Source organism: uncultured Roseibium sp. (assembly GCF_947499295.1).
Lineage (GTDB): Bacteria > Pseudomonadota > Alphaproteobacteria > Rhizobiales > Stappiaceae > Roseibium.
The window spans coordinates 115,343-171,378 of sequence record NZ_CANMNP010000005.1 but is presented as its reverse complement, the minus strand read 5'-3'; the positions used below and the strand labels follow the sequence as shown (position 1 = coordinate 171,378).

Annotated in this window: 56 protein-coding genes, 1 tRNA gene and 1 pseudogene (2 of these 58 running past the window's edge); 28 read left to right on the top strand and 30 right to left on the bottom strand. The window is 55.6% G+C overall.

Features of this window, described 5'->3' with window-relative positions; genetic code table 11:
* The 6 genes from Q0835_RS10735 to Q0835_RS10710 form a co-directional block, all read left to right on the top strand.
* Nucleotides 1–202: the end of a thiamine phosphate synthase gene (locus Q0835_RS10735; protein ID WP_298960989.1), read on the top strand. 470 nt of this gene lie to the left of the window's left edge; 202 of the gene's 672 nt are visible here — the last part of the coding sequence; the start codon falls outside the window, past its left edge; its stop codon occupies nucleotides 200–202.
* A gap of 45 nt (nucleotides 203–247) precedes the next feature.
* Nucleotides 248–1,354 (top strand): tetratricopeptide repeat protein, encoded by a 1,107-nt coding sequence (locus tag Q0835_RS10730; RefSeq protein ID WP_298960985.1) that lies wholly within the window; start codon nucleotides 248–250, stop codon nucleotides 1,352–1,354.
* Between the two features lie 176 nt (nucleotides 1,355–1,530).
* Nucleotides 1,531–2,094, top strand: a complete 564-nt coding sequence (gene efp, locus Q0835_RS10725; RefSeq protein ID WP_152499901.1) for an elongation factor P — start codon at nucleotides 1,531–1,533, stop codon at nucleotides 2,092–2,094.
* A gap of 73 nt (nucleotides 2,095–2,167) precedes the next feature.
* The gene (locus tag Q0835_RS10720) at nucleotides 2,168–2,974 is read left to right on the top strand and encodes an inositol monophosphatase family protein (RefSeq protein ID WP_298819892.1); all 807 of its coding nucleotides are present in this window, start codon (nucleotides 2,168–2,170) and stop codon (nucleotides 2,972–2,974) included.
* A 167-nt stretch (nucleotides 2,975–3,141) separates the two neighbouring features.
* A complete protein-coding gene (locus Q0835_RS10715) occupies nucleotides 3,142–4,131 on the top strand; it encodes a flagellar motor protein MotA (RefSeq protein ID WP_298819891.1) in 990 nt (329 codons plus the stop codon).
* 25 nt (nucleotides 4,132–4,156) lie between these two features.
* On the top strand, nucleotides 4,157–5,188 hold the full coding sequence (locus Q0835_RS10710; protein ID WP_298961172.1) for a peptidoglycan -binding protein: 1,032 nt from the start codon (nucleotides 4,157–4,159) through the stop codon (nucleotides 5,186–5,188).
* Between the two features lie 18 nt (nucleotides 5,189–5,206).
* On the opposite strand, the gene Q0835_RS10705 is transcribed toward Q0835_RS10710, so the two are convergent.
* Both Q0835_RS10705 and Q0835_RS10700 read right to left on the bottom strand, forming a co-directional pair.
* Complete coding sequence (locus Q0835_RS10705; RefSeq protein WP_298960983.1) at nucleotides 5,207–6,334, bottom strand: DUF4240 domain-containing protein; 1,128 nt, start codon at nucleotides 6,332–6,334, stop codon at nucleotides 5,207–5,209.
* 134 nt (nucleotides 6,335–6,468) lie between these two features.
* Nucleotides 6,469–6,891 carry a LuxR C-terminal-related transcriptional regulator gene (locus Q0835_RS10700; RefSeq protein WP_298819887.1) on the bottom strand — a complete coding sequence of 141 codons (423 nt, stop codon included), beginning with the start codon at nucleotides 6,889–6,891 and terminating at the stop codon, nucleotides 6,469–6,471.
* A 13-nt stretch (nucleotides 6,892–6,904) separates the two neighbouring features.
* Between Q0835_RS10700 and Q0835_RS10695 the strand changes: the two genes are divergently transcribed.
* The 3 genes from Q0835_RS10695 to Q0835_RS10685 are packed head-to-tail and all read left to right on the top strand — an operon-like array spanning nucleotide 6,905 to nucleotide 8,380.
* Nucleotides 6,905–7,267: a nuclear transport factor 2 family protein gene (locus Q0835_RS10695; protein WP_298960980.1), complete on the top strand. Its 363-nt coding sequence runs from the start codon at nucleotides 6,905–6,907 to the stop codon at nucleotides 7,265–7,267.
* Between the two features lie 4 nt (nucleotides 7,268–7,271).
* Nucleotides 7,272–7,631, top strand: a complete 360-nt coding sequence (locus tag Q0835_RS10690) for a DUF1801 domain-containing protein (protein ID WP_298960977.1) — start codon at nucleotides 7,272–7,274, stop codon at nucleotides 7,629–7,631.
* Between the two features lie 53 nt (nucleotides 7,632–7,684).
* Complete coding sequence (locus Q0835_RS10685) at nucleotides 7,685–8,380, top strand: M50 family metallopeptidase (RefSeq protein ID WP_298960974.1); 696 nt, start codon at nucleotides 7,685–7,687, stop codon at nucleotides 8,378–8,380.
* 142 nt (nucleotides 8,381–8,522) lie between these two features.
* Here Q0835_RS10685 and Q0835_RS10680 read toward each other — a convergent pair whose 3' ends face one another.
* Both Q0835_RS10680 and Q0835_RS10675 read right to left on the bottom strand, forming a co-directional pair.
* Entirely contained in the window at nucleotides 8,523–9,341 is an 819-nt protein-coding gene (locus tag Q0835_RS10680) for a cell cycle transcriptional regulator TrcR (protein ID WP_298960972.1), read from the bottom strand.
* A gap of 153 nt (nucleotides 9,342–9,494) precedes the next feature.
* Complete coding sequence (locus Q0835_RS10675) at nucleotides 9,495–10,499, bottom strand: NAD(P)H-quinone oxidoreductase (protein WP_298819876.1); 1,005 nt, start codon at nucleotides 10,497–10,499, stop codon at nucleotides 9,495–9,497.
* Nucleotides 10,500–10,648: 149 nt separating this feature from the next.
* On the opposite strand from Q0835_RS10675, the gene Q0835_RS10670 reads away from it, so the two are divergent.
* Together Q0835_RS10670 and Q0835_RS10665 are read left to right on the top strand one after the other, a co-directional pair.
* The gene (locus Q0835_RS10670; protein ID WP_298819874.1) at nucleotides 10,649–10,846 is read left to right on the top strand and encodes a DUF1192 domain-containing protein; all 198 of its coding nucleotides are present in this window, start codon (nucleotides 10,649–10,651) and stop codon (nucleotides 10,844–10,846) included.
* 418 nt (nucleotides 10,847–11,264) lie between these two features.
* On the top strand, nucleotides 11,265–11,807 hold the full coding sequence (locus Q0835_RS10665) for a DUF1465 family protein (protein WP_298819872.1): 543 nt from the start codon (nucleotides 11,265–11,267) through the stop codon (nucleotides 11,805–11,807).
* Nucleotides 11,808–11,952: 145 nt separating this feature from the next.
* Here the strand turns inward: Q0835_RS10665 and Q0835_RS10660 are convergent, their stop codons facing one another.
* Nucleotides 11,953–12,543, bottom strand: coding sequence for a TetR/AcrR family transcriptional regulator (locus Q0835_RS10660; protein WP_298960969.1), 591 nt, complete (start codon nucleotides 12,541–12,543; stop codon nucleotides 11,953–11,955).
* Between the two features lie 139 nt (nucleotides 12,544–12,682).
* Here Q0835_RS10660 and Q0835_RS10655 point away from each other — a divergent pair, with 139 nt between their 5' ends.
* Nucleotides 12,683–13,573, top strand: a complete 891-nt coding sequence (locus tag Q0835_RS10655; RefSeq protein ID WP_298819868.1) for a sterol desaturase family protein — start codon at nucleotides 12,683–12,685, stop codon at nucleotides 13,571–13,573.
* Nucleotides 13,574–13,792: 219 nt separating this feature from the next.
* Here the strand turns inward: Q0835_RS10655 and rpmE are convergent, their stop codons facing one another.
* Complete coding sequence (rpmE, locus tag Q0835_RS10650) at nucleotides 13,793–14,017, bottom strand: 50S ribosomal protein L31 (protein ID WP_152499888.1); 225 nt, start codon at nucleotides 14,015–14,017, stop codon at nucleotides 13,793–13,795.
* Nucleotides 14,018–14,326: 309 nt separating this feature from the next.
* Here rpmE and Q0835_RS10645 point away from each other — a divergent pair, with 309 nt between their 5' ends.
* Nucleotides 14,327–16,135, top strand: coding sequence for an ABC transporter transmembrane domain-containing protein (locus Q0835_RS10645; protein WP_298960967.1), 1,809 nt, complete (start codon nucleotides 14,327–14,329; stop codon nucleotides 16,133–16,135).
* Between the two features lie 48 nt (nucleotides 16,136–16,183).
* On the opposite strand, the gene Q0835_RS10640 is transcribed toward Q0835_RS10645, so the two are convergent.
* Nucleotides 16,184–16,975 carry an SDR family NAD(P)-dependent oxidoreductase gene (locus Q0835_RS10640; protein ID WP_298819861.1) on the bottom strand — a complete coding sequence of 264 codons (792 nt, stop codon included), beginning with the start codon at nucleotides 16,973–16,975 and terminating at the stop codon, nucleotides 16,184–16,186.
* Between the two features lie 133 nt (nucleotides 16,976–17,108).
* Entirely contained in the window at nucleotides 17,109–19,016 is a 1,908-nt protein-coding gene (locus tag Q0835_RS10635; protein ID WP_298960964.1) for a propionyl-CoA synthetase, read from the bottom strand.
* 183 nt (nucleotides 19,017–19,199) lie between these two features.
* Here Q0835_RS10635 and Q0835_RS10630 point away from each other — a divergent pair, with 183 nt between their 5' ends.
* Both Q0835_RS10630 and Q0835_RS10625 read left to right on the top strand, forming a co-directional pair.
* Nucleotides 19,200–19,964: a sulfite exporter TauE/SafE family protein gene (locus Q0835_RS10630; RefSeq protein ID WP_298819857.1), complete on the top strand. Its 765-nt coding sequence runs from the start codon at nucleotides 19,200–19,202 to the stop codon at nucleotides 19,962–19,964.
* A gap of 85 nt (nucleotides 19,965–20,049) precedes the next feature.
* A complete protein-coding gene (locus Q0835_RS10625; protein ID WP_298960962.1) occupies nucleotides 20,050–21,684 on the top strand; it encodes an acyl-CoA synthetase in 1,635 nt (544 codons plus the stop codon).
* Nucleotides 21,685–21,801: 117 nt separating this feature from the next.
* Here the strand turns inward: Q0835_RS10625 and Q0835_RS10620 are convergent, their stop codons facing one another.
* Nucleotides 21,802–21,981, bottom strand: a complete 180-nt coding sequence (locus tag Q0835_RS10620) for a DUF465 domain-containing protein (protein WP_298819853.1) — start codon at nucleotides 21,979–21,981, stop codon at nucleotides 21,802–21,804.
* A gap of 356 nt (nucleotides 21,982–22,337) precedes the next feature.
* Here Q0835_RS10620 and Q0835_RS10615 point away from each other — a divergent pair, with 356 nt between their 5' ends.
* The 3 genes from Q0835_RS10615 to Q0835_RS10605 all read left to right on the top strand — a co-directional run bounded on the left by Q0835_RS10615 (nucleotide 22,338) and on the right by Q0835_RS10605 (nucleotide 24,320).
* Nucleotides 22,338–22,544 carry a DUF465 domain-containing protein gene (locus Q0835_RS10615; protein WP_298819851.1) on the top strand — a complete coding sequence of 69 codons (207 nt, stop codon included), beginning with the start codon at nucleotides 22,338–22,340 and terminating at the stop codon, nucleotides 22,542–22,544.
* 145 nt (nucleotides 22,545–22,689) lie between these two features.
* The gene (purE, locus tag Q0835_RS10610) at nucleotides 22,690–23,178 is read left to right on the top strand and encodes a 5-(carboxyamino)imidazole ribonucleotide mutase (RefSeq protein ID WP_298819849.1); all 489 of its coding nucleotides are present in this window, start codon (nucleotides 22,690–22,692) and stop codon (nucleotides 23,176–23,178) included.
* Between the two features lie 47 nt (nucleotides 23,179–23,225).
* Nucleotides 23,226–24,320 carry a 5-(carboxyamino)imidazole ribonucleotide synthase gene (locus Q0835_RS10605; protein ID WP_298819847.1) on the top strand — a complete coding sequence of 365 codons (1,095 nt, stop codon included), beginning with the start codon at nucleotides 23,226–23,228 and terminating at the stop codon, nucleotides 24,318–24,320.
* Nucleotides 24,321–24,325: 5 nt separating this feature from the next.
* Here Q0835_RS10605 and Q0835_RS10600 read toward each other — a convergent pair whose 3' ends face one another.
* The gene (locus Q0835_RS10600) at nucleotides 24,326–25,723 is read right to left on the bottom strand and encodes an MATE family efflux transporter (RefSeq protein WP_298819845.1); all 1,398 of its coding nucleotides are present in this window, start codon (nucleotides 25,721–25,723) and stop codon (nucleotides 24,326–24,328) included.
* 389 nt (nucleotides 25,724–26,112) lie between these two features.
* Here Q0835_RS10600 and rpsU point away from each other — a divergent pair, with 389 nt between their 5' ends.
* Nucleotides 26,113–26,340, top strand: a complete 228-nt coding sequence (gene rpsU / locus Q0835_RS10595; protein WP_298819843.1) for a 30S ribosomal protein S21 — start codon at nucleotides 26,113–26,115, stop codon at nucleotides 26,338–26,340.
* A gap of 168 nt (nucleotides 26,341–26,508) precedes the next feature.
* Nucleotides 26,509–27,360, top strand: coding sequence for a tetratricopeptide repeat protein (locus Q0835_RS10590; protein WP_298819841.1), 852 nt, complete (start codon nucleotides 26,509–26,511; stop codon nucleotides 27,358–27,360).
* A 16-nt stretch (nucleotides 27,361–27,376) separates the two neighbouring features.
* Here the strand turns inward: Q0835_RS10590 and Q0835_RS10585 are convergent, their stop codons facing one another.
* The 5 genes from Q0835_RS10585 to Q0835_RS10565 form a co-directional block, all read right to left on the bottom strand.
* Complete coding sequence (locus Q0835_RS10585) at nucleotides 27,377–28,048, bottom strand: RluA family pseudouridine synthase (protein WP_298960959.1); 672 nt, start codon at nucleotides 28,046–28,048, stop codon at nucleotides 27,377–27,379.
* Between the two features lie 89 nt (nucleotides 28,049–28,137).
* Entirely contained in the window at nucleotides 28,138–28,419 is a 282-nt protein-coding gene (locus tag Q0835_RS10580) for an aa3-type cytochrome c oxidase subunit IV (protein ID WP_298819837.1), read from the bottom strand.
* A 149-nt stretch (nucleotides 28,420–28,568) separates the two neighbouring features.
* Nucleotides 28,569–29,948, bottom strand: coding sequence for an AarF/ABC1/UbiB kinase family protein (locus Q0835_RS10575; protein WP_298819835.1), 1,380 nt, complete (start codon nucleotides 29,946–29,948; stop codon nucleotides 28,569–28,571).
* Nucleotides 29,949–30,029: 81 nt separating this feature from the next.
* On the bottom strand, nucleotides 30,030–30,947 hold the full coding sequence (locus tag Q0835_RS10570) for a DUF3445 domain-containing protein (protein WP_298960957.1): 918 nt from the start codon (nucleotides 30,945–30,947) through the stop codon (nucleotides 30,030–30,032).
* 11 nt (nucleotides 30,948–30,958) lie between these two features.
* On the bottom strand, nucleotides 30,959–32,785 hold the full coding sequence (locus Q0835_RS10565; RefSeq protein ID WP_298960956.1) for a M3 family oligoendopeptidase: 1,827 nt from the start codon (nucleotides 32,783–32,785) through the stop codon (nucleotides 30,959–30,961).
* Nucleotides 32,786–32,973: 188 nt separating this feature from the next.
* Here Q0835_RS10565 and Q0835_RS10560 point away from each other — a divergent pair, with 188 nt between their 5' ends.
* Together Q0835_RS10560 and Q0835_RS10555 are read left to right on the top strand one after the other, a co-directional pair.
* Nucleotides 32,974–34,521, top strand: a complete 1,548-nt coding sequence (locus tag Q0835_RS10560; RefSeq protein ID WP_298960954.1) for a sigma-54 dependent transcriptional regulator — start codon at nucleotides 32,974–32,976, stop codon at nucleotides 34,519–34,521.
* Between the two features lie 234 nt (nucleotides 34,522–34,755).
* Nucleotides 34,756–36,549, top strand: a complete 1,794-nt coding sequence (locus Q0835_RS10555; RefSeq protein WP_298960952.1) for a DUF882 domain-containing protein — start codon at nucleotides 34,756–34,758, stop codon at nucleotides 36,547–36,549.
* A gap of 92 nt (nucleotides 36,550–36,641) precedes the next feature.
* Here the strand turns inward: Q0835_RS10555 and Q0835_RS10550 are convergent, their stop codons facing one another.
* From Q0835_RS10550 to Q0835_RS10540, 3 genes are all read right to left on the bottom strand, one after another.
* Nucleotides 36,642–36,914, bottom strand: a complete 273-nt coding sequence (locus tag Q0835_RS10550; protein WP_298819829.1) for a DUF2312 domain-containing protein — start codon at nucleotides 36,912–36,914, stop codon at nucleotides 36,642–36,644.
* A 154-nt stretch (nucleotides 36,915–37,068) separates the two neighbouring features.
* Nucleotides 37,069–37,365: a DUF1244 domain-containing protein gene (locus Q0835_RS10545; protein WP_298819827.1), complete on the bottom strand. Its 297-nt coding sequence runs from the start codon at nucleotides 37,363–37,365 to the stop codon at nucleotides 37,069–37,071.
* A gap of 47 nt (nucleotides 37,366–37,412) precedes the next feature.
* Entirely contained in the window at nucleotides 37,413–38,222 is an 810-nt protein-coding gene (locus Q0835_RS10540) for an N-formylglutamate amidohydrolase (protein ID WP_298960950.1), read from the bottom strand.
* Between the two features lie 484 nt (nucleotides 38,223–38,706).
* On the opposite strand from Q0835_RS10540, the gene Q0835_RS10535 reads away from it, so the two are divergent.
* Together Q0835_RS10535 and pyk are read left to right on the top strand one after the other, a co-directional pair.
* A complete protein-coding gene (locus tag Q0835_RS10535; protein WP_298819823.1) occupies nucleotides 38,707–39,138 on the top strand; it encodes a DUF1036 domain-containing protein in 432 nt (143 codons plus the stop codon).
* On the top strand, nucleotides 39,135–40,571 hold the full coding sequence (pyk, locus tag Q0835_RS10530; RefSeq protein ID WP_298819821.1) for a pyruvate kinase: 1,437 nt from the start codon (nucleotides 39,135–39,137) through the stop codon (nucleotides 40,569–40,571). The genes Q0835_RS10535 and pyk overlap by 4 nt, the downstream gene beginning before the upstream one ends.
* A gap of 70 nt (nucleotides 40,572–40,641) precedes the next feature.
* Here the strand turns inward: pyk and Q0835_RS10525 are convergent, their stop codons facing one another.
* From Q0835_RS10525 to cpdR, 5 genes are all read right to left on the bottom strand, one after another.
* A complete protein-coding gene (locus Q0835_RS10525; RefSeq protein ID WP_298960948.1) occupies nucleotides 40,642–41,667 on the bottom strand; it encodes an alpha/beta hydrolase in 1,026 nt (341 codons plus the stop codon).
* A gap of 44 nt (nucleotides 41,668–41,711) precedes the next feature.
* Nucleotides 41,712–42,362 carry a tetratricopeptide repeat protein gene (locus Q0835_RS10520; RefSeq protein ID WP_298819817.1) on the bottom strand — a complete coding sequence of 217 codons (651 nt, stop codon included), beginning with the start codon at nucleotides 42,360–42,362 and terminating at the stop codon, nucleotides 41,712–41,714.
* Nucleotides 42,363–42,534: 172 nt separating this feature from the next.
* A complete protein-coding gene (gene ykgO, locus Q0835_RS10515) occupies nucleotides 42,535–42,660 on the bottom strand; it encodes a type B 50S ribosomal protein L36 (protein WP_008551489.1) in 126 nt (41 codons plus the stop codon).
* A gap of 154 nt (nucleotides 42,661–42,814) precedes the next feature.
* A tRNA-Val gene (locus Q0835_RS10510) sits at nucleotides 42,815–42,889 on the bottom strand.
* A 138-nt stretch (nucleotides 42,890–43,027) separates the two neighbouring features.
* Nucleotides 43,028–43,387, bottom strand: coding sequence for a cell cycle two-component system response regulator CpdR (gene cpdR / locus Q0835_RS10505; protein ID WP_055677766.1), 360 nt, complete (start codon nucleotides 43,385–43,387; stop codon nucleotides 43,028–43,030).
* 294 nt (nucleotides 43,388–43,681) lie between these two features.
* Here cpdR and Q0835_RS10500 point away from each other — a divergent pair, with 294 nt between their 5' ends.
* Complete coding sequence (locus tag Q0835_RS10500; protein WP_298961170.1) at nucleotides 43,682–44,506, top strand: N-formylglutamate amidohydrolase; 825 nt, start codon at nucleotides 43,682–43,684, stop codon at nucleotides 44,504–44,506.
* A 264-nt stretch (nucleotides 44,507–44,770) separates the two neighbouring features.
* A complete protein-coding gene (hisN, locus tag Q0835_RS10495; RefSeq protein ID WP_298960946.1) occupies nucleotides 44,771–45,574 on the top strand; it encodes a histidinol-phosphatase in 804 nt (267 codons plus the stop codon).
* On the opposite strand, the gene Q0835_RS10490 is transcribed toward hisN, so the two are convergent.
* Together Q0835_RS10490 and Q0835_RS10485 are read right to left on the bottom strand one after the other, a co-directional pair.
* Nucleotides 45,571–46,644, bottom strand: a complete 1,074-nt coding sequence (locus tag Q0835_RS10490) for an alpha/beta hydrolase (RefSeq protein WP_298960943.1) — start codon at nucleotides 46,642–46,644, stop codon at nucleotides 45,571–45,573. The genes hisN and Q0835_RS10490 overlap by 4 nt on opposite strands.
* 123 nt (nucleotides 46,645–46,767) lie before the next feature.
* Nucleotides 46,768–47,202: a hypothetical protein gene (locus Q0835_RS10485; protein ID WP_298819800.1), complete on the bottom strand. Its 435-nt coding sequence runs from the start codon at nucleotides 47,200–47,202 to the stop codon at nucleotides 46,768–46,770.
* Nucleotides 47,203–47,478: 276 nt separating this feature from the next.
* Between Q0835_RS10485 and Q0835_RS10480 the strand changes: the two genes are divergently transcribed.
* Nucleotides 47,479–47,925 (top strand): Hsp20 family protein, encoded by a 447-nt coding sequence (locus Q0835_RS10480; protein WP_298819798.1) that lies wholly within the window; start codon nucleotides 47,479–47,481, stop codon nucleotides 47,923–47,925.
* 116 nt (nucleotides 47,926–48,041) lie between these two features.
* Here the strand turns inward: Q0835_RS10480 and Q0835_RS10475 are convergent, their stop codons facing one another.
* The 5 genes from Q0835_RS10475 to Q0835_RS10455 form a co-directional block, all read right to left on the bottom strand.
* On the bottom strand, nucleotides 48,042–49,100 hold the full coding sequence (locus tag Q0835_RS10475) for a low specificity L-threonine aldolase (RefSeq protein WP_298819796.1): 1,059 nt from the start codon (nucleotides 49,098–49,100) through the stop codon (nucleotides 48,042–48,044).
* Between the two features lie 44 nt (nucleotides 49,101–49,144).
* Entirely contained in the window at nucleotides 49,145–49,732 is a 588-nt protein-coding gene (locus Q0835_RS10470) for a DoxX family protein (RefSeq protein WP_298960940.1), read from the bottom strand.
* 38 nt (nucleotides 49,733–49,770) lie between these two features.
* Nucleotides 49,771–50,544: a DNA-binding domain-containing protein gene (locus Q0835_RS10465; RefSeq protein WP_298960937.1), complete on the bottom strand. Its 774-nt coding sequence runs from the start codon at nucleotides 50,542–50,544 to the stop codon at nucleotides 49,771–49,773.
* Between the two features lie 10 nt (nucleotides 50,545–50,554).
* On the bottom strand, nucleotides 50,555–51,451 hold the full coding sequence (locus tag Q0835_RS10460) for a DUF692 domain-containing protein (protein ID WP_298960935.1): 897 nt from the start codon (nucleotides 51,449–51,451) through the stop codon (nucleotides 50,555–50,557).
* A 95-nt stretch (nucleotides 51,452–51,546) separates the two neighbouring features.
* Entirely contained in the window at nucleotides 51,547–51,849 is a 303-nt protein-coding gene (locus Q0835_RS10455) for a DUF2282 domain-containing protein (RefSeq protein WP_298819788.1), read from the bottom strand.
* A 713-nt stretch (nucleotides 51,850–52,562) separates the two neighbouring features.
* Here Q0835_RS10455 and gltB point away from each other — a divergent pair.
* Nucleotides 52,563–56,036, top strand: a pseudogene (gene gltB, locus Q0835_RS10450) (glutamate synthase large subunit) (its annotated part continues 1,152 nt past the right edge of the window); the annotation flags it as partial.

The following is a 56,036-nucleotide window of genomic DNA, read 5'->3' as shown; positions in this document are numbered from 1 at the left end:
GTGGTCTGAGCTCTTCGAGACACCCTGCGTCGCACTTGCGGGTAGTTCCATGGAGACCTTAGCCGAGGTTGCGGCAACAAGTGCCGACTTTGTTGCGGTCAAGGATGTCATTTGGCAGTCTGATCGAGATACTTCCGACCTGATTGCTGAAGCAAACAAGATTTTGGACGTTCATCCATTTCCCGATGCCGATCAGACATAAGAAACCGGAGCCGGATCTATGCCGTTAATGGGGACAAACCTTAGCTTGAGAAGCTGGACCGGGATCTTGGTTCTAAGCGGCGTCCTGGCGGGTTTCTCGCCATTCGCATCATGGTCTCCAGCCCTGGCGCAAGATGCCGCGGAAAAAGAAACTGAAGAAAATCAGTCGGCCGGAAACGACCCGGACAAACCGCTTCCGGTTTTGATTGACGTTACAACCGCGGACAAGACCCTTTTAAGCATCGTCGATGCCGGTCCGCCCAAACTGTCCGACGATGAAACCGCGGACGCAACCACAGCCTACGCAGCATTTCAAAGGGGTTGGTTTCTGACAGCGCTCGGCCTGGCAACACCACTTGCCGAAGGCGGCGACCAATCCGCCCAGGCGTTGCTGGGCGTGTTGCACGAGGCGGGTCTCGGGATCAAGCAGGACAAGACAAAGGCCGCGGACTGGTACCGTCTTGCTGCAGACAAGGGTGACAACGGCTCGGCAATGCAACTCGCCCAATTCTATCTGTTGGGCGATGGCGTTGACGTCGACAAGAAGATAGCGGCCGATCTCTTTGAACAGGCAGCCAATGCGGGCAACGCATCGGCGCTCTACAATCTCGCACTGCTTTATCAGGAAGGCGAAGGCCGCCCCTTCAATGAGCAGAGGGCAAGAGAACTTCTGGAAGAAGCGGCTAAACTCAACGATCCGGAAGCTCAATACGCACTCGCCCTTTCCTATCTGGAAGCGCAAAGCGGCCTCAATGATCCAGGCCAGGGCGCATTCTGGATGGGCCGGGCGGCGCGGCGTGGCCACACATCCGCGCAGGTCTACTACGGCATCCTGCGTTTTCAGGGAAAAGGTGTGGATCCCGACGAAGCAGAAGCTTCTGACTGGTTCGAACGCGCAGCCACGTCGGGCAACCCGGTCGCAATGAACCGGCTTGCACGCATCTACGCCTTCGGAAGAGGCCGGGAACAGGACTATTCTGCGGCGGCTGGCTGGCACCTCATTGCCCGAACGCTTGGCGTCTCTGATCTCAATCTCGATCAGATCGTGGACAGTCTGGACGAGACAACGATGGAAAACGCCCGCAAGCTGGCAGAGCAGTATTCGGCAACGCTGATGGCACCATCTGAAGATCCCGCAGCCGAAACGCCTTAAGGCATCTGAGGCCCGAAACTTTAAGGTTCAATGGACCCCGGCAAACCGAATTTGCCTTTTTTCCTTGAAACCTGCGCACTTTTGTGGTGGACAGGCGCCAGCAATTTTCGGTGCCCCAGCGTCCGCTGTTCCATGCACCGTTCCAGATCCAAACAAATAAACAAGTCGGTCGTTCCATGAAAATCAACGGAAACGAAATCAAGCCCGGTAACGTGCTGCAGCATCAAGATACGCTTTGGGCCGTTGTCAAGGTTCAGCATGTCAAACCAGGCAAAGGTGGCGCTTTCGCGCAGGTCGAAATGAAAAACCTGCTCGATGGCCGGAAGCTGAACGAGCGTTTCCGCTCAGAAGACAAGGTCGAGCGCGTCCGTCTGGAACAAAAGGATTTCCAGTACCTTTATACCCAGGACGACATGCTGATCTTCATGGATACCGAAACCTACGAGCAGCTTGAACTGCAATCGGAATTCGTCGGAGATCGCGCAGCTTTCCTTCAGGACGGGATGATGGTCACCGTTGAACTGCATGAAGACCGTCCGATCGGCATCACACTGCCGCAGCATGTGACCCTGGAAATCAGCGAAGCCGATGCCGTCGTCAAGGGACAGACCCAGTCGTCTTCCTATAAGCCTGCACTCATGGAAAACGGCGTCCGCGTCATGGTCCCGCCTTTCATCACGGCTGGCGAGAAAATCATCGTCGACACAGGCACGCTGGAATACGTCCGCCGCGCAGATTGAGCCACCTGATTTGGCAGTCTCCTTTGGCGCGCCCGGACTCGTCCGGGCAGCGCCCAACAACAAGTGATAATTCATGGCCCGCACAGCTCTCCTCAATGTCATGACCCAGGCCGCGATCAAGGCGGGGCGTTCCCTGATCCGTGATTTCGGTGAAGTGGAAAACCTTCAGGTATCCCGCAAAGGTCCGGGAGACTTTGTCTCTGCCGCAGATCGCCGTGCTGAGGAAATCGTTCGCGGAGAACTGACAAAAGCCCGTCCGACCTTCGGCTTGGTGATGGAAGAAAGCGGCGAAGTTGACGGAACGGACGGTCAGCATCGCTGGCACATCGACCCGCTCGACGGCACCACCAACTTTCTTCATGGCATTCCGATCTTCGCGACTTCTATTGCGCTTGAGCGCGCAGGGGAGATCGTCGCCGGGGTGATCTTCAACCCCGTCATGGACGAGCTTTACACTGCCGAACGCGGGCGGGGCGCTTTTCTGAACGACCGCCGGCTGCGCGTTGCCGGCCGCACAGAGCTGAATGACATGGTGTTCGGCACGGGGCTGCCGTTCATCGGCATGGGCGACCACGGTCGTTCCCTGCGCGAACTCAGATATGTGATGCCGGAAGTGGCCGGTATCAGGCGCTTCGGCGCAGCATCGCTCGATCTGGCCTGGACCGCGTCCGGTCGTCTCGACGGTTATTGGGAACGCAATCTCAATTCCTGGGACATCGCCGCAGGCATCCTCATGGTTCGCGAGGCTGGCGGTTTCGTCAGCGATTTGTCCGGCAAACCGAAGATGCTGGAAAGCGGTGATATTGTTGTCGGCAACGAAGATGCACACAAACAGCTGCTGCGTCTTTTGAAGAAAGCCGAAGCCCCGGCACAGGACTGATCTTCCAGAAAACCGACCATTTGCTTCACCGGCGCACTTCGGTCAGAGCGCCGGTTTTTGAGCTATCCAGACTTTATTAAGCTTTCAGTCACGATTCACGGTTCCCAAGCCCTTAAAAATCACGCTATCAATCAGTTACGTCCAATTCAGGTATTTGATTGCGCAATATGGCCCGTGAATTTGATCCCTACAGCCTGTCCAGCCCAAGGGCGTATCTGACCTTCATGATCATCTTTCTGGTGATCGTTGCCTTCATCGCTTTCATCCTGTTCCCCCAGATATCAACCGCCTTCATGAGCAACCCGGGACTGAACGGGCTTATTGTTCTGGTTGGCGTCTTCGGCATCCTGCTCCTGTTCGGACGTGTCATTCGTCTGTTTCCGGAAATCTCATGGGTCAACAGTTTTCGGATTGGCGATCCGGCGCTCGAGACCCGCTCGCCCGTGCTTCTTGCACCTATGGCAGCTCTCCTCGGCAATAAGGCCGGAGATATGGCGCTGACGCCGACAACGGCGCGCTCCATTCTGGACTCCATCGGCATGCGCTTGGAAGAATCGCGGGAAATGTCGCGCTATCTCACCGGCCTGCTGGTCTTTTTGGGTCTGCTGGGCACATTCTGGGGTTTGCTCCAGACCGTGAGCTCCGTTGGCGCGACCATCCAATCGCTGGATGTCGGCTCGGGTGATGCCAATGTTATCTTCGAAGACCTCAAGGCCGGATTGGAGGCACCGCTCTCCGGCATGGGCACCGCTTTTTCGTCATCGCTTTTCGGATTGACCGGATCACTCGTTCTCGGCTTTCTCGATCTTCAGGCCGGTCAGGCACAGAACCGGTTCTACAACGAACTGGAAGACTGGCTCTCCACCGTCACCGATATCGACCCTGAAGAAGGGCTGTTCAACGCAACGGATTCTCCAGGTGTCGAGCAGATCCAGTCATCGATCACAGCGCTCCAGAAAACCGTCGAAGATGGCGGCAGCAAGAATGCCGCGCAGGCGATGGCCAACCTGGCGGAAGGCATTCAAGGCCTTGTCAAACATGTGCGTTCCGAACAGCAGATGATGCGAGATTGGGCAGAACAGCAGGGTGAACAGCAAAAGCGTATAGAGAGCCTCCTCTCGTCAATTGCCGCGGCCTTCGACCGCGCGAAGGAATAACGGGAGCACTTCGGAAATGGCCGGACTGGCAGGACTGAGAGCGCGCCGCCGGGCACAGTCTACGGACTACTGGCCGGGCTTCGTTGATGCCATGGCGACGCTTCTGCTCGTGATCATCTTCCTGTTGTCGATCTTCATGATCGCGCAGTTTTTCCTGTCGCAACAATTGTCCGGTCGGGACACGGTGCTGAACAGGCTCAATGCCCAGATCAGCGAATTGACCGAATTGCTGGCGCTGGAGCGCGCCAGTTCAGGTGAACTTGAGGACACGATTCTCGGGCTGCAGGCCAGCCTGTCGGATGCTGAAGCTGAACAGTCCCGTCTGCTCGGCCTGCTGGAAAGCAGTTCCGGTGCTGCAGACGCCGCTGGTGGCCGCGCAACACGCCTTGAAAACCTCCTCGATGATGAACGCCAGGTCAGCCAGGAAGCCCTGGCTCAGGTCGAATTGTTAAACCAGCAGATCGCTGCCCTGCGCCGTCAGATCGCAGCTGCGAACGCGGCTCTCGAAGCCTCTGAAGCCAAGGGGGCCGATAGCCAGGCGAAGATCGCCAGCCTCGGCCGCCGTCTCAACGCAGCTCTTGTACAACGAGTTCAGGAACTGTCTCGCTATCGCTCAGATTTCTTCGGGCGCCTTCGAGAGATCCTGTCACAACGCTCCGATATATCGGTTGTCGGCGACCGCTTTGTATTCCAGTCCGAAGTTTTGTTCGACAGCGGACAAGAAGACATCAACCCTGACGGTGAACAGGAACTCGACAAGCTTGCTGAGGCAATCCTGGAGCTGAGTGCGCAAATCCCCGACGAAATCAATTGGGTTCTGCGTGTTGACGGCCACACCGATGCACGACCTCTTTCTGGAACCGGCCGGCTTCGCAACAACTGGGAGCTGTCGGCTGCGCGTGCAATCTCCGTCGTGCGCTATCTCATCGAAAAAGGTGTTGACCCCAAACGCCTTGTCGCAGCCGGTTTTGGTGAATTCCAGCCATTAGAGGAGGGCGAGACGCCAGACGCCCTTGCCAGGAACCGGCGGATAGAACTGAAGCTAACCGAACGGTAGCTGCCCCGTTGCGCCCGTTCATCGCGTTCGAGCGAGCTCCAGACTCACTCTTGGAAAGCGATTGGCAAGTTCAGTTTCATCGAATTCTGCGAGATCGATATCGGGCAACTTGACCGCTTTGCGGGAAAGCGCTTTGCCCTGGCGCATCTCAAAGGCCTGCATCGGTGCCAACCTCAGATCCATTGTACTGCCGGCTTTTCCGTCAAAGCGGGAGACAGGAAAGGCATCGGGATCAATCAAGACCGCCTCAAAAACTTCACGTCCCTGCAGGAGGAGCCAATACCTGAAACCTTCAAAGTCATCATCCGAGCAACCATCGTTCATTAGGTAGGCAAGTGCCCAAATATCTTCTCGGTAAGCCAGGGCACTCTTTTCCTGCAGCAAAGTGTCAAAGGACTTGATAGGTGCTGCCTTGAACCCGGCCAAGCGCTCGACGAGCTGTTCAACCTGCCCGCCCAGGCCATCGGCACCGGGAAGTCCTACGATTTCCCAAAAAACATCTTCATCGATTTTTCTTGGGTCGACTTTACCACTCGGACGACGGCGTTCTTCCACCGCTACTTCGTCACGCTCCGCGGCGAGACGCGCAATCTGGGCACTGCTCGCCCCTGCCCTTGCAAAACACTCCTCCGCCACGTCTATCATGGCCAGAAGGTCTGCCTTGTATTCGGGAACACGCCCGGTCCAGCGTTCCCATTCTGCGCGTTGCTCAGCTTCGCTTTCGTGCAGATGGTGAGCCTTTTCGAAACCGCGGCTTCGAGCAGCGATCAGCTCCCAATAATGATGCTTGATCAACGCCAGGTAATTTCGCCAGATCCGAATTGCCCGCTGGCCCTGCCCCGCTGAAACGAGCTTCTCTAGATCGGAACGCATATCGGGATGAGGCCAGCCGAATGCGATCTCAAATGTGAAACAATAGTGCGTTTCAATCTCTTCATAGAGCTCACGCGCAAAATATGCTTCGATCAAACGCCGCTCGGCGTCTCTGAGATAAAGGTCGAAGAGAGACTTGCCCTCTTGCCGCTCCAGCCGCCCCTGATGGGCAAGCTCGACGACATGCTCCATAAGACGCTCGCAATCCCTCGACACGTTGTCGAAACGGGGACGAAACGTCACGGCGCCTGCGATTGCAATCTCGTTCGTCATCTACGGGCCGCTCACGTTCAACAGGAAGACTGTTCATCTGTGCGGCAGATTGCCTCCAGCTTTCTTAATTTGCCGTTGCAGTCCGTATCTGAGCCGGAGCAGTAGAGCGAAGGCATCCATCTTCAGATGGATTGCTACCGTGGGTCTTCCCGGCTAGCTTTTTCCGGGGATCTCGCTGCAGCCATGACTGCTGCCCGTGACGGCAGGTTTAAGCGCTTCAGAATGGCATGCACATGGTCTTTTACGGTGGCCGGGCTGATGGAAAGGTTTCTCGCAATTTCCTTATTGGACTGACCACAAACCAATAGAGCGGCGACATCACACTGGCGGGGTGTCAATGGGGCGAACAGATCGGTCTTGGGTACGGAATAGCCGAGTGTGACCAGGGGCGCGCCGATCTGGTGGCTGGCTTCCAGATCGATCTTCAAGTTGGTTCCTTCCCTGGCCAAAGGTGCGAGCGCCGCAATGACGCCTGACGGAACGGGTCGTTGAGGATCCCTCTTCAAACTTTCAAGCGCCTCGGATAGGGCGGCAAGCACATTCGGATCAACAGACATTTGGGACACTTCCATGAATGACATGCCTCTAGAGATCACTAACTTTTTCTTGGCAATGCAAGCCGGTCCGTCCGGGCAGGCACAATTGGGGCAGCTTTTTGCCCCTGATGCCGAATATTCCGAACCTTTTTCCGGTCTAGATGAACCTCATCGCGGACGCGAAGCGATCCTTGCCGCTTTTACGGCAAGCAGGACAGACGACTTCGACGATGCCGTCATTCATTTGGGTGCGGTCGAAGTCTCTGGTTCGACCATTACAGTCAAATGGACCTGCTATTCCAAAGCCATTCCAGGAGGTAGCGGCAGCGGCACGAATGTCTTTGTTCTTCAGGACGGCAAGATCATCTCACTGAAGACAACGCTTGATCTGGGTTGAGGCCATGAAAAACCCCGAAGTCGACACATGGCTAAAGGCCTATGACAATCCAATGAAACCTGTCGTCGAGGCGACCCGCGAACTTATCCTGAATGCAGATTCGCGGATTGGTGAAACCATCAAGTGGCAAGCACCGACATTCGAGTACAAAGGTAATTTGGCAAGTTTCTCCCCGAAGGCGAAAAAGCACGCATCGCTTATGTTTCACAAAGGCGCCCTGATACCAGGTGTCTTTCCAAACCTGGAAGGTGACGGCAAAGAAGCTCGCTCCTTCAAGATCGCCAATCTGGACGATCTTGCACACAAAGAAACGGAACTTCGGTCGATCGTGAAAGCCTGGTGCGATTTGCGGGATGAAGCCTAGTCAGGCTCTCAACCCGCTTGACATTTCCGTGTCGCCAAGGCCTTTCAGATGAGATGCAGATCCTGAAAAACCACTGGCAGCTGATATCGATCATGGTGGTGCTGTTCCTGCTGTGGAACACACCCCTCGTCATTCCGCTCAAAATCCTGATTGTGTTCCTGCACGAGATGTCACATGCCATCGCGGCAATCCTGACCGGAGGCACGGTGCTCGATCTCTCTTTGTCGCCAAACCAGGGCGGGCACGTGATCTCGAGTGGCGGCAACAGGTTTTTGACTCTGTCCGCTGGTTATCTTGGCTCACTGATCTTGGGTGCCGGACTTCTGATTCTCGCGCTGCGCACCGATTTCGATCGTCAAATCCTGGCGCTGTTCGGCGTTGTCATGCTCCTGGTCACCTTGCTTTATATCCGGGACTGGTTCCCGCTGCTCTTTTGCAGCGTCACCGGCCTTGGAATGCTCGCAATCGCTCGATTCTTGAGCCTCGAGATCAATGACATGGTGCTCCGGATCATCGGTTTGTCGAGCATCTTCTACGTCCCTTACGACATTTTCGACGACACGATCCGAAGATCCGGACTGCGTTCAGATGCCTATATGCTATCAGAGGAGTTCGGCCTACCGACCGTGTTCTGGGGCGGTCTGTGGATGGTATTGAGTCTGATCGTCATCTTCTATTGCATGCGATTTGCGATCGGCGAGAACAGCAACATTCAAATCGGTCGCTTCAAGCGCGACAAAACCCCCTGAAACCGCGCTGTCGTCGTGGGCAAATGCGAACCGTACCGGCAAACAAGCTACTTGATGCCGGAAACAATGATTGATTGCCAGGTAAGAAAAAACCGCCGGCTGCAGACAACCGGCGGTTCTGAAAAATCGGGCAAGCCACCAATTACTTGGTGTCTTCTTCACCTTCGGTTTCTTGGGCTTCCTGGCCTTCAGCCTCAGGCGCAATATCTTCGCTTGCGGGTTCATCACCCTCTTCGCCTTCTTCGCTCTCTTCGCTCACTTCACTCTTCAGCGAGCCCAGATTCGCAAAGACAGCGTCCGCATCGATTTCTTCTTCTTCCTCACGTTTGACCGGTTGGCTCGGATCAAAGGAGAAAGCAGCCGCGATGGCGTTTTCATTTGTCGTTTCTTCAACCGGCATCAATCTCTCTACCGGCTCTCCGACCATCGGCTGCGGAGCATTCTTGGCTGCCTTTTCAACTTCCATGTCCAGCTCCAGCTGGCTACAGAGGCCGAGTGTCACAGGGTCTGACGGTGTCAGGTTGGCGGAATTCCAGTGCGTACGGTCGCGAATTGCTGCGATGGTCGGCTTGGTGGTGCCAACCAGGCGAATGATCTGCGCGTCTTTCAGTTCCGGATGATTGCGCACAAGCCAGAGGATTGCATTCGGACGGTCCTGGCGGCGCGAAACGGGCGTGTAACGCGGCCCCTTGCGCTTTGACTCCGGCACGATCACTTTCGACCCCTGAAGCTTCAGCTGATAGTTCGGGTCGTTCTGGGCTTTCTCAACTTCTTCGCGGCTGAGCTGCCCGGTCAGGATCGGATCCAGACCTTTGATGCCCTGTGCGGCTTCTCCGTCGGCAATCGCCTTCACTTCGAGCGGGTGCAGTCTGCAGAAGGACGCAATCTGCGTGAAGCTCAACGCGGTGTTGTCCACGAGCCAGACGGCGGTTGCCTTTGGCATAAGCGGCGTGTTCGCCATCGGGTAAATTCCTCTCATCGGCTCCCTCGCCCGGCGGGGCGAAAAAGCAGTGTTCCATTTATCATTAATGGGAAGTGGGCGGAATATAGTGAAAACGCAGGGGAAACGCAAATGGGAACGCAATCATTGCGCGTTACCGACCGTACCCGGAAATCAAACCTCCATCGTAAGAACGATTTTACCAATGTGTTCAGAGCTTTCCATGCGCCGGTGAGCATCTGCTGCCTGGCTTAACGGAAACGTGGAATCCATAACCGGCTTGATTTTTCCCGATTCGAGCATCGGCCAGACCCTTGCCTTGAGGTTCTCGGCAATCGCCGTTTTAAAAGCGTCGCTGCGAGGGCGCAAAGTCGATCCCGTATGTGTCAGCCGCTTGACCATCAAACGTGAGAAATTCACCTTCTCTGAAAGACCATTCAGTGTGGCAATCTGGCATATCCGTCCCTCGACTGCGGCGGCTTTCCAGTTCCGTTCAACATAGTCTCCCCCGACCATGTCGAGGATCACATTCACCCCCTCACCATTCGTGATCTCATGGATCGCCTTTTCAAAGGCTTGCTCACGATAGACAATCGCGTGGTCAGCACCCAAGGCGCGAACAGCTTCTGCCTTTTCTTCCGACCCCACCGTTGTGAAGACCTCGGCGCCAAACGCCTTCGCCAACTGAATGGCAGTTGTGCCGATACCGGACGTTCCGCCATGGACGAGAAACCTCTCACCACTGGACAGTCCGCATCGATCGAACACGTTCGACCAAACGGTGAAGAAGGTTTCGGGCAGGGCCGCGGCCTCGATCATCGTCAGTCCCTGAGGAGCTGAAAGCGCATGTCCCGCCGGCACTTTGCAGTAGGCGGCATATCCACCGCCTGGTGCCAGCGCAGTCACCATATCGCCAATCTTGTGGTCTCTAGCATCTTCGCCGCACGCAACAATTTCCCCCGACACTTCGAGGCCGGGCAGATCCGAGGCTCCTTTTGGTGGCGGATAGGCCCCCAAACGCTGGAGAACATCGGGCCGGTTCACACCGGCAGCATGGACACGGATCAGAACGTCTCCTGCACCTGGTTCCGGGACGGGACGCTCTTCAAGCTGCAGCACGTCCGGACCGCCCGCTTCCGAAATTGCAACAACAGACATGCTAACCGGCAATTTTTGCATGAAGATCGTTCCTTCTGGTTCATTTTGGGACTGGTCCACGGCTCGATGCCCGGACTATGATAAATTGACAAAGGGCCGATTTGAACGCATCCAGCTTTTTCCGACCGGTCCATTTCGTTCCTGCGTCTCACATTCCGGGGAAGGAAACAATGAGCCTATTTGACGAAGATGTCCCCAAGAAACCTGAGAGCGACCCCATCGCTGTGGGCGAGGATCTTTCACGTCATTCGGAAAACGACCTTAATGAGCGGATAGAGGCATTACGCGAAGAAATTAACCGTACGCAGAAAGAACTCGAGCAACGAGGTACTATTCGCGATGCGGCAAACTCGATCTTTCAGAAATAGCCTTGGCATTTATTACAGTCTTTGAACTAATTCTGAGAACTCGACGATGAACAAGGTAAACCAGCTAGGTAAAAATTTACTCGTTTACCTCTTATTAATCTTTCCAAAGTATAAATTTGTATATCCAGTCATCTGGATGTGAGTGGCTCCTGTCCACTCTGTTTGACGCCTCCCTGTTAAAGACTTCAGAGCCGCAACCGTGCGGCTCTTTTTTTTTGGGCCACGCTCATGGTATCCTTGGTATCGTTCTGGTTAAGCGCCACATTTGAGCGAGTTTGGCATGGAGATTGCTCAGTAGTTGGTACGAAGACCTGCATCGTTCTAAAATGGGACACCTGACCCGAAATGACATGTTTCGGGACATGCAATGATAAAAATGCAAGTCGAACCGGAAGTGTAACTGAGGCGTAGCAATCCTATGACGGAAGACATCAAAACAGCCGAAGAAGCGATAGGCACCGTGCACATCGCTCATCATCTTGCCAGTTCTGACAATTTCCAGACTTTGTTTCAGGAAGGCATGTCACTGGTTGAAGAGACAGCCATGTATTTGGATGGCTCCGGCCGCGAAGAAGCCAAAGACTTGCCCCGTCCGGCATCGCTAGCCTACGCAACAGAATCCATGCGCCTGACAACCCGTCTGATGCAGCTTGCATCCTGGCTTCTGCTGCAAAGAGCTGTGAACGAAGGCGAAATGTCCCGCGAACAGGCTGGCAGCGAGAAGAATAAGGTGCGCCTGGACAAGCTCAGCAGCGCGACCGGCGGTCCGTCCTGGGACGAGCTTCCCGATACCCTGCGAGACCTGGTCGGCCGCTCGACACGCCTGCAAGAGCGCGTTGTGCATTTGGACAAGATGCTTTACCGCGGCGGTGACGAACCGCAGACCGAGGAAGCAAACAATGACAATCCGGTCGCCTCACAAATCAACCAGCTGCACGCGGCGTTCGGAAATCTCGGCTAAACGAGCCGGGGTCCAGGAACACGAAGGAGCCGCCAACTGGCGGCTTTTTTTGTTGGTCGCAGGCCTCGGAGGGCGCGCGGCGCAACCAACTCACGAAGGTTGCCTCGATTTTCATTTGCCAGGGCCCTCTGCCCCACGCCCGCGATCATGAGCGCTCCACCAGACGACCTATGACTTCGAGCAAGGCTGTTTTGATGTCGCTCTGCAACGCATCGCTGGTTCCGACGGCACTCTGCCCCGCCCTTTCGATCAGATCGAGAACAAGTCCTGCGGTTGCGGTCCGGTTCGCGTAATTGTCGGGAAGGTATCTTTCAACAGCACCTATCAGTCGCTTTCTCGTGCCTGAAAACACACTACCGATATCCGGATTTCTGAAGATCTCCGCAACAATTTCCGCACTCAGAGCTGCATTTGCCGGAGAAGAACAGACTGCGAAATAAGCTTGAGCGAACTCCATCAGGGCGTCGTCACCGCTATCCGGGGCATTTTCCAGATGACTTAACAGCGGCTCCATTTCCGCAGCTTCAATCTCTGAAATAGCAGCTATGATTTCATGCTTTCCCTTGAAATGATTGTATAGATTTCCAAGACTTATGTCTGCCTGCCCGGCTATGTCGCGCATGCCCGTCTGATGAAAACCCTTGAGGATAAAAAGCGTCGCAGCCGCTTCGATGATCAGACTGCGCCGGCGCGCTGTCTTTTCCTCACGAAGGGACAGTTCCGATTTCTTTTCCATGACCCGCATTTCCGTGGATTGTTGACGTTTCTGGATCGAAGCTACGACCAGTTCTCATTTCAGGTTTTGAGCCCACTTGCAATTCGCACAGCACGATTATATCTAAACGAACGAACGTTCGTTTTTAAAGGAGTTTGTGATGTTTGATAATATCGAGTTGCGTTTGTCCATTGTTGACCCGGTATTCTCCGTCATAGAAATGATCGGACTTGTCTTTCTCTTGATGCTGGTCTCCGAAGCAGCGTGGGATGTCTTTTCCGGATACCGGAAGTCGTTGAAGGAAACCGGCACAAACATCTTCATTTCGATCGTCAACAGTCTTCTGGAACGATTGGCGTTCGGCGCCATTTTCGTTGTCGGCATCTTCGCATCAGAGAGACTAGCCGTTGCGAACTTGCCTCTGTCATGGTGGTCCTGGCTGATAGCAGTCCTATTGGCCGATCTGACATACTACTGGATGCATCGATGCGAACATCGCGTTCGCCTGCTTTGGACCTATCACAGCGTTCATCACTCTTCGCCTGAATTCAATTTCAGTACGGCGCTGCGTTTGGCCTGGATCGAGGCCTTGTTTACCTGGATATTCTTTGTCCCAATGGTGGTCATAGGGTTTGATCCGGCTCAGGTGATTGGTGCACTGGCTGTCGTGATTGCCTATCAATCCTGGATCCACACGGAAAAAATCGGGAAGGTTCGAGTTCTCGATGCGGTGCTCAACACCCCGTCGAACCATCGCGTTCACCATGGCCGGAACCGGATTTATCTTGATAAGAATTTCGGCGGCATCCTGATCATCTGGGACAAGGTGTTTGGTACCTATGCTCCAGAAACAGAGGAAGTCCTTTTCGGAATAACCAAACCTGTCGGCTCGTCAAATCCCTTTGTGATCAATTTCAGTGAAACAGTGCTTCTACTGAGAGATGTTTTCCGGTCAGGTTCGCTGAAATCGCGGCTTGGAAAAATTTTCATGCCGCCTGGCTGGACCAACGACGCCAAACCAGGGGTCAAAACAAGCTCAGAAGACCGATAGACACTTCGGCAGATATTCAAATGAACCCGGATTTGAATTTGAAAGGTCGATTTTGCAGCGCAAGCGACTAGTCTACGGCAGCCTCGTCGGCTGAAAACCTTTTCACTGCCAAAAACTGACTGCGATGCTTGGTCGCCAATGTCATGATGAGAAATTGTCTCCAAGCACAAAAAACCCGGCCAAAGCCGGGTTTTTTCAATCAAGGCTGTCGCTCGGTGTTTAGGACCCGAGGAAACCAGCAAACTTGTTCTTGAAGCGCGACACGCGTCCACCGCGGTCCATCAGCTGACGGTCACCGCCGGTCCAAGCCGGATGAGACGTCGGGTCGATGTCCAACTGCAGTGTATCGCCTTCCGATCCATAGGTGGAACGGGTGGTGAATTCGGTACCATCGGTCATGACGACCTTGATGGTGTGGTAGTCGGGATGGATATCCGCTTTCATGGCCGGTCCTTTCAAACACCAGGATGGTCTTTCAGGGAAAGTCGTTATCTTGGCGTAAAACGTAGTAAAGGGCCGCCGATCCGGTTGCGGACGCCGCCCTCAGAAACATGTCGCGGGGATATACCTTAAGGTGGAGTGCAAAACAAGAGGCAAAATCGGGCAAATCCTTTCAATCTCGAACATCGGTTTCAAACGGCGACATCGAAAAATAAAAGTCCGATCTGCGCAGTTTCCATAGAACTTGATCAATGCCATTGAGCCTTTTGCGGAACATGCTAAAGACGGCTTGAAAAGCATGAGGAGAGACTTGTGGCCGACGCCCCTGCATCACAAACGCAGCAAGAGCAGAAATCTGTACGCAGATCCCTGAAGCCATTGACGCGATTGATCCCCTATCTTCGCAAGCACAAGGGTATGGCCATCGGCGCCCTGGTTGCCCTCTTTTCTGCTGCCGTGATCACACTCATTCTGCCCAACGCGGTTCGCCGCATGATCGACTTTGGATTCGGGGCGGATGATCCTGCGTTGGTGAATTCCTATTTTGCGGTTCTGGTCGGTGTGGTTTGTGCCCTGGCGACTGCCAGCGCAGTACGATACTTCCTGGTCATGTGGATCGGTGAACGTGTTGTCGCCGAACTCAGGTCGGACGTTTTCGCGCACCTGACGCAGCTCAGTCCCACCTTTTACGACACTGCGAAATCAGGAGAGATACTCTCGCGTCTGACTGCGGACACCACCCAGATAAAATCTGCCTTTGGGGCAAGTGCCTCGCAGGCGATGCGCAATTTCATCATGTTCGCCGGGGCTTCGGTCATGATGGTCGTCACCAGTCCGCGACTGTCCGTCATTGTTCTGGCAGCCATTCCTGTGATCCTGGTGCCAATCCTGGGCTTCGGGCGACAGGTCCGCAAACGGTCGCGCTTTGCACAGGACACATTGGCCGATGCATCGGCCTATGCAGGCGAGATGCTCGGTTCGGTGAAAACCTTGCAGGCCTTCACCCACGAAGCCAGAAGCGCGGACCGCTACGGCAGTGCCGTCGACGCAGCTTTTCAAGCAGCCCGCAAAGCCATCATGGCTCGCGCCGCACTGACGGGTTTTGCCATCATGGTGATTGGTGCCAGCATCGTCGCCGTCTTGTGGATCGGTGCAAGCGATGTCTTTTCAGGACGCATCACCGGCGGCGAGCTCAGTCAGTTCCTGCTCTATTCAATTCTTGCGGCCGGTTCACTCGCAACGCTTTCGGAAGTCTGGGGAGAGTTGTCGCAAGCTGCCGGCGCGGCTGAACGACTGTCTGAACTCCTGGATATCGAATCGGAGATCAGTGCTCCGGCTATGCCGGTCAGCCTGCCTGCTGAACCACGCGGGTCCATTTCTTTCGATGATGTATCCTTCGCTTATCGCAATGCCGAGCACATGCCGGTAGTGAAAGAATTATCACTTGAAATTGCTCCTGGTGAAACGGTTGCCGTGGTCGGCCCATCCGGCGCAGGAAAATCGACACTATTCAATCTGCTGATGCGGTTCTACGACCCGGCCGAAGGCATCATTCGGTTAAACGGAGTGGATCTGAAACAACTCGACCCAAAGGGCCTGCGCCAACAGATTGCACTTGTGCCGCAGGACACGGCCGTTTTTGGAGCAAGCATTGCCGAGAACATTGCCTATGGCCGACCAGACGCCAGCCGAGAGGAAGTGATTGCTGCTGCAAAGGCCGCTTTGGCAGACCCATTTATTGCGGCAATGAGGGACGGTTATGACACACTGGTCGGCGAGCGCGGCGTAACCCTGTCAGGCGGACAGCGCCAACGGATCGCAATTGCCCGAGCCGTTTTGAAAGATGCACCGGTGCTTTTGCTGGATGAAGCCACAAGTGCGCTGGATGCAGAAAGCGAACGACTGGTTCAAAAAGCTCTCGACCAATTGATGGAAGGCCGCACAACGCTCGTCATAGCGCACCGCCTGGCGACGGTTCTGAAAGCGGACCGAATTGTCGTCATGGACGAGGGCCGCATTGCAGAAACCGGCACGCACACGGATCTCAGCGCGGCGGGCGGGCTTTATGCCAAACTTGCTCGTCTGCAGTTCGATGCGGAAAGACAGGCCGAAGCGGTCTAGGAAATCTGCAAGAACACGGTCAAGCCACCGTCAGACGCTAAGTCGCCGTCAATCCTCGTCCGGCACTTCCACCGTGTAGTTCAATGGCATGCGACCACCATCGGCGATGATGGTCTGTCCCGTCACATAGCTTGCATCTTCAGACGCCAGAAAGGCGGCGACACCTGCAATCTCAGCCGGATCGCCTACACGCAGCAAAGGTGTGCGCGACAAAAGTCTTTGTTTGGCTGCCGGATCGTCATTCACCGACGACAGCATGTCCGTCATGATTGACCCTGGCCCAATCGCGTTGACGCGAATACCGTGTTTTGCCAGCGATAGAGCCGCTGTTTTTGTCAGCTGCGACACGCCGCCCTTTGAAACGCAATAGGCAAGCTGGGTGGGAATGGCCAACACCGCATTGATGGACGACATGTTGATTATGCAGCCTGGCGTACCGCCATTTTCCACCGTTTCGACCATATGGCGGGCAACGGCCTGCGAACACAGAAAGACCCCCTTGAGGTTGACCGACAGAACACGGTCGAATTCGTCTTCTTCAAAGTCAAGAAAATCAGCGCCGGAGACAATTCCTGCGTTGTTCACCAGAATATCTATCTCACCATAAGCGTTCAGAGTTTCGGCGACCAGATTGCGAACATCCAGACGTTCCGCCACATTTGCATGAATATAGGTGGCCTCGCCGAGCGTCTTCAGATCATCCGCCGCGCTCTCGCCTGCGTCGTCATCGACGTCGCAGATCACGACTTTGGCGCCGTCCATGACAAATCGCTTGGCGACGGCGAAGCCGATACCTCGAGCTGCGCCGGTTACAATGGCAACCTTGTTTTCCAGAGACACGGAATCCTCACCGCTGTTGGTTTCAAATTGCGCTTTTTTGTGCGCGGGCCGCTCTGCGGCGGCCCGACATTAGTTCGCAATTCACGCGGTGTCGATGGCAGTCACGTGCCTCCAGTAACGTAAGGCTACGATGTCAGCTGGAAATCCCGTGTGATTTCAAGGCGACGGTTATTTCATCCAATATCGCCGGATCGTCGATCGTCGCGGGCATCCTGTAGCTCTCACCATCTGCGATCTGGCGCATGGTACCTCGCAGGATCTTTCCGGAACGGGTTTTCGGCAGACGTTCGACAGTAATTGCGATCTTGAAAGCCGCAACTGGCCCGATCTTTTCACGAACCAGCCCGATCAGTTCCTTTTCGATAACCTCATGTTCCCGATCGACACCGGCCTTGAGGACGACGAAGCCGCAGGGCAGCTGACCTTTGAGTTTGTCGGCAATACCGATCACCGCACATTCGGCAACGTCTGCGTGGGTCGCCAGAACCTCTTCCATGCCTCCGGTAGAAAGCCGGTGACCGGCAACATTGATGATGTCGTCGGTCCGCGCCATGATCGAAAGATAGCCATCATCGTCAATGATGCCGGCATCAGCCGTTTTGTAATAGCCCGGGAACTCGGCAAGATAGGCATCAAAGAAACGCTGATCCGCATTCCACAGCGTCGGCAGGCAACCAGGCGGCATCGGCAGTTTTACGACAATGTTTCCAAGCGTATTCGGCCCAAGCGGATGACCGGCATCATCCAGCACCTGCACGTCGTATCCAGGCATTGGAACGGTAGGAGATCCCGGCTTGACCGTCAGTTTTCCCAAACCCATCGGGTTGCCGACGATGCACCATCCCGTTTCGGTCTGCCACCAATGATCGATCACCGGCACCTGAAGCTGATCGATGGCCCAATTGACCGTTTCCGGGTCGGCACGCTCACCGGCCAAAAACAGCGACCGGAACTGGGATAGATCGTATTTCCTGATCAGTGTTCCACCCGGATCTTCCTTGCGGATCGCCCGGAATGCCGTCGGCGCCGTAAACAGCGACACCACGTTATGGTCCGAGATCACCCGCCAGAAAGTCCCGGCATCCGGTGTTCCCACCGGTTTGCCTTCGAAGACGATGGTGGTGCATCCATGCAGCAAAGGTGCATAGCAGATGTAGGAATGGCCAACCACCCAGCCGACGTCTGATGCGGCCCAGAACACCTCGCCCGGTTGAATGTCGTAGAGGTTGCTCATCGACCATTTCAACGCGACCATGTGGCCGCCATTGTCGCGCACCACGCCCTTGGGTTGGCCTGTCGTTCCGGACGTATAAAGAATGTAGAGCGGATCCGATGCCTTGACGGTGATCGGGGCGATTCTGCGGCCTTCGGCAACGGCTTGCGCCTGCAGCGCTCCAAGGTCGAAATCACGTCCGTCGACCATATCGGCTGGCTTTTCGTCGCGTTGATAAACCAGGCAGCACTCCGGCGAGTGGGACGCCAATTCAATCGCGTCATCGATCAACGGTTTATAGGCGATCACGCGGCCCGGCTCGATTCCGCAGGAAGCCGCGATGATGGCTTTTGGTGTTGCATCGTCGATACGTGTTGCCAACTCGTTCGCCGCAAAGCCACCGAAAACGACCGAATGGACGATGCCAAGCCGGGCGCAAGCCAGCATGGCCATGACCGCTTGGGGGATCATCGGCATATAGATGATGGCCCGGTCACCCTTTTGCAGCCCCCGATCGGACAGCACGCAGGCCAGCGCTTCCACCTCCTCCAGGAGTTCAGCATAGGTGTATGTCGCCGTTCTGCCGGTAATCGGGCTATCGTAAATCAGCGCTGGCTGACCTGGCCGCCCCCGTTCCACATGCCTGTCGAGACAGTTGTAGCAAGTGTTGCACTCCCAGTCCGGAAACCAGCGACCGTATTGCCCCTGGTCCGGATCAAAAATCGTGTCGGATGTCGAATCCCAGTCGATTTCAGAAGCCGCCGTTTTCCAGAATCCCAACGGATCGTTTTTCCAGCCCTGATAGCCCTCGTGATACCGGCTTGCCATCGCTATGTCCTCCCAAACGCCGACCGGGTCAAAACCCCGCCTTTTGCCGGACAGAGTGCTGTAAGGTAAGGTCAAATTGCAAGCCTTCACGCGTAGGCAATTCGACGGTCGGGACTTTACGTAAACACTTTGGCATGCTTGTTTGCCGATCCCTTCCCCTGTACCTCTCGCATTCTTTTGCCCATGACCCCGATTACAGACATCTGGTTTTACGCCGCGGCGATTCCTGCGATTTTTTTCGTTGGCCTGTCCAAAGGCGGTTTTGGTGGCACATTCGCCATGCTTGGGGTTCCGATCATGTCGCTGGCCATCCCCCCTATCCAGGCAGCTGGCATCTTGTTGCCGATCCTGATTGTGATGGATGTGATCGCGTTGCTAGCCTATCGTGGCCGGGCAGACTGGAGATCTCTGGCAATTCTGATGCCGGCAGCTGTTGTCGGCATCAGCATCGGTTGGGCAACAGCGGCCTACGTAAACGATGCCTTTGTTATCTTTCTGATCGGGATCATGTCCCTGGCTTTCGTTGCCGACTATCTCTTCAAGCAACGCAAAAATGACGCAGCCAAAAGCCACAGCGTTGCAAAGGGGACCTTTTGGGGAACTGTTGCAGGCTTCACCAGCTTCATCAGCCATACGGGCGGGCCGCCCTTTCAGATGTATATGCTGCCGCTGCGTCTCGCACCCATGCTCTTTGCCGGAACAGGCGTAATATTTTTCGCAACGGTCAATGCGATCAAGCTGGTTCCCTATTTTCTGCTCGGTCAATTCGATGCCACAAACTTGTCGACATCGGTCGCTCTCTTTCCAGTCGCCCTGGTCGCAACGCTGGTCGGCGTATGGCTGGTCAGGATCGTCAAGGCCGATATCTTCTATTCGGTTATCTACATTTTCATGGGCCTGATCGGTGTCAAACTCACCTATGACGGTCTGATCGGTTTGCTGGCCTGAACGGTCGGACCCCTGCAATGATGAATTGCGCGGTCGGCCGTTTCCGGTTTTCATGCTGCTTGAAGGCGATCAAGGGAGGATGATCATGGACACAGGCGTCAGTCCGTTTACGCGGGGACTTGAAAAAAACGCTGCGAACTTCGCGGCTCTGTCACCGCTCAGTTTTCTGGCACGCGCCGCTGATGTGTTTCCGGAAGTCACGGCGATCATACACGGCAGACAGCGCACTGATTACCGGACTTTTTATCGCCGTTCACGCCAACTTGCCTCAGCGCTCGCCAATCTCGGTTCCGGCAAGGACGACACTGTCAGTGTGATGCTGTCCAATGTCCCGCCCATGCTTGAGGCCCACTACGGTGTTCCAATGGCCGGGGCTGTGCTCCACTCCATGAATACGCGGCTGGACGCTGCAATCATCGCTTTCCAGCTCGACCACGCCAACACGAAAGTGCTCATCACCGACCGGGAATACGCGTCGGTGGTCAAGGAAGCCCTTTCGATCGCGAGCGTAAGGCCAATCGTTATCGACTATTCCGACCCGGAATTTCCGCAGGAGGGTGAACGGCTCGGGTCGCTCGATTATGAGCAATTCATTCAAACGGGAGACCCCGAGTACAACTGGTCCCTGCCGGACGACGAATGGGACGCAATCACGCTCAACTATACTTCCGGCACGACCGGCAACCCGAAAGGTGTCGTCTATCATCACCGCGGCGCATACCTTCTGGCCCAGGCAAACGTCATCACAGCCGCGATGGGCAAACATCCGGTCTATCTTTGGACCCTGCCAATGTTTCACTGCAATGGATGGTGCTTTCCCTGGTCGCTGTCCATTGTCGCCGGCACGCACGTGTGTCTGCGTTGGGTAAGGCCGAACGCCATGTGGGACCTGATTGCCGACGAGGGAGTGACCCATCTGTGCGGCGCTCCCATCATCATGTCCACGCTCCTGAATGCCGCCCCTGACCAAAGCCGCGAACTTGATAGGGAAGTCGAGTTCTTCACCGCAGCAGCCCCGCCTCCCGAAAGCGTGCTGGCTGCCATGAAAACCGCAGGCTTCAATGTCACCCATCTTTATGGTCTGACGGAAGTCTACGGCCCGGCCGTCGTGAATGACTGGAAACGGGAATGGGACACTCTTTCCATTGAAGAACAGGCCCAAAAAAAGGCGCGCCAGGGCGTGAGGTATGTCGCTTTGGAAGATCTCACCGTGCTTGATCCGGAAACCCTGGAACCTGTTCCCTCGGACGGAGAAACGCTTGGAGAAGTCATGTTCCGCGGCAACGTCGTCATGAAAGGCTACCTGAAAAACCCCGAGGCAACCGAGAAGGCTTTCATGGGCGGCTGGTTTCATTCAGGCGATCTCGGCGTTCGGCATCCGGACGGATATATTCAGCTCAAGGACCGCTCAAAGGACATCATCATTTCGGGTGGTGAAAACATCTCCTCAATAGAGGTGGAAGAGGTGCTTTACAAACATCCCGATGTTCAAGCCGCAGCCGTGGTTGCCAGGCCGGACGAGAAATGGGGCGAGACGCCTTGTGCCTTTGTCGAATTGAAACCGGGGGCTGAAGTCAGCGAATCGGGTCTGATCAGCTTTTGCAAAACCCATTTGGCAGGATTTAAGGCGCCGAAGACGGTGGTCTTTTGTGAATTGCCCAAAACGTCGACAGGCAAGATCCAGAAATTTGCACTTAGGGAACAGGCCAAGGCCCTATAGAATTGGACAAAAACTTCTTCTGACCTTGCCAACACCGCCATCCGGCAAGCTGCACCCAAATATAAAAAAAACGCCGCGCGAAGCACGGCGTTTCGATTTCTCTTTTCAAGGGGATCGCTAGTGCAGCGTGTCGTTACTGCGTAGTCGCTCGATCTCATCCTTAATCTTGAGTTTCTGTCGCTTCATGTTAGCCAATTGCAGGGAGTCGGTACTCGGATGCATCAGAGCGTCTTCGATCTTGCGTTTCATTTCAGCGTGACGGCGCTCAAGTTCTGCGAGATGTGACTGCATTGACATGGAATTTTTCTCCTGTCTGTTGGCTCAACCTTTTCATCGTGCCACACATTTTCCAGGCTTGTCGATTGCTGAATCTGCATATCTGAGACGCTTTGCCGTCAAATAGTGCATTCTTCCAACTAACCTTAGGAAATCCTGAAAAACCAGGGGCAAATAAGAGGCTCAAAACTCACAAAAAATTCTCATGAGTGATTTGCCCGATGACATTTTCCACAGCATCAGGATTTCTACGTCATTTTGTCTCATTTCGAGGGCAAAATGGTCCGGGAAGCATGATTGTCGACTTGCCAAAGATGCTATCTTGCCCGACAGCTGCAAAATAGACTAGGACTCATGTCCGGCTTTAGGGGACATAGATGGCGCGAATGGATCAGGATGCTTTGCGGTTGGAGTTGGCGCAGCTTCGTCAGGAACACCGGGATCTTGACGTTGCCGTCGAAGCACTCGGCGCAACTTCGAACCATGACGCTCTTCAGCTCCAGCGCCTGAAAAAGAAGAAGCTGATGATCAAGGACCGTATCTCGGCTCTGGAAGACCAGTTGTTCCCCGACATCATCGCCTGAAGCGCCGCAATTCTCCACTGCCCTGGCATGCCCAATCTCCCTTCGCTGCCACAATGAAGAAATTCGATCGTTTGCGTCTTGCGATGCGCGGCGCGCTGCCTATACTCCGCGGCTCTTCTGAGCCCGCCGGATACTGGAGCGCAAAATGGCACAAGCGGATGTCGCAATCATCATGGGCAGTCAATCTGACTGGCCGACTATGAAACACGCGGCGGATACGCTCGACCAACTGGGTGTCAGCTATGAGGCGCGTATCGTTTCAGCCCACCGCACACCGGACCGCATGTACGACTTCGCCAAGGGCGCGAAAGACGAGGGCTTCAAGATAATCATTGCAGGCGCCGGTGGTGCAGCCCATTTGCCCGGCATGACAGCATCCCTGACATCGCTTCCGGTCTTCGGTGTGCCGGTGGAAAGCAAGGCGCTTTCGGGTGAAGACAGCCTGCTTTCCATTGTTCAGATGCCGGCAGGAATTCCGGTTGGCACCCTGGCGATTGGCAAGGCCGGCGCTACCAATGCCGCCCTTTTGGCCGCCGCGGTGCTTGCCTTGCAAAGCAGCGCTATTGAAGACGCCTTGAACAAATTTAGAGCCGAACGCACCGCAGCAGTTGCCGAGACGCCGTCGGACGACTAGGGCTGTCCGGTAAACCACCTGAAGTCTCCGCAGCAGGATTTCACGATATGACTGACAAAATCCGTTTGAGCCCCGGCGACACGATCGGAATTCTCGGCGGCGGACAGCTTGGCCGGATGCTGGCGCAGTCAGCTGCCAGCCTCGGGTTGAAATCGCACATCTTTTGCCCCGATCCGAACAGTCCCGCTTTCGATGTCAGCTCCAACTTCACTGTTGCTCCTTATGAGGACGTGGATGCGCTTGACCGATTTGCGGCGGCCGTCTCCGTTGTCACCTACGAATTCGAGAACGTTCCGGGGCCAACTGCCGCCCATCTTGACCGGAAAGTCGCCGTACGCCCTGGCGCGAGAGCACTTTCCGTGTCCCAGGACCGACTGTCAGAAAAACAGTTTCTGTCGGATGCAGGCGTTGCGATTGCAGATTTCAGGGAGATCAATTCTCAGGAAGACGTCGACCGGGCCGTTGCTGAGTTTGCCGGGAAAGGTGTTTTGAAGACGCGGCGCTTTGGCTATGACGGAAAGGGTCAGCTGATGATCCGCACTCCTAATGATGTCGCCATGGCCCATGAAAGACTAGGCAATGTGCCAAGCGTCCTCGAGGCTCTGATTGATTTTGAATGTGAAGTGTCCGTCATCGTGGCCAGAGATCTTGATGGCAATTGCGCCAGCTACGACATCGCCCGAAATCATCATGAAAATCACATTCTGAAAACCTCCACAGTGCCGGCGGGCGTTGCCAAGGAAACGCTGGATGCGGCGCGGAACATGGCTGAAAAAGTCGTTACAGGCCTAGACTATGTCGGCGTGATGGGCGTGGAGATGTTTCTGGTCAAGAGCGGTGGCAGCGAACAATTGCTCGTCAACGAAATTGCTCCGCGGGTTCACAATTCCGGTCACTGGACGCAGGATGCGTGTCTCACCTCTCAGTTCGACCAGCATATTCGTGCCGTCGCGGGCTGGCCGCTCGGCGCTGCAACGCGTCACTCAGACGTCGTCATGGAAAACCTCATTGGCCATGACGCCGATGACTGGAAGGCCGTTCTGGAAGAGCCTTCTGCCAAATTGCACCTTTACGGCAAGGCCGAAACCAGGGACGGACGCAAGATGGGTCACGTCAACCGGATTTCGAGCAAAACCGGCTGACGGGATCAGAAGGTCACGAGGCCGAGGCGTTCCCTCTTTGCAAAACGCAGATTTGCCAGAACCGCGACCGATGCAAGGCCGCCAGCCAAACCGCACCAGACGCCAACACCTCCCCAGCCGGCGGCAAAACCAAGGCCGAGGGACAGGCTGATACCAACGACCCAATAGCCGAAGAGTGCAAAAAACAGAGGGATCGTAGTATCCCCCAGCCCGCGCAGATTGTTGACACCGATGATCTGGCCGCCATCGGCTAGCTGAAACAACGCTGCCACAAGCAGGAACGAGACACCGTAGCGAAGTACCTCACTGGCTTCAGGATCGCTGAGATCCAGATATAACCCAACCAGAACTTCGGGAATGCTCCAGAACACGACAGCGAAACACCCCATGAAGGCAACCGTCGTGCAAAGCGCAGTCCAGCCTGCCCTGCCGACACCTGCATGATCGCCGCGGCCGGCCGCAAGGCTGACCCGGGTCATGGCCGCGACCGACAGCCCGACGGGAACCATGAAGGTGATTGAGGCAATTTGCAGTGCGATCCCGTGACCTGCCAACGGCAGCGTGCCCAGCCATCCAATCATGATTGACGATGCCGTAAACAGCGAACCTTCGGCTATGATGGTCAAGGCGATTGGCGTTCCCAGTCGAACGATCTGCAAGAAGACGGGCCAATCCGAGCGCCAGATACGACCCATAATGTTGTAGCGGCGCAATTGGGGGTGCCAAACGGAATACGCCAGCAGGAACAGGAATGTTGTGGTCGCACTGAAAACGGAGGCAATGCCCGCGCCAACAAGTTCCAGCCGCGGGAAGCCATATTCACCAAAAATCAGAAGGTAGTCGGCGATCGCGTTGACAACGGCACCGGCAATTGTCGCCCAGAGCACAACCTGGGTGCGTTCCATGACGGTCAAAAATCCGCGCACGGCCATGATCAGCAAAGCTGGCAGCATGGTCCATTGCAGATAGCGCATATAATGACCGGCCAGGTATGCCAGTTCCGGTTCCTGCCCCAGGAGCAGCAAGATCGATTCCGTGAAAAACAGAATGCACCAGACCGGAATGCAAAAAAGCACCGAAATCCAGAAGCCCATGCGCACGGCCCTGCGCAGATCCCGCAATTTGCGTTGCCCGCGCGCACGTGCTGCCAGGGGAATAACCGCCTGCAGCAGGCCCATGCCGAAAAACCACAGCAGCATGTAAAAATTGAAGGCAAGCACGGAGGCGGCAAGCTCCTGCGCACCCAGCCTGCCGATCATCAGCACATCCGTCGTGTTGATCGCCATCTGGGCAATCTGCGCTCCGGCCAATGGCAGGCCGAGCGCCAGCGTCGGCAGAATATCACTGCGCCACAAAGACTGTTTTTGTACCGAATCGGGGACCCCGGACGCTGGCCGCGCCATTGTTTCCTCCAAAATCAGGGCTGGATGGATGCTCTCCTGGAAAAGACATCTTGAAAATGAGAGCCAATCAGCAGTAATCCTCAAATGAGAGGCTGTCTACATTTCTTCGCAGCCTCTACCGGCGCAAAAGTCCGCTACAGAACCTGTTTCTTTTCGAATGACTGTGGACAGGTGCAGCGGGCTCTGGTATCAAGCGCACCAAAGTGAGCGACGCGTCAGCGGCGGTCAGGTTTCTTTGCACTTGTGAATGCTTAGCCCTGCAGGGCGTTGATAAGCGTTACATGCGAGTGTAAAAGCCGAACGCAAGTGTTGTTGGCAAGACCTTGCTTAACTCATAGTCCTTTCTTGCTGCGGAACGGCCGCGGCGCATCGAAAACGGGAAAAAACGCGTGCAGGTTCTGGTTCGCGACAATAATGTCGATCAAGCGCTGAAGGCGCTTAAGAAAAAGATGCAGCGCGAAGGCATCTTCCGTGAAATGAAACTTCGCGGTCATTTTGAGAAGCCGTCTGAAAAGAAAGCGCGCGAGAAAGCTGAAGCGATCCGCCGCGCTCGCAAGCTGGCTCGTAAACGGGCACAGCGTGAAGGCCTGCTTCCTGGCAAGCCCGCTCGCCGCTAAACCGGCTTGAGCATGTCTGGCAGCCCACGCTGCCGATCTCAATAAACTGCCGTAAGGCCGGCCGATGTCACGGTCGGCTTTTTGGCGTTTAGCGAGAGATAGCTCTGGACACCGGCCGCACGGAGATCGTTAGCCATACTCCCGCCCAATTGGAGGCAGAAGAACGGCATGGTTTATCGCTTGACTGTAAGAGATCATATGTGCCGCATGCGCAACTTTCTGCCACATGCCATTGTTCTGAGCCTGGCAACGTTTCTGGCCGCTTGCAATACGTCCAGTGTTTATAACAACGTTCCCGTGAACAAGTCCGCCGGATCGGCCACCAATATCGCGTCGCTGACAGCGGTGATCGAGGCCAATCCGTCCGACGCCAGCGCCTACAGCACGCGCGGCATCGCCTATGGCCAGGCCGGCAAACTCGACAAAGCCGTCGAGGATTTCGACCGGGCTCTGCAGCTTAATCCACAGTCCTATCAGACCTACGCAAACCGGGCGCTTGTCTACCGTCGCATGGGACGCAATCAGGAAGCTGTTTCCGACTACACCCGGGCCATCAACATTAAGCCAGATTACGATGTCGCTTATGTCGGCCGCGGAAATATCTATCGCCAGCAGGGCAATTTTTCCGCCGCCCTTTCAGATTTCAACTCCGTTATCGCCAGGGACAGCAGCGACGCGCGTGCGTTCTACAATCGAGGCCTGATTTATCAGGCTCAGAACCAGCATCCCCAGGCCATCGAAGACTTCGCAACGGCAATCGGATTGAATCCGAAAGCAAGCGCACCTTATACCGCACGCGGAATTTCCTATATTGCCGTAAACGACCCGACCACGGCGTTTTCGGATCTTTCCATGGCCGTCAATCTTGACCGGGATTCTTCAATTGCCTGGGCCAATCGCGGCCTTGCACAGGAGATGCTCAACAAGCCAAAGGAAGCCCGGCGAAACTATACCCGCGCGATCACACTGGACAATTCGAACCAGGTCGCGCGTGAAGGTCTGGGCCGCGTCGGAAGCTGATCGTTCCTGCGTTTTCCTAAAATGGGCAATCGGCTCGAAACATGACCCGTTCACCGTTCGAAGGGTGATGCAGGGTCAAGCTCTCAGCATGGAGCGCCAAACGGTCTGAGGCTTCCAGGGCTTCTTCCGGCGCATAGAACCTGTCGCCGATGATCGGATGACCGATCGAAAGCATATGAACGCGCAACTGATGTGAGCGCCCCGTTAAGGGAAAGAGGCGTAGGCGTGTTGTCTGTGCATGACGCTCAAGAACCTGCCATCGTGTCTGCGCCGGTCTTCCATGCTCGAAACTGACCATCTGCTTGGGCCTGTTGGGCCAGTCGCAAACGAGCGGCAGATCCACCTCGCCCGTATCCTCGACCACATGGCCCCAAACGACGGCAATATAGGTCTTCTCGGTTTTCCGTCTTTCAAATTGCAGACCGAGATGCCTGTGGGACTTGCCATTCATGGCCAGGACCATCACGCCGGATGTGTCCATATCCAGCCTGTGCACGATACGGGCCTGATCATGCGCCTCTTTTGCCCTTGTTTCGATACAGTCTGAGTGCTCCAGGGCCTTTCCCGGAACACTGAGCAGACCGCTCGGCTTGTTCACCACAAGCAACTCCTCATCAACATGAAGCACCCTGAGGTAAGGGTTCATCGGAGGATCATAGTGAAACGCTGTTGGAGCAGGCAGGTTCATGAGCTGTGCAATCAGGTCTCAATCCAAAACAAAAGGCGCGGCTATGGCCGCGCCTTCAATACCGACACAGTGTCTGGGTCGACGATCCGTCAGACAGTCAGAATCGCAAGGATACCGGTCAGGACGAAAACGACGGTAGGCGGGATCCAACCTGAAGCACCTAAAGCAAGGCCAATTCCGGAGGAAACGATTGTCGCGATCAGCATCAACCAGCCGAAAACAACAGCAGTCGTGCCACCAAAACCGAAAAGGATCAGCAACAATACGATGTTCAGGCAGGCGATCGTTCCGACTTTCGAGAAGTTGATGAACCCCTCGTAAGTCTGCTCGTGAGCATCGTAGTCCATTGCAGGTGCGTTTTCGTCAGACATGAAGTTCCCCAGAAAAAATCTTTAGTCGGCAGTCTACATACAATAAAGCCTGTGCCTTCGGCAATGATCCGAATTGCATTATTCGCCTCTCGGACGCGACTCTTTGACCGGTTGGTCTTGCCGGGGTTTTCCGCACAGAGAATCTAGGCTCAGGCAGCATGGGTTTCATTCGCAAGGCCCGCCGCACCCAGCACGCGATCCTGACGCGCACGCACAGTTGCAGCCTCAAAACCATCTATCTGCTCATTGAACAGCTCAAAAAAGTTGAGCTCCGCACGCAAGTGCAGAAACACGCCGCCAAGTCCGATGGCTGCACGGTCCATGAAAACAAATTCCTGCGGCACGGTGACCGGTCCAAGTTTCTTAAGTGCGGAATGGACACGAAAGGCTTCTTTCCGGCCGTATTCTGCAGCCGAAACACCATCGGCTATCGAGCGCACACGGTCCGTCAAAAGCGGTCCATAGATGAAACGAGCCCAGATGTTCAGAACCTCGATGACTTCCTTTTTGAGATTTGTAAAGCCCCACCGCTCGTAGGCGGAGACCACACGATCGTTGTCTTCCTCAAGCAGCCCACGGTAGAGATCAACCACGCCTTCGACAAAGGCTTCCGGGAAGACGCGGATGCATCCATAGTCCAGGAGATTGATGCCTGCTGGTTTGCCTTCCTGTTCAAAAACCGTGTAGTTGCCCAAATGCGGATCGCCGTGGATCACGCCGAAATGGCTAAAGGGATGCCACCAAGCGTGGAACATCGTCCTGGCCAGATGGTTTCGGTCATCAAGGCTATGTTCCTTGAACTCCAGAAGTGGCTTTCCGGTCAGCCAACCCATTGTCAGTAGACGACCGGTCGACAGGTCTTCAACAACTTTCGGGACCCTGATCTCTTCGCTTTCGGACAATATGTCCTGATACATGGCGATATGAGCTGCCTCCCGGCCATAGTCGAGTTCTTCTCGAACGCGCGCGCTGATTTCCTTGGCGATTTCCCGCGTATCGATGGCCGGGCTCATACGACGATGCAACGAAAACAGCATTTGAAGTTGCTTGAGATCGGCTTCCACTGCCGAGGCCATATCGGGATATTGCAGTTTGCAAGCAAGCACACGCCCGTCATGCGCGGTAGCACGATGGACCTGTCCGAGCGATGCCGCCGCCGCCGGCTCTCGGCCAAACTCGGCAAACCTGTTCTGCCAGTCCCCACCAAGCTCGGCCCGCATCCGCCGTTTGACGAACGCCCAACCCATCGGGGGCGCGCTTGCCTGGAGTTTGGCGAGTTCTGTTGTGTATTCTGGCGGCAGCGCGTCGGGAATAGTGGACAATAGCTGAGCTACCTTCATCAACGGCCCTTTCAGGCCGCCGAGCGCTTCAGCCAGCTCCGCAGCATTCTTGGCATTGTCGAGCTCCATGCCAAACAATCGGGCGCCGGCAACTTTGGCTGCTATCCCGCCCATATTCGTGCCGACCTTGGCATAGCGCCCTACTCTGGCGCTGAAGCGATTGCTTTCACGGTCTTTGGACGGTGGCATATTGCAGGGCTCTCCCCGGTTGGCTCAAAATAGTGTCTCCGGACTAAATATGTATCTCGCCGCTAATATCCAGCAGCAAGGTCAGTCAGAATGCCGCAGCCGTTCAGAGACTTCGTGCAAGGCAGCGACAAGTGTATCTCGCGAAGTATGCAGTCCTTTGTAGCGCAGTTGTTCGCTGCTTAGCGCCAACAATTGCCTTGAGAGCCCGCTGGCAACGTCAGAACTGTCAGTCTGGCCTTCAAGGGCAGCCATCGGATCATGATGGATCTTGATCGTAAAAAGGATGTCGCCCGACCCAGACAAGCGCCGAAGGGTCTGCCTTTCAACCCGCAAGAAAAGCGACGCCAGGACCTGCCCAGTCGCTTCCACCTCAATGTGATGAGCACCTGGATGGTGGAGCCTGTCATCCGGATAGGCAGACCAGTTGAACCTGCAAAGAATTTGTCCCGGCTTAAGATTGTCAAAGAGGCGCGCCACCATCTGCCCCATGCGCGCGCCGTTGAAATCGGGTACGGTCTCATGGATATCGGCCATCGACAGACCGAACTTTTGTCCCAGAGACCAGGAAGATGGGAAGCACAGCGACGCCGCAACAAGCCGGTAGCCTTCCTGTCCCGGGCGCATGAGGACAAGATCCTCCTGAACCATGAGGGACGCTGTTTTCAACGCCGGAAGATCTGTGCAGTCTATCCACCGCCCGGCGGCGGGGATGCTGACACTGATTGAACTGACGTCATGTGTGCTGCCGTGGAACTGCCGCAGATGCTCCACAACCAGCCCAAGCACCTCGGCCTGCGCAGCCTCCGTATCAGGTTCGGCCCGAAAAACGTCATCGGGCCTTGCTGCGAACAATCTGGCCTTTTCAGCAAGGTGCGGTTTCAGGAAGGTGTCAGCCTCCAGCCATTCCTTTTCCGCAACCGGCTTCAACCCAACTGTGAATGGCTGACTCGTCCCGTCATAGGGACGGTGCTGAAAGTGGACAGACCGTTCCTCCGTCACAGCACTCTGCCTCAGGCCTTATCCAGGTCTTCCAGTTCATCAATGATCCGTTCAATAACGGACAGGCCCTTTTTCCAGAAGTCGGGATCAGCTGCGCTCAGTCCGAAAGGTACCAGCAATTCGGAATGATGCTTGGTGCCACCAGCTTTCAACAGATCAAAGTACTTTTCCTGGAAGCCCGTTTCCGCTTCCTCATAAACGGCATAGAGCGAATTCACCAGACAGTCGCCGAACGCATATGCATAAACGTAGAATGGCGAATGAATGAAATGAGGGATATAGGTCCAGTAGGTTTCGTAACCCTCGTTCAGCTTGATCGCCGGCCCGAGGCTTTCCTCCTGCACGGAAAGCCAAAGCTCGCCGATCTTGTCTGAGGTCAGTTCGCCGTTGCGTCGTTCGGAATGCACCTTGCGCTCGAAGGTGTAGAACGCGATCTGCCGCACCACGGTGTTGATCATGTCTTCCGCCTTGGACGCCAGCATCACTTTGCGCGTTTGCGGATCGGAAGCCTTTGCAAGCAAGGACTTGAACGTCAGCATTTCGCCAAAGACACTCGCGGTTTCAGCAAGCGTCAATGGCGTTGGCGCCATCAGAGCACCATTTGGCCCTGCCAGAACCTGGTGCACCCCGTGCCCGAGTTCATGTGCAAGTGTCATTACATCCCGGATCTTGCCCTGATAGTTCAGCAGGACATAAGGATGGGCGCTCGGCACTGTCGGATGCGCGAAAGCTCCCGGCGCCTTGCCGGAGCGCGCCGGTGCATCGATCCAGTTCTTGTCGAAAAAGCGTCCCGCAATGTCTGCCATATCGGGCGAGAATGCGCTGTAAGCCGACAATACGGTTTGCTTGGCTTCTTCCCAGGAGATCACACGGGTATCGGCATCAGGTAACGGCGCATTGCGGTCCCAGGTGTTCAGCTGATCCATGCCAAGCCATTTGGCCTTCAGCTTGTAGTACCGGTGCGACAGGCGCGGATAAGCGTCGCGAACGGCAGCAACCATTGCCTCGACGACTTCGCGCTCCACTCTGTTGGCCAGGTGTCGACTGTCGGCAATATCGGAAAAATTCCGCCAGCGATCGGAGATTTCCTTGTCCTTGGCCAACGTGTTGGTGATCAAGGTGAAAGTCCCAAGGTTTGCCTTGAAAGTAGCCGTCAGCGCTTCAGACGCCTTGCGACGCATATCTGGAGAGGGATCCACCAGAAGATTGAGCGTCGGCTCTATGGTGAGGTCCTGGTCGTCAACCTTGAACGAAAGAGACGCCATGGTCTCATCGAACAACCGGTTCCAGGCGCTGCTCCCGGTCACTGACTTTTCATGAAACAACTGCTCGACGCGATCTTCCAGCTGATACGGTTTGTCCTTGCGAAGGTCTTCGATCCAAGGACGATAATGCGCCAGCTGCTGGTCCTGAAGCGCAGCTTCAACGACAGCATCCTCCACCTGGTTCAATTCAAGCGTGAAAAACAGCAGATGCGAGCTGGCTGTCGTGATCTGTTCCTGCACATCACCATAAAATTTCTGAGAAACAGGATCGACGGTGTTACCGGCATAGACCAGACCAGCAAAAGAGATCAGTCGCCCCATCAGATCTTGAAGGTCTTCAAAAGCACGAATGGCAGTGACCAACGCCGGCACATTGTCTTTGGCCATTTCTGCGAGCCGGCCTTTGTAGGATGCCTCGAAGGTTTTTGCGCGATCCAGGCTCTCCTTCAGGTCCGCAGAGACTTCAGGAGCATCCACTGCCTGATAAAGATCGCTCAGGTTCCACTCCGGAAGAGAGCCAAGGTCAGCCGATGCAGAAGACTGAGCGGCGAATACGGGTGTCGGGAAAGGCATGAATGTCTCCGGGAACGGTCGGCCAAAAGTGCAGGCAATGAAAAAGCCCTTCTGACTAATTAGGCGTGCCAGGCCCAACCCTGCAATCGGAAAAGGAAAACTTTTTCACCTTCACCTGGACGATTTGTTTACCCAATTGCGACCAGAATGGCTCGAAACGAGACAATTCAGGGCGACCAGAGCACGCTATGCAAGCAATCAGCGGCAAAATTCTTATCGTTGACGACGACCCCATCCAGCGCAGGCTGCTACAGGAAGCCGTCAAGAAATTCGGCTACCGTTCGAAAACAGCAGAAAACGGCGCGGAGGCCGTCCGCATCATGACTGGTCCGGAAGCCAGTGAGATCGATCTGATCATTCTGGACATGGTCATGCCCGAACTGGATGGGCTGGGTGTGCTTGAACGCCTGCGAGGAGACAAGATCGCAACACCCGTCATTGTCCAGACGGCACATGGCGGCATCGATACGGTTGTGTCGGTCATGAATGCCGGCGCACAGGACTTTGCAGTCAAGCCGGTTGCGCCGGAACGCCTGAACGTTTCCATTCGCAACCTCCTCAAGACATCCGCCCTTGAGGGCGAGATCACCCGTTTCAGAAAACAGGTCTCCGGCACACTGACATTCGCTGACATTGTTACGCAATCAGCCGCGATGGAGCGTGTGATCAATCTTGGCAAACGCGCCGCTGCTTCGAATATTCCCATTCTGATCGAGGGAGAAAGCGGCGTCGGCAAGGAGATGATAGCCAGCGCTATCCAGGGCTCCAGCGACCGCAAGTCAAAACCGCTGGTGACCGTCAACTGCGGTGCTATTCCCGATAATTTGGTGGAATCCATTCTTTTCGGACATGAAAAGGGAGCCTTCACCGGTGCAGTCGACAAACATGTCGGCAAATTCCAGGAAGCACATGGCGGCACCCTGTTTCTCGATGAAGTAGGTGAATTGCCCCAGGAAGTGCAGGTGAAACTGTTGCGTGCGATTCAGGAAGGTGAAATCGACCCGATTGGATCCCGCAGGCCCGTCAAGGTGGATTTCAGGCTGATTTCAGCGACCAACCGCCGCCTGGTCGATCAGGTCAAGGAAGGCGTTTTCCGGGAAGATCTCTATTACCGTTTGAATGTTTTTCCGATCTGGATTCCGCCGCTGCGCGACAGACGGGAGGACATTCCAGCCCTGACACGGCATTTCCTTGCCCGCTTTGCAGCCGAGGAGGGCAAGCCTCAGGTTGCGGGCGTCGCTCCGCAGGCTCTGGAGCTACTTCAGGCCTACCACTGGCCTGGCAACATCCGGCAGCTGGAAAATGCAGTCTTCCGCGCCGTGGTCCTGTGTGATGGTGCTCAGCTGACCATAAATGATTTTCCGCAGGTCGCCTCTGCCGCCACCCAGCCTGGAGTATCTTCAGGCATCCTGGCACCGGCCGCCGTATCCGAAGGACCGTCATCGATTTCCGGTGCATCGGTGACAGCGGCTCCTGCGCACACTCCAGCACCCCGGCCGGCACACACGTCAGCATTCGAGCAGGCCGCACCATTCGGTTTCATGCGCAATCTGGACAGGGACGGGCATGTGCGAAAACTCACCGACATCGAGGAAGAGTTGATTCGCGCCGCCATCAATCACTATTCCGGACGCATGACGGAAGTTGCCAAGAGACTCGGAATCGGGCGCTCCACCCTGTATCGGAAGCTCAAGGAATACGGATTGGAAGAGGGCGGCAAAGATGCCGCAGCCTGACTTGAGGCAACTCAAGGACAGTTGAATGAATTTGGACGATTTTTTGACGCATTCTCCGGTTATCCAGCGCGACCGGAGGATTTTGCCCTCATCACACTTGCATCGTTGCAATTCTGCCACGATTATCAAACAAGCGGATTTAGGGTAAAAACTTCTTAACCTACAGCAGCTAATAATCCCACCTGCTGGGGAGCACGGGATGGGCGCAAGCCCTCGAAAACGGCGAGATAGAGATTGCGTAAACGGTTAGTTGGTTTCAACGCCGCCGTATGGCTGAGACGTGCCGCGAAGATTGCAGGCGCGCTTGCTGTTGCGTCTGCCTGCCTTGTGCCTGCAGCACAGGCCGAGACCCGCACACTTAAGCTTTACAACACGCACACCAAAGAACGCGTATCCATCACGTTCAAGAAAAACGGACGCTATCTTCCAGGTGGATTGCGAGAAGCCAATCGTTTCTTGCGCGATTGGCGACGCAACGAAATCATCAAGATGGATCCGGAACTTCTCGACCTTGTCTGGGAAGTGTATCGGAAAGTTGGCGCGCGAGACCATATTTACGTGGTCTCCAGCTACCGTTCACCGGCGACCAACAACATGCTCCGCAAGCGTTCGTCAGGTGTGGCAAGAAACAGCCAGCACACGCTCGGCAAAGCGATGGATTTTTACATACCTGGCGTCAATCTTGCCAAGCTGAGAGAAGCCGGTCTTCGTAAGGAAATCGGCGGCGTCGGATATTATCCACGCTCCGGATCGCCATTTGTTCACATGGACACCGGCCGGGTACGACACTGGCCAAAGATGAGCCGCTCTCAGCTGGCCAGGGTTTTTCCAAGTGGCAAGACGCTTCATATTCCGTCAGACGGCAAGCCGCTGAAGGGCTACAAGATTGCACTCGCGGAAGCCAAGTCCGGCAAGAAGAGACCGTCGCGCCCAACCATCGTCGCTTCCAACAGCCGCTCATCCTCCGGTCAGGGCCGATCAAGCACAAGAGATCAGAACCTGACGAAGCCTGGCGCGCCGATCCCGGCAGCCGGCCAGGAGCGCAACACATCTGGTGGCGGCAACCTGTTCGCAAGTCTGTTCGGTGGCGACAATGACAACAACAATCGGTCTGCGCGTCCAGGAGCTGTTGGCAACCAGCGGAGCACACCGGCACAAGCAACCGTTTCGCCCGTGGTGAAGAACCCGCCGGTCCCCACCAGGAAGGTACTGGAAGAGCAACAACCTGAGCCGGCGACCGCGCCTGTGCTCGTTGCAAGTGCCGCGCCGACGTTCAAACCCGGTATCGACGAACCTGTACCTTCCGTAGCGATTGGCACTGCGGCTCCAGTGGCGAACACCCTGGACGCGCAGCGCATTGCAATCGAAAATGGCCAGCCACTGCCGACCAACGCGGTCATCGACAGTCGTTTCCAGGTCGCACGCGCACCTTCTCAAAAACCTGATCAGGGCCTCAGCGAAGCCGCACAGCTTGCAGCGGCAACTTTGGGAACAACCGGTTCCATTCCGGTTCCTGCCTCCGCTCCCGTCACCGACCCTGTCGCGGCAATTGCGGCGGCCACCGGAACCAGAGTTCCTTCGCCATTACCCGCGCCACGGCCTGAAACAACGCTGGCTTATGCTTCGGCAGCTGCGACACCGCCTGCCTTGAGCCGGTCGTTGAGGCCATCCATCACCGGTCAACGTCAGTCCGAAGCGCGCCCTCAATCAGCCAATCCAGACCGGCCGGCACCGGTACAGCCCTCACTGTCGGGACGCATTCCACGTGATCAGATCGTGGATCCGCTGGCCGGCTTCGCCAGCCTGCCCGACAAATCAGGGTCTACGCTTTTGTCAGGTGCTGGAACCACCCGTCACCAGGCATTTGCGTCATTGAGCCACCCCAACCAGCGCGCATTGAAGAACGTCATGATGCCGGGCAACCGGTTCGTCTCCGCAAGCTTTGATCGCGCACCTTATGGCGGGCTTAGAACAGACCGCTTCGATGGCCCTGCGGTGGTTGTGCTTCCAGTGCGTTTTGCACGATAACGCTTCAGGTTCTTGACGAATTAAGACAAAAAAAGAGCGGCCCATGGGGCCGCTCTTTTTCGTCGTGGCCGGCTATAGAGCCCACCTTGAAGTCAGCTTTCTGAATCGGAAGCCGCCGGCGCCGCCATGCCAAGTGCATGCATGTAGAGGTCCAGCACCGCTTCCTCTTCCTCACGCTCATGAGGTTGCTTCTTGCGGAGTGAGACAACTTTGCGCAGGATTTTTACATCGTAGCCGTTACCCTTGGCTTCAGCGTAAACGTCCTTGATGTCGTCAGAGATGACCTTTTTCTCTTCTTCCAACCGCTCGATACGCTCGACAAATGCGCGCAGCTGATCCGCTGCTACTCCACCCGGATCGGACATGAACTTAGTTCTCCTTCTTCATTTTTCTTGACAATCAATGTGTCCCCGGAAGGCTGAAATCTGCTTGCCTGACGGGTTCCATGAAAATTGCGTGTGCCCTGCCAGACTCGGTGATGTCCGTCAAGCGATGAATGACCGGCAATCGTGCCGCCGATCAGTGCTGAGGTTTGCTTTTTTCAAAAGCTGCCGTCTGTTCAGCACTCGCTTCGGTCTGATACTTGGACTTCCATTCGTCATAGGGCATGCCGTAAACGATCTCGCGCGCATCCGCCTTCTCCAATGGCAGTCCCTTCTCGGCAGCTGCGTCCTGATACCAGTTGGAAAGACAGTTCCGGCAAAAACCCGAAAGGTTCATCATGTCGATGTTCTGAACATCGGTTCTTCCACGCAGATGCTCGACGAGACGTCGGAACACAGCGGCTTCTAGTTCGAGTTTTGTCTGTTCGTCCATTATGCAAACCTCCCTGGATCTTCCAGTTCAAGCCAAATTCGCGGCGTTTAGTCAGTGTCGCTGCGCGATTTGAAGTGTTGAATCTTCCGGCAATCCGGCATTTGCGCAATTGCCCGCAAAGTCGGCTCCAAACGATCGGCCCACTCCTTGGCGCCACTGTCGTCGGCGATCAAATCCTGCCGCAATTCAAGCAACACATGAGCAAGGCCATTGCGCGTTGCGTGCCGATACATTGTGTCGTTTTTGAGTGCACCGTCATAAGGCTCATTGTCACCGACAACGAGGTCGTCTTGCGCGCGCAACCCGGCAAGCATCGGCTTGACCGCGCGTGGGTCACAGTCCCAGAGAACCGTCGCGTGCCACGGTCTCGGCACGCCGCGCCAGACGGGCGTGAAACTGTGGATCGACACCACTACCGGCGGCGCCGTCACCGCATTCATGGCTTCGAGCGTAGCATCTATGAGGCTGTGATAGGGCTCATGAAACGCCTGGATGCGATACGCTCTTTCAGCCGCGTCAACCCCGGCATTTCCCGGCACAACCGCGCCGTCTGACAATCTCATGATCAATGTCGGGTCGTCTTCGCCGCGATTGGGATCAATGAAGAGACGTGAAAATGTCGTCAGGCAGGCCGGCGCTTCCAAACGCCTGGCAAGTTCAAGGGTAACGGCGCGCGCTCCAATATCGTAGCCGATATGCCGCTGAAACTGTTCAGCGGGAACTCCAAGGTCGCCATAGCCTGGGGGTACTGTATTGCGCGCATGGTCACACAACAGCAGAAGGCCGGAACTGAAGTCTCCAGGTATGTATTCTGTTGGCTGAAAAGCTTCGCCAGCCTCGGCTGCTGTTTCTATCATTTCTCGCGTCGTGGAAAATCTGAAGGCGTCTGCAGGCGCAGGCGGACAGGTTTACGGCAAACTCGTTCCGGAACCAAGCCTGAATAATAATCTGTCCTCCGTCCGATTCGGGAGGACCGGTCTCTCAACATCCGGCAATCGGGTGCACGTCGGAAAACGGCTTTATTTTCAGCCTCTTTCCTGAGGAAAGACCCACTTTGTATACGGTTTGTTGATGGCTAACTTCTATCAGGGTCCCAACGGCCTTGTTCCCGCCCCATTTTTGACTTCATAGGTGGGGTAATCGTCCTTCCGGGCAAATTTCAAGGGGCGATTTCGGGATTAAGTCTGGGCGAAAGCCATCCGTATCCTGTTAACGACGTTGACAAGACCCCCTTGTCCACGCAAAAAGCGAATGTCTGTAAAGCAGCAAAGTGAACGACTGCATATGTTTAAGGTTGGGGAACGGTACCAGGGTGGGTCTCGGGCACGTATTGGTGTGCCCATGAAAGCTGCCTTGACCGGACTTTTGACCGTGCTGCTTTTTTCCGCATCAAGTGAAGACGCCAGGGCCGATTTGCGCCTGTGCAACAAGACAGACAGTCAGGTCGGTGTCGCCATAGGCTACAAAGACAAGACCGACTGGGTCACCGAAGGCTGGTGGAACCTCGCATCAAATTCTTGCGAGACGCTGGTCCCGGGCGCGCTGGTGTCACGATACTATTACATCTACGCAGTTGATTACGACCAGTTTGGCGAATGGGGCGGCCGGGCATTCATGTGCACCCGGGAGAAAGAGTTCACCATTCGCGGAATTGAAGACTGTGTGGCTCGCGGATTTGAGCGGACAGGCTTTTTTGAAATCGACACGGGCGAACAGAGCAGCTGGACAGTCCAGTTGACCGAACCCGTGCAACAAGGAACAGGTGGGCGATGAGGCGAAACCGACGAGTCAAAATCTTAGCAACTCTCGGACCCTCTTCCTCAGAACAAGACATAATTGAAAAACTGTATCGCTCAGGTGCGGATGTGTTCCGCATCAATATGAGTCATACAGATCATGACCGTCTGAAAATGCTCGTTGAGCGTATCCGTTCTGTCGAAGAGAAAATCGGGAGGCCGATCGGAATTCTGGCTGACCTTCAGGGACCAAAGCTGCGTGTGGGAACATTCACAGGTGGCCCCGTCATGCTGGCAAACGGCGCAACGTTTACGCTGGACGCAGACAAATCCGGCGGCGACATCAACCGGGTCCACCTCCCGCATCCGGAAATTCTGGAAGCGCTTGAGCCAGGTCACCGCCTGCTGCTCGATGACGGCAAGATCCAGTTGAAAGTCATTGAAGCCACAGCAACCAAAGCTGTTACTGAAGTGATTGTTGGTGGCAAGCTTTCGGACCGCAAGGGCATCAGTGTTCCCGACACCGAAATCAAAACGAGTGCGATGACCGAGAAGGACCACAAGGACCTGATCGCCGCACTGGAACAAAATGTCGACTGGGTAGCCCTTTCCTTTGTGCAGCGCCCTGACGACTTGGCCGAAGTCCGCAAGATCACGCGTGGACGCGCTGGAGTTCTGGCAAAGATCGAAAAGCCTCAGGCAATCGGTCGCCTGGACGAAATCATTGAACTGTCCGATGCAATCATGGTTGCCCGTGGTGACCTTGGCGTGGAAATGCCGCTGGAACAGGTTCCAGGGCTGCAGAAGCAGATCACGCGTGCCTGCCGCCGTGCCGGCAAGCCGGTCGTGATTGCCACCCAGATGCTGGAATCCATGATTTCTGCACCTGTCCCGACCCGCGCGGAAGTCTCCGACGTTGCCACCGCCGTTTTCGAAGGCGCTGATGCTGTCATGCTGTCAGCTGAATCGGCTGCCGGCGATTTCCCTGTTGAAGCCGTTGCCACCATGGACAAGATCGCCCAGCAGGTTGAACAGGACAACAACTACCGCAACATCATCTATGCACAGCGCGCCGAGCCTGAAGCAACGGGTGCCGACGCGATCTCCGCGGCTGCACGGCAGATTGCCGAGACGCTCAATCTGGCGGCTGTTGTCTGTTACACGACATCGGGCGCAACGGGATTGCGTGCCTCTCGTGAACGGCCCGCGTGCCCGGTGATCGTTCTGTCACCGGTCCTGGCAACAGCGCGCCGACTGGCACTTGGCTGGGGCCTGCACTGCGTCGTCAGTGAAGATGCCGCCAACGAGGAAGACATGATCGATCGTGCCTGCCGAATTTCCTATTCGGAACAGTTCGCCAAGCCAGGCCAAAGGATCATCGTGACTGCCGGCGTCCCGTTTGGCACACCGGGATCCACAAACCTGTTGCGCATTGCATTTGTCGGCAATGATGGTCAGGGCGGCATTTGACGGTCTAATCGGTTGAAACACCGAGACTAAGTCATCACAGAAGTGAAAGGGCGGCCACGTGCCGCCTTTTTCATGCCGGTTCGCGCAATTGAGGCTTCCTGGCAGTCCCCTGAACTTCACCAGGCGCGGCCTTCACGCGGTCGATCAGGGTTCCCAGCGCCTCGATGACCTTGTCATTGTGTAGATGATGCGGCATGTGGCCAGCGTTTTCCAAAACGATCAGTTCAGCGTTTGGCAAGTCTCGGCGCAACCCCTCGCTATGGATCGACGGCCAGACAATCGTGTCGTCCGCGCCAGTGACAACCAATGCCGGTTGTCCAATCTTGTGATAAGATTTGGCATGCCGCGTGACCTGCGGTTTCAGCGTCGCTATGTCGGTTGAATTCGCCCGGAAAGACTGCGGCCTGTACAAGAGCGGCAGGTTTATCCGTTCGGCATAACGTTCCGGCGCCTGCCCAGGGGCGAAGACCCGGAGAATGGCTGCGGGAGCAAGGCGTTCTGCAAGTGGTAGCGTCAAAGTTCTTGTAAAGAGGTCACCGACAATCGGAAGGGCAGCCATCGAATAGTGCCAGTCCACGCCACCTGGCCAGGGATGGCTGACGGGTGCGATAAATGCCAGCCCCGCGATGCGTTCTGGATATGTCAGCCCAAGAACGACAGTGACCGCGGCTCCGAAAGAGTGTCCAACAACAATGGACTTCTTTATGTCAAGATATTCAAGCAACCCGGCAATAACTCCGGCTTGTCCTTCAAGCGAACTGTGCCGTTCAAAATCGCGTTCCGAGAACCCGAGACCCGGCCGATCCACAAAGAGGGTCGTATACCTGCCGTCAAACGCATCCTTGAACGCGATCATGGGGTCATAGGCATTGCCGCTGGCCCCATGAATGAACACCAGGACAGGTGCGTCACTGTCCTGATTGTCCGCAGGAAACAGATGGTAATGGAGTTTGACACCATCGATTTCGGCAAAGCTGCCGTCGGGCTGATGCGCCGCAGAAATCTGACTGACACGCCAGGCTGTATAGGCTGCGGACAGGATGAGAAGAACCGAGATCAGCAACAAAAAATACATGGTGAAGCGAACAACAAACATTTCAACATACCGTTTATCGGAATGGAAACGGTACGTTTGTCAGGTCAGGCTGGTTCACCCTCAGCGTCTTTTTCAAGATCCTCCACAGCCTTGGTGGCATTCTCCAGGCTTGGATTGACCTCAAGCGCACGCTTGAATGTTTCCAGAGCGCTGTCCTCAAAACCAAGCCGCCGCTGAATGATTGCCAATCCCGACAAAGCGCCCCAGTGCCGAGGTTCAAGCGCAAGCGTCCGCTCGATGTCGACCAGCGATTTGCCGAAGTCCTCTCGCATGTAGTGCACGGTCGCACGGCGGTTCCAGCCTTCCGCAAAAGATGGCTTCAAAACCACCACAACGTCCAGCAGATCAAGAGCAAGTCCGTGATCGTCTGCCTGGAGTGCCTTGCCCGCACGCGACATCAGCACGTCCACGGTGTCACTGCCAGAATCCATCCAGATGCGCTGGATTTCGCGTGTTATACGCGCCGCAGCGTTCGTGTCGTCCGTATCTGCAAGCTCTGCATAAAGCTCGTCCAGCCTGGACTGCTCCTCCTCCGGATCCGCGTCCTCAACAACAACCTGCCCGCCGTCTTGCGGAAGGTCTTCAGGCATCGGGTTGAAGTCTTCTGCCGACGGAGGGTCCACATCCGGCCCAAGATCGGGAACGGGTTGAGCACCGGCGATACCGGAACCGACAAAAAAAACGATGGCAAACACAAAAATCCGCATCCAACGATTATGGGTCGTTAGATGCGGCGGTCAATCCGGGAAATTTACACATCTTGGTGCGCACGGCAGGAAATCGTCTGTACCGCCCTGAAAGCTGCCTGCTAAGCGCTTCCAGACAAACGGGAATCAACGAATCCGACGCACAATCGCACCGGCAAGATCAGCCCTGGCGTGCTTTGAAACGCGGGTTTTTCTTGTTGATGATGTAGACGCGGCCTTTACGACGAACCATACGGTTGTCGCGGTGACGGCCCATCAGCGCTTTAAGCGAGTTTTTGATCTTCATGTCACTGTCCCCCTCTTAAGGGTCCTGCTTCTCTAAACCAAATGAGCGCCTGCGGCGCTCACATTCGACTGGGTTGTTCTTAAAAGCAGCTGCAGCAAATGCGCCTGTCTTCTGATCAACCCGCGCCTCTTGAAACCATCAATCAGCGCAAAAATGGTGGGCGTGACAGGGATTGAACCTGTGACCCCTTCGATGTCAACGAAGTGCTCTCCCGCTGAGCTACACGCCCGAATATCTCGGTAGTCCGGCGCCCCGACGCCGTGGTGGAGTGCGATATAGCGGGGAACGCAGATCTGTGCAACCCCCCTTTTTCACCGAACCGGCAAATTATCACATGTCCAGCAGCGGCCAATTCAAGTACTTGGTATCAGGCCGCCAGCATGCGTTCGACTTCCTGCACAAGATCCTTCAAATGGAAGGGCTTAGACAGAACTTTTGCATCCTTGGGCGCATCCGATTCAGGGTTCAGGGCCACTGCTGCAAAGCCGGTTATAAACATCACCTTCAGATCCGGATCCAGTTCCGTTGCGCGCCTTGCGAGCTCGATCCCGTCCATCTCCGGCATCACGATATCGGTCAACAGCAGGGAAAAGGGCTCCTCGCGCAAACGCTCGTAAGCGCTTTTGCCGTTATCGAAAGACACAACATCATGGCCGGCGTTTTCCAGAGCTTTCGCCAAAAAGCGGCGCATGTCATTATCATCTTCGGCTAGCAGGATACGCGACATCGTTTATGACCATTTCCCTTTATTTTTGATATCCGGAGCGAATTTGAGAGCTCCTTCTGCCGGTTATAGCCCGAATTCCACAGAATGATAGCCAGAATTGGTTCTCCTAAGCTTTTGATATCAACACTGTGGACTGCGTGTTGATTCCTTGGCACCATGGGTCAACTTGTCATAAGGGCAATAACCGGAACCTGGCATTTGACGAATAAGAAACCGCCCTCCTTACAAACGTCTCTTGAAGCCGACTTCAACGGCTATCCGGCGTTCGACGTACTTTGCCCTGCTGATCAGCGCCTGCCATACGTTTTCAATTCGCCCCATTCCGGCCGGCAGTATTCTCAAAGTTTCCTCGCATCGTCGCGTCTGGACGAAAAATCCATTCGGCGCTCTGAAGATGCTTATGTGGACGATCTCTTCGCACATGTCATTCCCATGGGCGCACCGCTTCTGAGGGCCCACTTCCCCCGGGCATTTCTCGATGTGAACAGAGAGCCATACGAGCTCGATCCCAAGATGTTTGACGGACGGCTGCCGTCCTACGCAAATGTCCGCTCTATCCGGGTGGCGGGAGGCCTTGGGACTGTTGCCCGGATCGTGAGTGAAAATCACGAGATCTATCGCCACAAATTGCCTGTTGAAGAAGCCCTCAGGCGGGTCGAGGAAATCTACAAGCCCTATCACTCGACCTTGCGACGGCTCCTTGCGCAGACCCATGTCACATTCGGGTATGCGGTGCTGATCGACTGCCATTCCATGCCATCGACCATCAAATGCCAGACGACCGACAGTCGGCCAGACTTCATTCTCGGTGACCGTTATGGAACAAGCTGCAGCAGTGATTTGACCGAGTATGCCTGCACGATCCTGCGAAACCTTGGCTACACCGTTAGCCGGAACAAACCTTATGCTGGCGGTTTCATCACGGAACACTATGGCAGACCGGCCAGTGGCCTGCATGCGCTTCAGATCGAAATCAATCGTGGCCTTTATCTCAACGAGACCACTCAGGAACCTTCCGCCGGGTTCGGCGAGCTCTTCAACAACTTGAGGACCTTCGCCCTGGAGCTGACTGCCATGCCGGACGCTGCCTTGCCTGCCGATTCGATCGCCGCCGAATAGCCCCGGACAAAAAAAGAGGCCGCACTCAAATGAGGCGGCCCGAGTCTAGGGAGGAAACGCCCAAGGAGGGCGATGCAATACAACGTATCGCACCGCAATAAAATTGCATTGCACCGCACAAAGGTCAAGCCCAAAGCGGTTCGAAATCTGATCAAACAATATGCAACTAAACCGGTTTTGCTGAGGTAATTTTCAGCAGAAACAGTTATACAGACGGCAAATCACCACTTTTCAACCGATTTACCCCTCACCAGGGAGAGATGAATGTCGGACGGGTTCAAAGCCAGTAGCAACACGTTTGCACCATTTCTTGACAAGCTTGCGGACGCTGCAAGCAACGCGATCATGCCGCACTTCCGGCAAGGATTTGCTGTCGACAACAAGTGGGACACCGGGTTTGACCCGGTCACCATTGCCGACAAGAACGGCGAAACGGCGATGCGCACCCTGATCAACAGTGAATATCCCGATCACGGCATTCTCGGTGAGGAGCACGGACCTGAAAATCTCGAAGCCGAGAATGTCTGGGTGCTCGATCCGATCGACGGCACCAGAGCATTCATCACCGGATTGCCAACCTGGGGCACATTGATCGGCCTGAAAACAGCAGGCCGTCCCAGCCTCGGCATGATGGTTCAGCCCTATATCGGTGAACGTTTCGGCGGAGACAGCAGCTGCGCCTGGTATCAGGGCTCCCTTGGCCGGATGACGATCAAGACCCGAGCTTGCAAGAGCCTCGAAGCCGCAACCCTCTTCACGACAACCCCGGCACTCTTTACTGAGATCGAACGGCCCGCATTCGACCGTATTGAAGCATCTGCACAGCTCTCGCGCTATGGCACCGACTGCTACGCCTACTGCATGGTGGCGGCCGGCCATGGCGACGCAGTCATAGAGTCCGGCCTTCAGGCCTACGACATCGTCGCTCTGGTGCCGATCATTGAGGGCGCAGGCGGCGTTGTCACGACATGGACAGGAGGCTCACCTGCCGATGGAGGCCAGATTGTCGCCTCTGGTGACCCTCGCCTGCACGACATACTGCTTAGAGAACTGGCGAAGGCCAGCTAAAGTCCCGATTTTTGAAGTTCCAGTTCCATTTCCAGGCCTGGAACAAACGCATCGAACGCGGCCCAAAACTGGTCGCGATAGATGTCTTGCTCCATCATCAGCTCGTGAGCCGCACCAGCAATTTCGACATATGCGGTCGCTTTCGCCCGCGAAACAAAATCTTCGATTTGGGGTGTTGATACGACCCTGTCAGCCCCTGCGGCCAGGATCAGGCACGGCAGCTTTATGCCAGGTCCAGCATTGCGCTTGCGCAATGACAGCATGGTGCGGGCCGCAGCCGCCAACCAGCCCATGGTTGGCGCTCCAACGCCAAGTTCCGGTGCTGCCTCAAGCACCTTGTTGAACCTCTCAAATCGCACCTTGTCGGATGTTTGCCTGTTGGATTCGTAAGGAACCAGGATCTGACCGTTGCCACCTGGAACAAAGAGACGTCCAAGACCCATCATTGAAAAGACGCGTGCCAGCGGAAACCCCACTTTTTCAATCAATCCGGAGGTTTTGGGCGAAAGCGCTTTCAACTGCGGTTTACCGAGCACGCCAAAAGTCAGTTTTCTGACAAGCCAACGGCGCGCTGCAGCAAGGTCAGGCGCCCAGGTCCCGGACGGAATTCCAAGCAGAGGTGCGGTGATCACTGCACGGTCAAGCATGGTTCGCAGCCGCTCTGAATCAGACAGTACGACAAGTCCACCCGTAGAATGGGCCAATGCAAAATGCGGCCCAGGGTAAGTTGCCAGCGAAATGTCTTTGAGAACCGTTCGAAGATCGAGCCTGTATTTCTTGAAATTCGAGACGTGGCCTCGCCTGGGATTACGGGTCAAACGCTGGGAACCGCCCTGGCCGCGCCAATCAAAAGACACGACATTGAAACCTCGATCCCGCAGACCCTCGACAACTTCGAAGTACTTTTCAATAAATTCCGCCCGCCCCTGCAACAGCGTAACGGTTCCCTTGCGGGCCGGTCCTCTTGCAGGCCAGTGGGCAAAACGGATTTTGACACCGTCTGCCGTGTCGACAAATCCGGATTGCGTTCCCTCGGGAACTGGATTGTCGGGATGATGGAAAAGGCTCATGCGGCCCCTTTTGAAAAGCTAAGGCAACGAATAACTGTGATAGCGGTCTTCGCCGTGGCTCACAACAAACTTCAGGCCGGCCCCGTCGGACCGGCCCTGAAAGCCAAAGAAATTCACGTCACATTACCAGCGTTGTTGCCAACCCCACTGTGCACGATGACCTCCGACCGGGCGGCTCCGGACAATCTGCGCTGACCTTGAATCAACTACCAGACGGAACTTCTGACCACCCCAGGCACGGGCTTTGACAATATACATCGGGCCACGGCGATCCAGGATCCGGATTTTGTGAAAGCCACGATGACGCAAGCTGCGGCGGATCTGGCGCGGGCCCATCTCGTGGTAACCCCAACCGCCGCGACGGTCGTCCCAGCCACGCTGTCCGCGATGTTTCTTGTGCTTACGGTGATCGACTTTCACAATCAGCTCGGATTGCGGCTGATGGAACTTTGCCCCACTGGCCAGGGGAGCTGCACTGGCAGAGGAAACAAAACCGACGGACGCAAGCAGAACGGCACCGGCGATCGGGGCAGAAAATTTCGAAAGAGTGGCAAGCATTTTTCATCTCTCCTGACTGAGCCGTCAGCGCCGTGCTGACGTTGGCCACAAGATGCACCCGGCCACTTGAACCCAATCGGAAGGCTCCGTTCATCCGCCGTTCATCTGAAAGACGTCCGGCCATAAAGCCCCTTGAAATGAAAATCAGGAATTCCCAGATTCCTTGTTGCAGGCGCCTCGAACGGGTCTGCAGCGCGATCCTGTCCCGCCAATATGGGGGATGATGGAAAGCACTATGAAGTGAAGTAACCGTTGCTCAAAGAGAGGACACTACACATGCGTCACTTGGATTTTTCTCCGCTTTATCGGTCCACCGTCGGGTTTGACCGTTTGTTTTCAATGCTGGATTCCGCCGGCAATGAAACCCCCAGCTATCCGCCTTACAACATTGAACGCACTGGCGAAAACACCTACCGCATCACCATGGCGGTCGCCGGGTTTACCGAAGACGAACTCTCGGTTGAAGCCAAAGAGCACGTTCTCACAATCAAGGGTGAGAAGGCTGACGAAGACACCGACCGCGAAATTCTCTACCGCGGCATTGCATCTCGCACGTTCGAACGCCGTTTCCAGATCGCTGAACATGTCCGTGTCGATGGCGCAAGCCTCGAAAACGGACTGCTCCATGTCGATCTCATTCGGGAGATCCCTGAAGCAATGAAACCGCGCAAGATCGATATCACGAGCGGTTCCGCCAAGCAGATTGAAACAACTGCTCACTAATCTGCTGACCAAACTTGCGAAAGTCTGCTTCGAGGCGCCTGGACACCCAGGCGCCTCTTTTGATCTTTCTCCTGATGTCTGATTGCCAGACGTTCTGAAAGGTCCTGAACCGGCGCTCAGACGGTGTCCGCAAGGACACTCAAGAACGCGTCCACATCAGCTTCAACGGTGGCGAAACTTGTCACCATGCGCAAACAGACTTCATCGTCAGCAGGCCTGGCATCACTTGGCAAATCATCGGCTGGCCATTCATAGAGTTTCGCACCAGCGGCCTCCAGTGCCTCAAATTGCCTGCGCTTGAGTATAGGAAAGACCTCGTTTGCTTCGACCGGGCAAGCTGTGCGTCCACCAGCTTCCCGAATGCCTTCAGCGAGGCTCGACGCCATGGCATTGGCATGAGCAGCCGTCGCCATCCAGTTATCGTTTTCGAAGTAGCCTTCAAATTGCGCCGCCACGAATCTGTTCTTGGAAAAGAGATGCCCGCCGCGTTTTCGGAAATACTCAAATCCCTTCGCCGCTTCCAGGTCGAAGAAGACGACGGCCTCCGCGCACCAGCAACCATTTTTCGTGGCACCGAATGAAAGCACGTCAACGCCCGCCTTCCAGGTCATGTCCGCCGGTGAGCACCCGAGTGACACAAGCGCATTGGCAAATCGAGCACCATCCATGTGCAACGGCATACCGCGCGAGCCGGCGACACTCTTGATCGCGGCAATTTCATCAAGCGTATAGACGGTTCCCCATTCTGTAGCCTGGGTCAACGAAACCGCTGCAACCTGGCCGTGATGCACAACGCCGTCGGGATAAGCAGCCATTGCGTTTTCCAGCGCGTCAGGGGTCATTTTCCCGAAAGCCCCCGGAACGCCGGCCAACTTGTTGCCGCCGGTCATGAATTCGGGACAATTGCATTCATCAACCTGGATATGCGCTGTCTGGTGGCAAAATATGACGCCCCCGGGCTTGGCATACGCAGCTAAAGACAACGAGTTTGCAGCGCTCCCGGTTGCGACCTGATAGACGGCCACTTCACGTTCAAAAATTTCACTGAATGTGTCGGATACGCTTTGGGTAAGCGGGTCGGTGGCATAGGCCGACGCGAACCCATTATTATGGCGGGTCAGCGCCGACATCACCGCCGGAGCTGCACCCGCCCAATTGTCGCTTGCAAAGTTCATGTGCCGGTTTAATCAGGTCGACTTCCAACCGGCAACATGAATTATCAATCGTAGTACATTTCCCGCTTGCGGTAGTAGGAACCCGCCAGCCAGTCGAGAGAAATCACGCCGGGGCCCTTGAGGGTCGGAACGAGCAGCAGGAAGATCCACAACAGCCGGTCATCAGAGATGATCGCATAGGGTTCACCATCAAAGAGCGCACCGATTGTCTTGGCATCCGCACCGTGGCCGGTGATATCCACGTAGGTCATGACAATGATGAAGACGATCATGCCAAGGCTTGCAAAGCGTGTGAACAACCCGACAACAACAAGCAAGGGCAAGATGAATTCACCCCAGGTGCCCAAAAGCACGATAAGTCCATAGGGAAAGAAGGCAATCTGACTGGTGTCGTAGCTGACCTGTTCCATCAATTGCGGCAGCATCTGCGCATAGGCACCTGCAGTCGGTGTGAAAATGTTGGCAACACTTCCACCGATTTTGGTCAGCGCTGAATTCCAGAAAAACTGGAGCAGAACGGCCGCAAAGATGAATCTGGCGGCAAGTCCGAGAAACCAGCCGTTCGTCAGGCGCTCAATTGCGCCGAATACCATTGTGTACAATCGTACGAAGAAACCAATCAACGCACCCATGAATTCCCCCTTCCTGTGACGGACCTCGCCCCTGTTCCTCAGGCTACGTCGAGATCCGCAAATGCTCCAGTTGAAAGACAGTCCGAAAGACAATCAGACAGTGAAAAATTTTCGAAGGCTTTTTGCGCAGCCTCTGCGCTTTCGGCCAACATGGCGCCGTCGAAAAGCGCACAAACGAAAATGTCGGCTCCGGGCCGGAGCAGCAACATGTCGACGCTCAATTCCGGACGGGTAAGCAGCACGGACTGAGCCAGTTGCAGATCGATCTGAATATCGGCACTCGGATCAAAGCGATTTGCACGGACGAGGTCCCAGACAGGCCAACGTGAAGTAACGACTTGCGCTGCCGGATGCCTTCTGAAGCGGACCGCGCCGACCGATTGAGCATCTACAGAGCTCAGTCTGGACGGGTCAAGCGGAACCTGGTCGGTTGCATGATAAGCCTGCAACCAGGCCCACTCGAGGCGGGCAACGTCGGCAAGATAGGGGTAAGCTTCCAGAGGTGGAAAGCTTTCCACGAAACCGGCGAAATCGGCCCCATAGTGCAGCAACACCGGCGATTTCGGAGGGTGCCTTGTTACAAAAGCGCGTGCAAGCGCGCCAAAATATTCATCGCCGAGCAGATTTTTGACGGCCGGAAAGGTGTCTCCAAGCGCGTCGCACAAACTCACGACCACATTGTTACGATAGACGCTGAAGCGCTTGGGCGCAGTTTCGCCATCAGGTCCGACAAGACCCACCGGCGTGCTGCTCTCGGGATCGAAAAGAGCTTCGCAAAAAGTCGTTTCATCGACTTTGTCACTGGTCGCCATTGCGCACATATCAGCCAACGCGCCGAATGCTGGGTCGACTGTTGTCGGCAAGGATCCGATCTGCTGCCTGAGCCTCTGACATCAAGACAGGCCAGGCTGGCACATCATTGTCCCATTCGATCAGGGTCGGAATTGCTCCGGTGCTGGCGATTAGGTGCTCATACAGCGCCCAGACCGCCTGATCGACTCCCCGGTCATGAGCATCGATCAACAGCGGACGCCCTGCATCATCCTGGTCAGGCGCATGGCCGCCGAGATGGATTTCGCCAACCGCGCCAATCGGAAAAGCATCAAGATAATCCAGCGCCGATCTCTCATGATTGGTGCAGGACACATGGACATTGTTCACGTCAAGCAACAGACCGCATCCAGTCCGGCGCGTGATTTCTTTGAGGAAATCCAGTTCGCTCATGGTGCTTTGCGCGAAAGCGACGTAGGTGGACGGATTTTCCAAGAGCATACGGCGCCCGACGCTTTCCTGAACCTCGTCAATATGGTCGCAGACCCGATCGAGCGTTTCCTGGTCATAGGGAACAGGCAACAGATCGTTCAGATAAGTGGTCTCATGGGACGACCAGGCCAGGTGTTCGGAAAAAAGACCTGGCTCGTAGCGTTTGTTCAAGACGGCAAGACGTTGAAGGTGATCGCGGTCGAGCGGCCCCTCGCCGCCGATCGAAAGCCCGACACCATGGAGAGACAGTGGATATTTCTCCCGAATTGCCTCCAGCTGGCGATGCGGCATGCCGCCGTCGCCCATATAGTTTTCCGCATGAACTTCGAAGAACCCGATGTCGGCAGATGTCTCGAGTATCTCGGCAATATGTTCAGCCTTCAGGCCAGCTCCGGCTCTTGCCGGGACTGAAGCATCAATCCGCGTCGGGGTCTGGCTCGGGCTGTCTGGAAACATGATGGGCTCCATAGGGAGACTTGGTTGTCAGGCAGACAGACGGTTGCCCGCCTGCCTGAAATCTCAGCCGTGAAACGGCCCTGTCGGCCAGAAAATCAGGCTTCAGGAAGGTCGCGGTTAAGCTCAGTCAGGGAACCCTTGCGGTCGCCCGGCAGTTCCATGCTGACGCATGTGCCTTTTGGAACCAATGTCCAGGCATTGCCCTGATAGTCGACTGTGGAAGTGCCTGCGCAGGTCGTGCCGGCACCGGCTTTGCAGTCATTCTTGCCTTTCAGGGAAACGCCATAGCACTTTTCTTTGGCTTGCGCTTGAGCCGGGGTGGTCGTGGTGGACAGACCTGCAACAGCTGTTGCGACGGCACCTGCGACGATTGCAGCGGTCATAGCCTTATGCTTCATTTCAAACTCCTCTGGTCGAACCTTAGATCCAGTATTGGCCAACGCTTTGCGGCGAGCAGCGCGGCTCAACCTGTACATGAGCATATTGCCGATAAATAGGAAATCAAACGGCTGTGACTATTTTGCGAGCACATGCCCACAAAGATTACCAGACGCAAGATTCTTACACAAAACACCTCGCATTTGAGCTATCCGGACACATGGAACTTTTTGCGCGAAACAATTATAATGCGCACGACAAGAAACACCCTTGCTCCTGACTGAGAAATCTGTCATGTTCGCGCCGCCTGAAATAGGACAGGGATACTGTCCCAATTGTTGCGGTAAATCCGGACCTGCGGTAATGAACGGGCTGGAGCAATGATCAGGATGACCATTCGTGTGATTCAGATGGATCTGCGAAAAGCGGAACGAAACGTTCCGGCAGCGGTAACTCCGCTGCGTCAATGCGGCGGTTTGTGTTAAGAAGCCGGCGCGGTAAATACAACGACAGAGCCGGGGCAGCTAAGCCAGGGTTCGCCGAGCCGCATTCTTGATGGAATGCGACCCGAACGGAACCGGACGCTTCAGCCACGGCGGCACTGGGGTAAACAGTGAGGGCGCACATGACGATTAAAGAGCTGACGACCAGCACAGCCATGCAAGCCGGGAGCGCGGACGGAAGAACCGCTGCGAACGCAACACTTGCCGAACGACTGAGCACGGCCGCCGACAAAGGGCTCTACAATCCGTCGCGCGAACATGATGCCTGTGGCGTGGGTTTCGTTTCCCACCTGAAGGGTGCGAAATCACACAAGATCGTTTCAGATGGATTGCAGGTTCTTGAAAACCTGACCCACCGCGGTGCGGTTGGTGCAGATCCCCTGATGGGCGATGGCGCCGGCATGCTGGTGCAAATTCCGCACGCCTTGTTTGCGGAAGAGATGGCAAAGGCGGGCACACCGTTGCCGGCCGAAGGTGAATACGGTGTCGGTTTCGTCTTCTTGCCTCAAGACGACTCCCTGCGTGCCAAATGTGAAGAAATCGTGGATCGTGCCATCGCCGAGGAAGGCCAGGAGATGATCGGCTGGCGCGATGTGCCGGTCGATAATTCCTCGCTGTCAAAAGCTCCGGATATTGCCGCGACAGAACCTGTTTCCAGACAGCTTTTCATCCGCAAATCCGCAAGCGACGATCAGAACGCTTTCGAACGCCGTCTTTATGTATTGCGCAAGGTGATTTCCAACACTGTGCGCGCTGAAACCGATGCAGTCTCCAAGGGCTTCTATATCGTTTCCCTGTCGAGCCGCACGATCGTTTATAAAGGCATGTTCCTCGCCTATCAGCTCGGCGCCTATTATTCGGACTTGAAAGACGAGCGGTTCACCTCTGCTCTCGCGCTTGTTCACCAGCGCTTCTCCACGAACACTTTCCCTTCCTGGGACTTGTCCCATCCCTATCGGATGGTTGCCCATAACGGCGAAATCAACACGCTTCGAGGAAACGTCAACTGGATGGCCGCACGTCAGGCCTCTGTCTCCTCAACACTGCTCGGCGATGATATCTCCAAGCTCTGGCCGATTTCCTATGAAGGCCAGTCGGACACGGCCTGTTTCGACAACGCCCTGGAATTTCTTGTCATGGGCGGCTACTCGCTTGCACATGCTGCGATGATGCTGATCCCGGAAGCCTGGGCGGGCAACCCGCTGATGGACGATAACCGGCGGGCTTTTTACGAGTATCATGCAGCCATGATGGAGCCGTGGGACGGTCCGGCAGCCGTTGCCTTTACCGACGGCCGTCAGATTGGCGCGACGCTTGACCGGAACGGCCTTCGCCCGGCCCGCTACATCGTCACCGACGATGACTTTGTCATCATGTCCTCTGAAGTTGGCGTGCTGCCGGTGGACGAAGAGCGTATCGTTCAAAAATGGCGCTTGCAGCCAGGCAAGATGCTGCTGATCGACCTCGAGGAAGGCCGCATCGTTTCTGACGACGAGATCAAGCGTCAGCTGTCGACCGCCAATCCTTACAAGGACTGGCTGCACCGCACTCAAATCGTTCTGGAAGATTTGCCGGGCGTACGCCAAAGAGCTCCGGTTGCCGGAGAAAGCTTGCTCGACCGTCAACAGGCCTTTGGCTACACTCAGGAAGATATCAAGCTTCTCATGACGCCGATGGCAACTGTTGGCCAGGAAGCCATTGGTTCGATGGGCACGGACACGCCAATCTCGGCACTCTCCGACAAATCGAAGCTGCTATATACCTATTTCAAGCAGAACTTTGCTCAGGTCACCAACCCGCCGATCGACCCGATCCGCGAGGAACTGGTGATGAGCCTGGTGTCCTTCATCGGACCGCGCCCGAACATCTTCGACCTCGAAGGTCAGTCGACGTCAAAACGTCTGGAAGTCCGTCAGCCGATCCTGACGAATGAAGATCTGGAAAAGATCCGCGCGATTGGCGATATCGCCGACAACCAGTTTTCCGCGAAGACGCTCGACACGACCTATAGCGCCGAGAAAGGTGCCGACGGCATGGAAGGCGCGCTCGATGAGCTTTGCCAACGTGCGGAAAAAGCGGTTCGAGACGGCTACAACATCATTATTCTGTCCGACCGCCTGATCAACCGGTCCAGGATTGCTATACCGGCACTCTTGGCAACTGCTGCCGTTCATCACCATCTGATCCGCAAGGGTTTGCGCACATCGGTTGGTCTGGTGGTAGAGACCGGTGAAGCGCGCGAGATCCATCACTTCTGCGTTCTGGCCGGCTTTGGCGCCGAAGCCATCAACCCTTATCTCGCCTTTGAAACGCTTCTTTCCATGCACATGGAAATGGACTTCCCTGAGGAGGTTGACCAGTTCGAAGTCGTTGAGCGCTACATCAAGTCGATCGACAAGGGCATCTTGAAGGTCATGTCCAAGATGGGCATCTCGACTTACCAGTCCTATTGCGGCGCACAGATATTTGATGCTGTTGGTTTGTCTTCGGACTTCATCAAGAAATACTTCTTCGGCACCGCGACCATGATCGAGGGCATTGGCCTTGATGAAGTCGCCGAAGAAACGGTACTGCGCCACGCGGAAGCGTTCGGCGACGTTGCTATCTTGAGACGATCCTTGGACGTGGGCGGCGAATATGCCTACCGCACCCGCGGCGAAAGCCACATGTGGACGCCAGACTCAATTGCCACGCTCCAACATGCCGTGCGCTCAAACTTGCCGGACATGTACCGTTCCTTCGCAAAGCAGGTGAATGAGGAAAGTGGTCGCTATGCCATTCGCGGCCTCTTCCGCATCAAGAACGCTTCGGAAATCGGACAACAGCCGATTGAAATCGACCAAGTCGAGCCGGCAGAAGACATTGTAAAACGCTTCGTGACGGGCGCCATGTCCTTTGGCTCGATCTCCCGCGAAGCACATTCGACCCTGGCAGTCGCCATGAACCGGATTGGCGGCAAATCGAACACAGGCGAAGGCGGCGAGGAACCAGAGCGTTTCAATCCGCTGCCGGATGGTTCGAGCAACCCGCAACGGTCTGCGATCAAACAGGTGGCGTCCGGACGCTTCGGTGTCACCACCGAGTATCTCGTCAATTCCGACATGATCCAGATTAAGGTTGCTCAGGGTGCAAAACCTGGCGAAGGCGGTCAGCTGCCGGGTCACAAGGTGGATGCGGTCATCGCGAAAGTGCGCCATTCGACACCGGGCGTTGGATTGATTTCACCACCGCCTCACCATGACATCTATTCAATCGAGGACCTTGCGCAGCTCATCTATGACCTGAAAAACGTCAATTCCGCTGCCGATATTTCCGTGAAGCTGGTGTCGGAAGTGGGTGTCGGCACGGTTGCTGCGGGTGTTGCCAAGGCCCGCGCGGACCACATTACGATTTCCGGTTATGACGGTGGCACGGGCGCATCACCCCTGACTTCCATCAAGCATGCCGGTTCTCCCTGGGAAATCGGCCTTGCCGAAACACAGCAGACGCTGGTGCTGAACGGCCTGCGCTCGCGCATTGCACTTCAAGTGGATGGTGGTCTGCGCACAGGCCGGGACGTCATCATCGGGGCATTGCTCGGAGCCGATGAGTTCGGTTTCTCGACTGCACCTCTGATCGCGGCTGGTTGCCTGATGATGCGCAAGTGTCACCTCAACACTTGCCCGGTCGGGATCGCAACGCAGGATCCCGTGCTGCGCAAGCGC

Excerpts from the sequence above, each read along its gene's own strand:
- Q0835_RS10715 (WP_298819891.1), top strand. The coding sequence starts at position 3,142 with ATGGCCCGTGAATTTGATCCCTACAGCCTGTCCAGCCCAAGGGCGTAT.
- Q0835_RS10615 (WP_298819851.1), top strand. The coding sequence starts at position 22,338 with ATGGCGCGAATGGATCAGGATGCTTTGCGGTTGGAGTTGGCGCAGCTT.
- Q0835_RS10550 (WP_298819829.1), bottom strand. The coding sequence starts at position 36,914 with ATGTCCGATCCGGGTGGAGTAGCAGCGGATCAGCTGCGCGCATTTGTC.
- Q0835_RS10605 (WP_298819847.1), top strand. The coding sequence starts at position 23,226 with ATGACTGACAAAATCCGTTTGAGCCCCGGCGACACGATCGGAATTCTC.
- Q0835_RS10625 (WP_298960962.1), top strand. The coding sequence starts at position 20,050 with ATGGACACAGGCGTCAGTCCGTTTACGCGGGGACTTGAAAAAAACGCT.
- Q0835_RS10535 (WP_298819823.1), top strand. The coding sequence starts at position 38,707 with ATGAAAGCTGCCTTGACCGGACTTTTGACCGTGCTGCTTTTTTCCGCA.
- Q0835_RS10525 (WP_298960948.1), bottom strand. The coding sequence starts at position 41,667 with ATGTTTGTTGTTCGCTTCACCATGTATTTTTTGTTGCTGATCTCGGTT.
- Q0835_RS10475 (WP_298819796.1), bottom strand. The coding sequence starts at position 49,100 with ATGAACTTTGCAAGCGACAATTGGGCGGGTGCAGCTCCGGCGGTGATG.
- Q0835_RS10560 (WP_298960954.1), top strand. The coding sequence starts at position 32,974 with ATGCAAGCAATCAGCGGCAAAATTCTTATCGTTGACGACGACCCCATC.
- Q0835_RS10690 (WP_298960977.1), top strand. The coding sequence starts at position 7,272 with ATGAAAAACCCCGAAGTCGACACATGGCTAAAGGCCTATGACAATCCA.
- Q0835_RS10670 (WP_298819874.1), top strand. The coding sequence starts at position 10,649 with ATGAGCCTATTTGACGAAGATGTCCCCAAGAAACCTGAGAGCGACCCC.
- Q0835_RS10580 (WP_298819837.1), bottom strand. The coding sequence starts at position 28,419 with ATGTCTGACGAAAACGCACCTGCAATGGACTACGATGCTCACGAGCAG.
- ykgO (WP_008551489.1), bottom strand. The coding sequence starts at position 42,660 with ATGAAGATCAAAAACTCGCTTAAAGCGCTGATGGGCCGTCACCGCGAC.
- cpdR (WP_055677766.1), bottom strand. The coding sequence starts at position 43,387 with ATGTCGCGTATCCTGCTAGCCGAAGATGATAATGACATGCGCCGCTTT.
- Q0835_RS10680 (WP_298960972.1), bottom strand. The coding sequence starts at position 9,341 with ATGGCGAACACGCCGCTTATGCCAAAGGCAACCGCCGTCTGGCTCGTG.
- efp (WP_152499901.1), top strand. The coding sequence starts at position 1,531 with ATGAAAATCAACGGAAACGAAATCAAGCCCGGTAACGTGCTGCAGCAT.
- Q0835_RS10585 (WP_298960959.1), bottom strand. The coding sequence starts at position 28,048 with ATGAACCTGCCTGCTCCAACAGCGTTTCACTATGATCCTCCGATGAAC.
- Q0835_RS10460 (WP_298960935.1), bottom strand. The coding sequence starts at position 51,451 with ATGTTTCCAGACAGCCCGAGCCAGACCCCGACGCGGATTGATGCTTCA.
- Q0835_RS10660 (WP_298960969.1), bottom strand. The coding sequence starts at position 12,543 with ATGGAAAAGAAATCGGAACTGTCCCTTCGTGAGGAAAAGACAGCGCGC.
- Q0835_RS10485 (WP_298819800.1), bottom strand. The coding sequence starts at position 47,202 with ATGCTTGCCACTCTTTCGAAATTTTCTGCCCCGATCGCCGGTGCCGTT.
- Q0835_RS10545 (WP_298819827.1), bottom strand. The coding sequence starts at position 37,365 with ATGGACGAACAGACAAAACTCGAACTAGAAGCCGCTGTGTTCCGACGT.
- Q0835_RS10590 (WP_298819841.1), top strand. The coding sequence starts at position 26,509 with ATGGTTTATCGCTTGACTGTAAGAGATCATATGTGCCGCATGCGCAAC.
- Q0835_RS10480 (WP_298819798.1), top strand. The coding sequence starts at position 47,479 with ATGCGTCACTTGGATTTTTCTCCGCTTTATCGGTCCACCGTCGGGTTT.
- Q0835_RS10720 (WP_298819892.1), top strand. The coding sequence starts at position 2,168 with ATGGCCCGCACAGCTCTCCTCAATGTCATGACCCAGGCCGCGATCAAG.
- Q0835_RS10700 (WP_298819887.1), bottom strand. The coding sequence starts at position 6,891 with ATGTCTGTTGATCCGAATGTGCTTGCCGCCCTATCCGAGGCGCTTGAA.
- Q0835_RS10455 (WP_298819788.1), bottom strand. The coding sequence starts at position 51,849 with ATGAAGCATAAGGCTATGACCGCTGCAATCGTCGCAGGTGCCGTCGCA.
- purE (WP_298819849.1), top strand. The coding sequence starts at position 22,690 with ATGGCACAAGCGGATGTCGCAATCATCATGGGCAGTCAATCTGACTGG.
- Q0835_RS10675 (WP_298819876.1), bottom strand. The coding sequence starts at position 10,499 with ATGCAAAAATTGCCGGTTAGCATGTCTGTTGTTGCAATTTCGGAAGCG.
- Q0835_RS10465 (WP_298960937.1), bottom strand. The coding sequence starts at position 50,544 with ATGGCGACCAGTGACAAAGTCGATGAAACGACTTTTTGCGAAGCTCTT.
- rpmE (WP_152499888.1), bottom strand. The coding sequence starts at position 14,017 with ATGAAAGCGGATATCCATCCCGACTACCACACCATCAAGGTCGTCATG.
- Q0835_RS10470 (WP_298960940.1), bottom strand. The coding sequence starts at position 49,732 with ATGGGTGCGTTGATTGGTTTCTTCGTACGATTGTACACAATGGTATTC.
- Q0835_RS10635 (WP_298960964.1), bottom strand. The coding sequence starts at position 19,016 with ATGGCAAGCCGGTATCACGAGGGCTATCAGGGCTGGAAAAACGATCCG.
- Q0835_RS10575 (WP_298819835.1), bottom strand. The coding sequence starts at position 29,948 with ATGCCACCGTCCAAAGACCGTGAAAGCAATCGCTTCAGCGCCAGAGTA.
- Q0835_RS10565 (WP_298960956.1), bottom strand. The coding sequence starts at position 32,785 with ATGCCTTTCCCGACACCCGTATTCGCCGCTCAGTCTTCTGCATCGGCT.
- Q0835_RS10705 (WP_298960983.1), bottom strand. The coding sequence starts at position 6,334 with ATGACGAACGAGATTGCAATCGCAGGCGCCGTGACGTTTCGTCCCCGT.
- pyk (WP_298819821.1), top strand. The coding sequence starts at position 39,135 with ATGAGGCGAAACCGACGAGTCAAAATCTTAGCAACTCTCGGACCCTCT.
- Q0835_RS10620 (WP_298819853.1), bottom strand. The coding sequence starts at position 21,981 with ATGTCAATGCAGTCACATCTCGCAGAACTTGAGCGCCGTCACGCTGAA.
- Q0835_RS10490 (WP_298960943.1), bottom strand. The coding sequence starts at position 46,644 with ATGAGCCTTTTCCATCATCCCGACAATCCAGTTCCCGAGGGAACGCAA.
- Q0835_RS10600 (WP_298819845.1), bottom strand. The coding sequence starts at position 25,723 with ATGGCGCGGCCAGCGTCCGGGGTCCCCGATTCGGTACAAAAACAGTCT.
- Q0835_RS10630 (WP_298819857.1), top strand. The coding sequence starts at position 19,200 with ATGACCCCGATTACAGACATCTGGTTTTACGCCGCGGCGATTCCTGCG.
- Q0835_RS10540 (WP_298960950.1), bottom strand. The coding sequence starts at position 38,222 with ATGATAGAAACAGCAGCCGAGGCTGGCGAAGCTTTTCAGCCAACAGAA.
- Q0835_RS10695 (WP_298960980.1), top strand. The coding sequence starts at position 6,905 with ATGAATGACATGCCTCTAGAGATCACTAACTTTTTCTTGGCAATGCAA.
- Q0835_RS10655 (WP_298819868.1), top strand. The coding sequence starts at position 12,683 with ATGTTTGATAATATCGAGTTGCGTTTGTCCATTGTTGACCCGGTATTC.
- Q0835_RS10665 (WP_298819872.1), top strand. The coding sequence starts at position 11,265 with ATGACGGAAGACATCAAAACAGCCGAAGAAGCGATAGGCACCGTGCAC.
- hisN (WP_298960946.1), top strand. The coding sequence starts at position 44,771 with ATGTCGGACGGGTTCAAAGCCAGTAGCAACACGTTTGCACCATTTCTT.
- Q0835_RS10685 (WP_298960974.1), top strand. The coding sequence starts at position 7,685 with ATGCAGATCCTGAAAAACCACTGGCAGCTGATATCGATCATGGTGGTG.